The sequence below is a fragment of the Candidatus Photobacterium acropomis genome (assembly GCF_030685555.1).
GTDB classification, from domain to species: domain Bacteria; phylum Pseudomonadota; class Gammaproteobacteria; order Enterobacterales; family Vibrionaceae; genus Photobacterium; species Photobacterium lucens.
The window spans coordinates 1,381,613-1,439,283 of record NZ_CP131609.1; the positions used below are offsets into that span (position 1 = coordinate 1,381,613).

A 57,671-nucleotide genomic window follows, 5' to 3' on the forward strand; every position below is an offset into this window, starting at 1 on the left:
TAATACCCAAGCGTTATCATTATTGGCGTTTGATGCATTTGAGCAGAATCAATTCAAACAAGCGATTGCTTACTGGACCATGATGAAGAAACTGATTGGCCCGAATGATTCACGTGTTCCTATGCTAGATCGCAGTATTGAACGAGCACAATCACGTTTAGATGCTGATAACAAAGCAATGGCGATTGTTAATGGTGCAGAAGCCGCTGGTGCAGAAGCCGCTGGTGCAGTCAAAGCAGACGCAACACCTAAAGCTGATGCAGAACAAGCGAAGCAGCAAGTAACAGCAACCATTTCACTGGCACCAGATGTTGTGATGCCAAAGCAAGGTGACATTATTATCTCGGTACACAGTGCTGATGGTGCACCAATGCCAATCGCTGCTGTGAAACTGCCGTTAACAACGAAGTTCCCATTAACCATAACGCTTACAGATAAAGACAGCATGATGCCGCAGCGCAAGCTATCGTCGTTATCTGAAATGCTGATTCGTGCGCGAATTGATAGTGATGGCAATGTAATGACTAAACAAGGTGACTGGTATGGCGAAAGCCAGAAAGTCATGCTTGGTGGTGATACAAAAGTATTAATTAATAAACAATATTAATTCAATACTGGAACAAACGGAGCAGGCTGGATATCATTATCCAGCCTGCTTTTTATTGGATATGTGTTTTGAATAAAAATTTACTACTTATAATTGCGCTCTCGATCGGGATCATCGGCTGTGCACAAACACCGGATGAACCGTCAGATCACATTGTTTCTAGCAACATTTCTGATCACATAGATGCAGATAGTAGCAATGATAATAACGGTGTATATGACCCATTTGAGGGTTTTAACCGCGCAATGTGGAATTTGAATTATAATTATCTGGATCCATACATTGCTCGACCTGTATCAGTGGCTTACGTTGATTACACACCAACACCTGTGCGTAAAGGCATCATGAATTTCTTATCGAATTTAGATGAGCCAGCGAGCATGGTGAATAGTATTCTGTCGTTAAATGGCAAAGAAGCCGTTACCCATTTTAATCGCTTTTGGATCAACACCATTTTTGGCTTGGGTGGCTTAATTGATATTGCGTCTGCTGCTGATATTAATAAACCGAACGAACGTCGTTTTGGTGATACGTTAGGTTACTATGGTGTACCTAATGGTCCTTATTTAATGTTACCGTTCTATGGCCCTGTGACTTTCCGTGGCTTTGGTGATTCGGCAGATCAGCTTTACCCAATGTTAGGCTTACTTAACTTCTGGGAAGGGTTAGGTAAGTGGTTATTTGAAGGTATGGAAGATCGCGCAGCATTAGTACAGCAAGAAGCTATGCTTGAGAATTCTCCTGATCCTTATGTCTTTACACGTGATGCGTATATTCAATATAAAGACTTTATTGCTACATATGGTGAAGATCAGCCTGCTCAGAAAGCAGATAACTTTGATGATAGTTATCTTGATGAAATCGATGGCGATTAAATAATATCGTCATTAATTGATAATAAAAAAGACCTCTTCGAGAGGTCTTTTTTATTTCTGAATTAAGAGTAAGTCGTAATAATTAGATATTAGTGTCTAGCTTTTCTACGAAATAAAATAATGAACAGTAGTGAAAGTAAAGCTGATAAATTAAAAGCACCACCACCACCACCGCCACCATTGTTATCGGTAATAATTGGATCAGGCTTATCGTTATTATCTTTTCCTGTACTATTATTTTCGATATCAGGGTTAATAATAATTTGCTCTGTTGGTGATAATATTAAAGTCCCTTCATTACCTTGGCTATTAATCACATAAGTACAGGTATCAAATGGGTGAATATTACCTTGCATGCATGTTGATTGTGCAACATCGAGCGTGATATCACCGTCAGCATAGGCTTGATCAATCACGTCATCTTGGTGAAGACTTTGTAACGTAATGACTTTTTGACCTTTAACATTAGAAATCAATGTTGGATAATTCCAGCCATTGACAGTGTTTAGAATAAAATCTTTTGCACTCGCTATTGTTGTTCCACGGTATAACTCACCTTCGATACCTTGATGTACAGCGACAATTTGGTTTTTAGCATTGATATAAGGGGCTCCAGAGTCACCTGCAACTAAGGTTCCATTCCCTTTTAGTACCACACTTTTTACTATCGGAGTCTGTTCATTCGATTGTGATGTTATGATCAACGGAACTTTGCTTACTTGTTCACTATTACTGTCATAGCCATAAATATTAATATCTTGGTTTGAATAATTAGGCTTTATCGATAATGGTGTAATTTGATTGAATGGTGCCGTTGCACTGAGTTTCCAAAGTGCAATATCAATACTTTCATTATGGTAGTAGGGACTATCATCATAATTTATTTGCTCTTCAACCAATATACGATGATCTTCATAAGTACTAATAACAGGTAGTGTTTTGTCAGAACAATGCTGAGCAGTTAATAGCCATTTCCCCGCAATTAAATTTCCCGTACATTTATCTGTTGTGGTTTGAATAATTGTTTGGTGTTGTGTATTTAATACATTTTTACCATTTTCAATAGCAAAAGCCTGACTTGTTAACAACGTAGTTAACACTAATAAATATTTCTTTTGTTTCATAAAATCCAAGTAAAAAAGAGCGCAAGAAATTATTGGGCTATTTAAGCCTTTCTATTTCTTGATAAATATGAGTAAACGGACTGACAAATATACACCGACGAATATTAATCCGTGGTGATAGAGTGATGACTGGCGGATAGTGATGATGAAATACTATGGTAGTGGCTGATATTTATATTGTGCAGCTACAATATTCAAATCGGTATCTGAGCTCAAAAGAGCTCTTCAGTATCAACTTCGCAGGAATGATAAACGATAGGTTATATGAGATCTAGATGATTTTTTACTCAATTAATGTACTTTTTTGCTGTTTATTGGAATTAAATGAAATTTTATCGATATAAAAGAATGCAAAAACGCCTCTATGAAAAGAGGCGTTTTATCTATTTCTAATATAGAGGTATTAGCTTAGAAACGGTAGCTTGCTTGAACACCCGCTAGCCATACATCGCCAGAGGTTGTGCCTGCAAATGATAGCTGTGTTGGTTGCTTTAGAGCACTACTTGCAATGGCATTGATCTTACCATCAGTTTCGTTTAAGTGCGCTTTCTTAGCGTAAACGTATGTTAGGCCAGCATCGAGAGTTAGGTTTTTAGACCATTGATAGCCAGCGCCTAGGCTTAGCCAAGTACGATCCGTTTCAGGAATGGTTTGAGTACGATGTGCTTCATCAACTGCTGCTGTGTCGTAGGCAATACCCGAACGAAGTGCTAGTTTTTCCGTTGCTTGATAAGTAGTACCAATAGCGAAACGGTAGTTATCCTTCCAGTTTTCTTGCTTGATTAGATCGTTACCACCCATTGCAGGAATGTTTGCCTCTAATTTTTCAAAGCTGCTCCAGTCTGTCCAGTTAACACTTGCGTGTACTGCCCACTTATCATTAAGTTGGTGGAAACTTGCAATTTCAGCTGATGCTGGAAGTTCTAAAGGCAAGGAACCAGGTAATGTTTGGTTTTTATAAGCTAAACCACTAGCATGACCGCTAAGATCTAATTTAACCGCGGAGTGGTAGCTAACACCAATGCGGTTGGTAGGGTTAATTTGCCATGCAGCACCAGCTTGCCAGCCCCAAGCATTATCTTCACCTTCCATGTATTTCAGGTTTTGGCCTGCTAATCCTTTGTTGTACATGTATTGGTATGCTGGAGGAAGTTGACCTGCGATAGCTTTAGGGAGTGTGCTTGGCAGAGCTGCACCAAAGTGGCCTTTTGCCATGATGTAACGTACACCTGCACCTACGCTAAATTGATCATTGATTTTGTAACCAAGGTTAGGGTTGATCTCAACGGTGTGCACTTCAGCTTGGTTACCGAAAATAGAACCAGAGAATTGTGTACCCAGATCAGTTCTCATACCGAAGTTAGTGCCGAATGCCAAACCTAAAGTGGCTTTGTCATTTAACTGACGAGAAATGTAGAAGTTTGGAATAACAGCACTGTGGGCAATATTACGAGCTTCAGTTTGATCAATAGTGTGACCATTTACTTGAAGATCGCCTTTAACATCGATATTTGGATCGACATAAATAGCACCAACAGATACTTGAGTACCATCAAGGTAAGTTAGCATTGCTGGGTTGCGGAATTGTGCACTAGCGTTATCCGCCATTGCCGCTTCACCTGCAAATGCACGACCTAGACCTGTTGCTGAGTATTCTGCTAATTGAAAACCTGCAGCTAAAGCGTTAGTGCTCATGCCTAGTGCTAATGCTGCTGTTAACGATAGTGTAATTTTATTCTTATTCATTGTTATATATGTATAGCTACTTGTTCGCTGAAACTAAGTCGCAAATGATACTCTTATCAAATAAGAACGTGGCAAATTATCGATGTGATTTCTATTTATTGGAATAATATTCCATTAAATTATTTATTTGCGGTTTTTTATCCGTTGTTTTTTGTTCTGTTTAATCTGGTCTGATCTGTTTTCAGCGTACAGCTGTACCAGGAAGGTGATTGTTTTGAGTGTTATTTAAACAGTTATTGGTGGTGTAGAGTGAATAAAAGAAGGGAAAGTGTGGCGAAGGTAATGGAGAAAAGATCAAAAAAGGAGCCAAACGGCTCCTTTTTATTATTTTAGCGTTCAAGTGTACGCTGAAATTAGAACGAACGGCTGTATTGTAGGCCGTACAACCATGCGTTTGCACGCGTTGTAGCGTCTACTGACATACCAATAGGATTCTTCTCATCCGCTTTAACATCTTTACCGATTAGGTAAGTTAAGCCAAAGTCGATGGTAGACTTGCTATCAAGGTGGTAGCTAAAGCCGCCTGATAGCCAGTTACGATCTGAATCAGGCACAGAAATAGATGTTTTCTTATCTTGTGCGCTAGTGTCATGCATGTAACCAGCACGTAGTGTCCATTGGTCGTTTAGGTAGTATGTACCACCAATAGAGTAGTGCCAGCCATCTTGCCATTGGTAATCATTCAGTTTAACGCCACCCGTTGTTTCAAGTACGTCAAACTCACTCCAACGGATCCATTGAATGCTATAGTGAACGGCAAATTTATCGTTTAGCTTGTTAAAGCCAGAGAATTCAGCCATATCAGGCAGTGGCATTTTTAGCTTTTGACCATCGATATTACCCGCAGCGTAGTGCATATCGCCTTTCGCTTCTAGCGTAGGGCTGTAACGGTACGATAAGCCAAAACGATTATTTTGATCTAATTCGTAGATAGTACCTAGGTTGAAACCTAGTGCTACGCCATCGGCATCAATATCAAGTAAATTAATTTTTGGAGTGTCAAAAGGACCTACTTTACCTTCAGGAATGTAACGATTTAATTTACCGCTACCGTAAATCACATCTAAACCACCACCAATACTTAACTGTTGGTTTACGCGGTAAGCAGCACTTAAGCCTAAGTTCACGCTTTTAACGTCAGTTAAACCACCAAAAGCATTCGCTTTGTAGTTATCACCAAACTCTGTTTTTGTACCAAAGTTTGAATAAAGCGATGCACCAACAGCAAATTTATCGTTAATCGGCTGAATGTAGTAAATATTTGGCGCGTAGCTTGTACCACCGATTTGCTCATCAGGAATGCTACGACCGTTGTATGTTGCATCTTTTACTTTAACGTCAGTGTCGATTGCGATAACACCAAGAGAAAGTGCAGGTGCATCAAATAGTGTCATTGATGCTGCGTTCTTTGCCATTGTTGATGCGTTGTCAGCAATAACGCCATCACCAGAGAATGCACGACCAAGTCCAGTCGCAGATTGTGCGTTTAACTGAAACCCTGCTGCCATAGATTGTGAAGAGGCTAAAGCGATCGCAGCAGTAATAACTGAACGAGTGAAAATTTGCTTCTTATTCATGCTTAGAATAATTCCTAATTTTATATTTTATTGTTTTTTATTAGCTATTTTCGCTAATTTGCGGTGATTGTAGGGGGATGGAGGGACAGATCAAAGCAGACCAGTGCTATATTTGAAGAAAAATACTTTTTAACGAAATTTATAGTGATTTGCGTATCAAATGTCGTTATTTAAGGTTGTTTTAGCGATAATTTTTAGAGATAAAAAAACGGTGACATATTATCACCGTTAATCAGTTAGTAGAGAGGGATATGTTGAGGGATTAGATTTCCCAAGTTAAGTTATTCTTAATTTCTTTAGCCACAGGCATCAGGTTTTCACCTTTGTCACCAACAATGATTAAGCTGGCATCGTGAATAGGCATAACCAAGCTTTCACTTTTACTATCAGTTGAATTTGAAATACCGTCACTTGGTGTTGGAACAAAAAAGACCGTAACCTTACCTTGTGGTGTATCCATGATCATATGCAGCGATGGTTTGCCATCAAAACCACAGTAATTGACATAATACACATGCCCAGGTAGGTTTTTAATTTCAGAACCTAACGGCTGTAATTTAGCGTTAACTTGCTGCAAAGTTGCATTTTCATTTAAATTTCTAACAAACTTTTCTTCATAATTAACGTGTTCAATAGCAATATCAGCTAAATTAATTGCTGTTGGTGTATTTTGAATTGGATTGAAATTAGCCTGACCAAAATACATCCCGATAGCAAAAGCAACAGAGGCAGCAAGACCGTAAGACCACACATTTTTAAATCGTTTCTGTGCGATTTCCTCTCCTGATTGGTGGAATAATATTTTGTCTGCTAAGTCATCAGGTACATCAATATTCAGGGCTTTTTCTAACTGCATATCGAGTTGTAATAATTCATCTGCAAATTTTTTATTGGCTACAGATTCTAATTTGCATGCAATGACTTGAGGATCATTATCATGGGGATCGGCTAATAACCTCCGTCTAAATTCTAATTCATCCATTGTGATTCCCTCTCTGTTGAGATTGGTTCTCTAGTTGTTCTTTTAACTGATTGCGTGCACGGAAAAGACGCGTCATTACAGTATTACGGTTGAGTTCAAGTATCTGTGCAATTTCATCGCCATTAAACCCTGCCATTACTTGTAAAATAAGCGGTTCTCGATATTCAGGTGCAAGATTCATGATTAAACGTTGGAGTAGATGCTGATCGGCATTACTTTCAACGCTTGGGGTAGAATCTGCAATAGCGTGGTCGTCAATATCAACAAGATCTAACTGTTTTCTTTCAAACCGACGGGCATTTTCTCGCCTAAGTATCGTGATTAACCATGCTTTTGCTGCCTTATCGTCCTGTAGGCTATCTAAGGAACGCCATGCGCGTAGACATGTTTCTTGTACCAAATCCTCAGCAATGTGAGCATCATGGCAAAGCCAATATGCGTAGCGATAGAGATCCCGATGCCAAGCCCTTACTAGGGCCTCGTATCTTCTTTGTTTGTCCATATCTAAAGAGACCGAGGGATCTCGTTTTTTATTACCAAAAAAATTTTTGATCATGGCAATTTCCGCCGTAATTCCATATTAAAAGCACCTGAACAGATAGAGTTAATAAGCTATTAGCTGTTATTTTTCCTCTTTTAGTGGGGAATCAGCACTAAAATTGATCTGGTTCAAAATCTGAATTTTATAGAACGTTATAGTTGTTTCCGTCATCTGATAGCGAGATGGTGGGTGTCAAAACCGGCTATTGTTAAGCTATCTGTTGAGCAAGATGACAACTTCCTTTTGAAGGCTGACTTTACTTTCTCCTATCAGGTTTTCCTGATTTGCAATTGACTTTATGTTGATTGACTTATTCATTGCGCAGATTGCTTTCCGCGTAAATTATGACCATACCTAATTAGGTATGGTTTTTTTTTGCCTGCCATTTTACTTTTTTATCATTTCACTCAGTACTTTTTAATTATCCCCGTTATTGTGCATTAAATCGTTTTAAAACTGAGAGAATCGATCACAATATTCGACATTGATATCGCAAAATTTAAACACTTGATTGAATTCAATAACACTTGAATTACAATTGATGAGGTCTGACCTCTAGTGCACAGGTGTGCCTACAGGCTTAATTTAAGCCAAATAATGAAAAGGAGTTGCGATGACACGTCTCCAGAATCTTACGACTCGTCAAGGGGAACGGATTGCTGTTATTAGCGGATTACGTACCCCATTTGCACGCCAAGCTACCGCTTTCGATGGGGTTCCCGCGTTAGATCTCGGCAAGCTTGTAGTAAACGACATGTTACAAAAGCTCGATTTTGATCCTGCCTTAATTGAACAAGTGGTTTTTGGGCAGGTAGTACAAATGCCTGAAGCTCCGAATATTGCTCGTGAGATCGTGTTAGGTACGGGGATGAACATTCATACCGATGCGTACAGTGTAACTCGCGCCTGTGCAACGAGCTTTCAAGCCGCAGCCAATGTAGCCGAAAGCATTATTTCTGGCACGATTGATATTGGCATCGCAGGAGGGGCTGATTCATCTTCAGTGTTACCTATTGGTGTTAGCAAGAGAATGGCGGCAACCTTATTAGCTTTGAGTAAGGCGAAAACCATGCCTCAACGTTTAAAGCTATTAAGCTCATTGAGCATGAAAGACTTAATGCCTGTTCCGCCAGCGGTTGCTGAGTACTCGACAGGGTTAAGCATGGGACAAACCGCCGAGCAAATGGCAAAAACACATGGTATTAGCCGTGAAGATCAAGATGCGTTTGCTCATCGTTCTCATACTTTAGCTGCACAAGCATGGCGAGATGGTTTAGTTCGTGATGAGGTAATGACGGCATTCCCTGAGCCATATCGTCAATGGATTGATAAAGATAACAATATCCGAGAAGACTCAACGTTAGAATCTTATGCGAAATTACGTCCTGCTTTTGATCGTCAATATGGCTCCGTAACCGCAGCCAATGCAACGGCACTGACAGATGGTGCTGCTGCTATATTAATGATGCGAGAAGGGCGAGCAAAAGAGCTTGGATTAACCCCACTAGGCTATATCCGATCTTACGCATTCTCTGCTATTGGTGTTGAAACCGATATGCTAATGGGACCTTCTTATGCCACGCCGTTAGCCCTTGATCGTGCCGGGTTAAATCTCTCTGATCTCACCTTAATAGATATGCATGAAGCCTTTGCAGCGCAGACATTGGCGAATGTAAAAATGTTTGCTTCAACCAAGTTTGCTCGTGAGAAATTAGGACGTATTGACGCTATTGGCGACATTGATATGGATAAATTTAACGTGCTAGGTGGCTCGCTAGCGTATGGGCATCCATTTGCGGCAACGGGCGCACGTATGATCACTCAAACCTTAAATGAGTTAAAACGTCGTGGTGGTGGTTTTGCATTAAATACTGCCTGTGCTGCTGGTGGTTTAGGCGCGGCAATGATTTTGGAGGCTGAATAATGACACAATCTGCATTTAGTTTATCGTACAGTGATAATGGTGTTGCTTGGCTAAAAATCGATGTGCCAAACGAGAAAATGAACACCTTACAAGCCGAGTTTTCAATTCAAATCGGAGCCGTTTTTGAAGAGTTAGCACAACGTACTGATGTTAAAGGCATGGTGGTCTATTCAGGTAAAGCTGATAATTTTGTTGCAGGCGCTGATATCAATATGCTGGCTGCTTGTGAAACGGCAGAGCAAGCGCAAGAATTAGCACAAACTGGCCAGCAGCTATTTTCACAGCTAGAACAATTGCCATTTCATGTGGTTGCTGCCATTCATGGTCCGTGTTTAGGTGGGGGATTAGAGCTTGCTTTAGCTTGTCATACTCGAGTATGTAGTGATGATGATAAAACTCGTTTAGGTTTGCCTGAAGTTCAACTAGGTTTGTTGCCTGGCTCTGGTGGTACACAGAGATTGCCTCGCTTAATTGGAGTTGCTAATGCATTGGATATGATCTTATCAGGCAAGCAACTGCGTGCGAAAAAAGCGAAAAAATTAGGTGTTGTTGATCAAGTCGTGCCTGAAAGCATTTTGCTTAATGTGGCTGAACAATTGGCGTTATCATCTAAACCGCACCGTAAATCATCAATGCAAAACTGGGCATTAGGTGGTAATCCACTTGGTCGCTCAGTGGTGTTTGATCAAGCAGCTAAAAAAGCCCATGAGAAAACCCGTGGTAATTATCCTGCCGTTGATGCTATTTTAGAAGTTGTGAAATATGGCTTACAAAATGGAATAGAAAAAGGATTAGAGCAAGAAGCTAAAGTGTTTGGTGAGCTTGTTATGTCGCCAGAATCAGCGGCATTACGCAGTATCTTTTTTGCAACCACAGCCATGAAAAAAGAAACAGGCTCTGATGCTGAGCCTAATACGATAAAGCGTATTGCTGTATTAGGTGGCGGTTTAATGGGTGGCGGTATTAGCCATGTTTCGGCTGTGAAGGCTGGGTATCCTGTTAAAATAAAAGACATCAGCAATGATGGCATTTTAAATGCGCTTTCATATAACTATAAAATTTTAGAGAAGCAGCGAAAACGTAAAATCATCTCAAAAGCACAGTTACAAAAACACATGCTGAGTTTGAGTGGCGGTATTGATTTTACGGGTTTTGACAAAGCTGATGTAGTTGTTGAAGCGGTATTTGAAGATTTATCATTGAAACACCAAATGGTTAAAGATGTTGAAGCTAACACAAAATCAACCACTATCTTTGCCACCAATACTTCTTCACTGCCTATCCATCAAATCGCACAAGCCGCAGAGCGTCCCGAAAATGTGGTGGGTCTGCACTATTTTAGTCCTGTTGAAAAAATGCCATTGGTTGAGGTGATCCCACACCAAGGGACAGAAACAGGAGCGGGAACATCAGAAGAAACAATCGCTACAGTTGTCGCGCTGGCTAAAAAACAAGGTAAAACGCCAATTGTAGTAGGTGATAAAGCAGGATTCTACGTTAACCGTATTTTGGTTCCCTATATGAATGAGGCGGCAAGAGTCCTGTTAAGTGGTGAGCCAATCGAACATATTGATGAGGCTTTACTTAACTTTGGTTTCCCTGTTGGACCGATTACGTTACTTGATGAAGTCGGTGTCGATATTGGCGCTAAGATCAGCCCGATTTTGTTGGCTGAATTAGGCGAGCGTTTTGAAGCGCCTGATGTGTTCGATTTATTGCTGAAAGATAACCGTAAAGGACGTAAAAGCGGAAAAGGCTTTTATCGTTATGATACGAAGAAAAAAGAAGTGGATAAGTCAGTCTATCAGCTACTTGGTATTGAACCGAAAGTTAAAGAGTCTGAAGTAGAAATTGCAGTGCGCTGTAGTTTAATGATGTTAAATGAAGCAGCTCGTTGTTTAGATGAAGGGGTGATCCGCTCTGCCCGTGATGGCGATATTGGTGCGATTTTCGGTATCGGTTTCCCACCATTCTTAGGTGGACCATTCCGCTACATGGATCATATTGGCATCACACGTATTGTCGATATGCTTAACGAGTACACCGATAAATATGGAGATCGGTTCAAACCTTGTGAGCGATTATTAGCAATGGCGAAAGAAGAACAAACCTTTTACTGATCGGCACATCTACTAAAAAACAATAAAAACCGATGCTGGTAATAGGCATCGGTTTTTTATTATTCGCTAATGTGCTTGATACGAAACCTTGGCTCAAAAAAATATGGGCGAAGTAAACGGTAGCCAACCAAAGCAATAGCGATGGCAATAAAGCTGTTTACTTTAAAAAGTGTAATGAGCGGTACGGTTATCGCAACGATAAACACAATTGCGTAAATAAAAATATCTTTTTCATTGTGCATTAAAGCTATACCGCAATGTGGGCAATCAAAATGCTCGTCGTAGGCTGACATTGCTGGCACTTCAAGTGCCTTATGACAATGAGGACAATATTTCTTCACGGTTAATACTCTTAATAAATGCTTAGCAATCAAATGCATAGCAATGGTATTTGCTTGGGTGATGAATGAAGTATGGGGGATAGGTAGGGTAAATTGCCAATAAAAAGTTGTTAAAAGAGCCACATTTTATCTTTATTTGTAAAAGTGGCTCTTTATTTATACAAGCGTCTTAAAAATTAGACGTGTTATTACAGTCGGTTATATAACTATCAGTTGTTAGTAAGCCTTATTTTGAAAATCAGCCACGGACTCAATTGGCTGACCGATATCTAACGCTTCAGAATCACTATGCGCATTGCCTTTGTAGTACATCACTAAGCGATTTGCTGTGCGTGGTTTGATGGTATCAACGATGAATTTGATCATATCAACCCGATCAAGTTTTTCTAGCGCATCAACTACACGTTGGCGTTGATTAAAGCTTTCATCTTTATTACCAATACTAACCCAGAAGCGCTGTGCTCGAGCTCTGAGGTTAGTGTCTGGCTCAGAAATTTGAGCAATTAAACCTTGCTTACTGGCTTGCCATTGCGCTTCATTAAGCTCTAATAAAACCAAAGCAAAAGCATTGGTGAAGTCATCAATAGCTTCAAGTAAGTAACCTGGATCGGCAACAGGGGATTGAATATATAAGATCAACCCTGGATGACGATTTAGCGGTAAATTCGCAGTACCGACCATATAACCTAACTGCTGTTTAGTACGCAGTTCATGGAAAAAGGTCGTCGACATTAAGTGATTTGCTAAGGTGTAAATAGCAATCTGCTCTGGCGTTGTTTCCTGAGATTGGTAATACATCAAGATTGCTGAATCTTCATGGTTACAATCAAGCTCGTAAGTGAGCGTACCAGAGTTTTCTAAACGTACTAATGGACGTTGTGATTCACCATAGAGTTGATCGGTGACACGGAATGCATCTTTTAGTGTTTCAGCTAACGCTAATGCATCTTTTTTCAGCCAGTTACCATAGACAAACGTATCAATGTGAAGCTCAGCAAACATCTCTTCAACAAAGCTTGGAAGCTCATCTAGCTCTATTGATTCTAGAGCTTCAATTAATACCGGATACGGCGGGTTGTTCGGTTGCAATAACCCTGTTAACTGATTGAAAAGCTGAGAAATTGGTTTATCTTCAGCCGCGTTTCGCCAGTTACGTAGCATTTGCGCCTTAATATTGGTAAAGCGATCTTTATCAAAACTACGGCCAGCAAAACGCTCAAGGATAAGCTTCATCAATAATGGCTGCTTTTCACTAAAGCCAGATAATTGCAGTGTTACGCCACCTTGATGGGCATACAGGTTATAAGACATCCCCGCAATCTCAGCAGGATAAGCTGTTTCGTTAATGGCTTCTAATAGCATTTCGACACAAAGGCGTGTTTTAACGATATTGCGTGGCGAGCTAACCGCATGTGGGCTATCAATCGCAACATAAACAATGCCCTTAGGTACACGGAAATCATGCTCTTGCTTATACCATAAACGGAATCCTGGTAGATCTTGGATCAACTGTGGCGGTAACTCAGATCCAGCTTCAAGCGGCAGAGGATCAAAATTATCACACAAGTAGATATTAGGATCTGGTAATGCCAATTCAGGATCAAGCGCAACGTTTTGCCACAAAGCCTTTTGCTCATCAGTAAACGGTGTGACTGAATAAGGCGTGTCATACCATTGCGCAGTGCGATCATAGTGCCCACCTTGGGCAACCAGCGTCAGGCGCATATTACTTGGCTCTAAGTAATCAAGTAGTTGCTCGATCAGTGGTTGATCATATTGCTCCATCATGTAGTCGCCGTAGATGATATCTTCTGGTTTATAGTGCAATAGGTTCAATACTAAATAGCTTACGGTATCAAGCGGGCGACTTTTCTCTTGATAGCGAAATGCCATTTCTAACACCGCTTTCTTTTCTTGCTGACGCCATTGAGCTAAACCTTGTTGTTGGATCAGCTTGAGGTATTGGAAAACACTGGTGACGATGTCATCAATGTGATCTTGTCCTTTAGGAGTAAGATTTAAACCAACCGTGAATTCTCTAAAGTTACTGCCATTGATACCACCACCTGCGGTTAAGGTGTTGATCAGTCCACGCTTTTTAAGCACAGACATCAAACTACCTTGACCTTCATTACCTAATAAGTGGGCTATATAGGATAACGGCTTCTTGGTATAGAACTCATCGACGCAAGGCAGTGAAAACGACAGTGTTAACTTACGTAATTCTTTAATTGGCTCAATTTGAATAAATTGCTGCTTTTCGTTTTCAGTCACAAACGGTGTTGTCAGCGGTGTTTTTACCACTTCTGTTTTAGGGATATGACTAAAGAATGCATTGGTAAATTGTTCTAGTTCATCTAATGACTGAGGACCAAGTAGTACTAATCCCATTACATCAGCAGAGTAATGCTGGTGGTAGAAAGCCAGTAGATCTTCACGTACAGATTTACCGTCACGATCTTCTAAAGTGGTTAAATCACCCACTGAGAATTTAGAAAATGGGTGCGCAGGATTAATGGTTTCTTTTTGCACTTGATAGAGGCGACGAACGTCATCTTTGATTTTTAGTTTGTATTCAGAATCAACAGCTTGTCGCTCTTTATCAACGGCTTCTTCATTAAATAATGGTGCGGTGAAAAATTGACCGAAACGATCTAATCCTTCTTCAAAAGCATGCGGGCTAACTTCAAAGAAAAACGTGGTGTTTTCTGTGCCTGTCCATGCGTTATTACTACCACCGCTGCGATTAATAAAGGTTTGAAATTCCCCAACACGAGGAAATTTTTCTGTGCCTAGAAATAGCATGTGCTCAAGAAAATGCGCCATACCTTGACGATCGATGGGATCATCAAAGTGACCGATTTCGACGGACAAAGCTGCGGCAGAGCGAGGCGCTTCAGCATCATGAACTAGCAACACGCGTAGCTCATTCGCTAAAGTGAGATAGCGATACTGCTTGTGATCATTTGGGCTTATATGCACGGGAAGAGCCTATTTTTAAAGGAGAATTGAATCAATTATGACCTCCAATGTACGGACTGGCAAACTGATAGTTAAGTTTATTTATTTGTGCAATGAGGCGATCACAAAAAATGTTACGTCAAGGAGGAATTGTATTTATGGTGAAGATTTGGTCAGGTTGGCTAACTTTGTCACGGTTCCGTTATTAAAATGGTTGAAGGATTATGTGATGCGATGGGGAGTTGCTAGCATGGAAAGAGATAAGTTGAAAAGAATGCATTAGCATACCAATTAGTAATAAAATAGTCGTCATATTAGTGCTGATGAACGATGCTGTTTGAACAGAGAGAAACGGAAACTTATGCGAATTTATATTATGCGTCATGGTGAAGCTGAAAACTTTGCAGCCAGTGATGCTGAGCGCCCGTTGACAGAGCGCGGTTCACGCCAATCAACACAAATGGCTGAGATGCTGTCCCAGCAATTGGTACAGCCATTAGATATGGTACTAGTTAGCCCATATTTACGAGCACAACAAACATGGCAATGTATGGAAGCCTCATTGGCAGATGCCATTGATGTGCAAGTATCAGATGAAATTACGCCGTATGGTGACGCTGAAACGGTGGTTGATTATCTAAAAGCGATGATCAGTGTTAAAAAGCCGCAATCGGTACTGATTGTGTCGCATCTGCCTTTAGTGGGCTACTTAACTGCGGAATTAGTCGCTGGTTTACAGCCATTGATGTTCACAACTTCAGCCATTGCTGCCATTGATTATGATCCTGCCAGCGATGTTGCAGAGCTTGCTTGGCAACAGGTTCCTCAATAATTTTATTTCAGTGAAGATAGGTAAATATTGACCATGATTAGAAATGCATTGATCACTTTGTTTGCATCACTGTTGCTGCTGGGATGCACCACAGCAGAGCCTGTACGTATTTCTGCTAACGGGATGATTAAGTGGTCAGATGGCAAGCGAGAGGGCATGCACGTTTCTAGTACTGGAAGCACGCTGACATTTGCAAATTACTCTAATTCCATCAGCGAAGGGCCTGTCATGATTTTTGCGCGTATTGATAGTGCGCGTAATGATGATTGTGAATACTTTTATGATGAAACGGTGATTAAACGTCGATTAAAAATTTGCGCCACAGGCGAAGTGACGTTGTTTAATGGCGGCAAAGTGGTGAAAGTAGGTCATATGGTTAAGCCTGCTTACTAACGGTAAAACAGGCGAGTAAGAATAATTATGTCTTACTCGCTGTTGGGTTAACGCTCAGGCACTTCAATCAATACCAGTAGCGCACCATTACCACCGAATTCTAGTGGGGCTTGATGAAAGGCTAATACATCAGGATGTTGCGCCAACCACATCGGTGCTTTCTGTTTTAAAATGTGTTTGCCAATGCCGTGCATAACGCAAGCACAAGACACATTCTCTTTAATACATGCGGCAATCATTGCAGCTAATTCTCTTTTGGCTTCTTGCTGCGTCATACCATGCATATCTAAGTAAATGTCAGGCACATAAACGCCACGACGTAATTTTTTTACTTCATACTTAGATACACCATCACGGGCGTATTGTACTGGACCATTCTCACTCAGATGTGGTTCAAACTCATCTGAGAAATAAAATTCATGGTTTTGGGTTTCTTTACCCATGACTTTTGTTTTATCGGCTTTTGAAGTCTGTTTGCGTGGCGTGATTATGGTATCATGCGACAACTTTTTTACGCCTTTTATCGCATCTTTGAAGAGAGCCATCTCTTCATCAAAGTTTGGATCTTTTTTACTCATAATGAAATTCCAACAACTATATAGCGGTAATGTCGCGTTTTTCGGAGGCTATTTTGGATAAGATTTTTGTCGACGAAGCTGTCAACGAACTTCACACATTGCAAGACATGTTACGTTGGACGGTAAGCCGTTTCAATGCTGCAGGTCTTTTTTATGGTCATGGTACAGATAATGCGTGGGACGAAGCTGTTCAGCTTGTACTTCCAACGCTTTACTTACCTTTAGATGTACCGCCTGAAGTGCGTGATTCTCGTTTAACGAGCAGCGAACGTCATCGTATTGTTGAGCGTGTTATTCGTCGTATTAACGAGCGCACACCTGTGTCATACCTAACAAATATTGCCTATTTCTGTGGTATGGAGTTCTTTGTTGATGAGCGTGTATTAATTCCACGTTCGCCAATTGGTGAGCTAATCGAAAACCGTTTCGAACCATTCTTAAGCCAAGAGCCTACACGTATTATGGACTTATGTACGGGTAGTGGTTGTATTGGTATTGCTTGTGCGCACATGTTCCCTGAAGCGGAAGTCGATATTGTTGATATCTCACCAGATGCGTTAGCAGTGGCTGAGCAGAATATCGCTGATCATGGTTTAGAGCAACAAGTGATCCCACTTCGCTCAGATCTGCTTCGTGATGTACCAAAAGATAAATACGATCTATTGGTAACGAATCCACCGTATGTGGATCAAGAAGATATGGACAGCTTACCAGATGAATTCCGCCATGAGCCAGAGCTTGGTTTAGCGGCAGGTTCTGACGGCCTTAAGTTAGTTCGTCGTATTCTTGCTAATGCACCAGATTACCTAAAAGAAGACGGTATTCTGATCTGTGAAGTGGGTAACTCAATGATCCACATGGAAGAGCAATATCCGCATATTCCATTCACATGGCTTGAGTTTGATAATGGCGGTCACGGTGTGTTCATGTTAACTCGCCAGCAGCTAGTGGATTGTGCAGAAGATTTCGCACTTTACCGCGATTAATGACTGTTCAGTGTCTTATTTTAGGGCGCTGATTAAATAAAAACGGCATGAGGTTACGGATAGATCTTAATAAAGATTGCCAGTAATATCATGCCGTTTTTTTATCTATTATTTATGAGCTTATGCTTGATACGTCGCTTGCTTTTCTTTAAGTGCGTTCATTACAGTTTCTTTATGATCTAAGTAATCATTTAAGCCTGCACGACGTAAATCACACGATGGGCAATTGCCACAACCATCGCCGATAACACCGTTATAGCATGTCAGTGTTTTCTCTCGCACGTAATCTAGTTTGCCGTATTGATCGGCTAGTGCCCATGTTTCAGCTTTGTTTAACCACATTAACGGTGTATCGATCTTAAGTTGACGATCCATACCGAGTACAAGTGATTGATTAAGCGATTTTACAAACTCATCACGGCAATCAGGGTAGCCAGAAAAATCAGTCTCACAGACACCTGTGATCACGGTTTCTGCACCAATTTGGTAGGCGTAAATACCTGCGAGGGTTAAGAATAAAATATTACGACCAGGTACAAATGAGTTAGGTAAGCCGTTTGCTTGAAGCTCATGAGAAACTGCGATGTTGTCACGAGTCAGTGAACTGATCGCAAGTTCGTTTAATAGACCCACATCCATCACTTTATGGGCTGTTACACCAAGATCTTTTGCAATCGCTTCAGCAACTTCAATTTCAAGCTTATGGCGTTGACCATAATCGAAAGTAATACAATGTACTTCATCGTAATGAGCAAGGGCTTGGATAAGGCAAGTCGTCGAATCTTGACCGCCACTGAAGACAACAACAGCTTTTGACATTGAGGTGATCCTTTATTGAATATTACCGAGAAACAGTCGGTAGAAAGACATTCAGTTGAACGTGGCTCTTATGCTAACTCAGCTGCTGAGTTGTGCAAAGTTTTTGATCTGGTTGTTTCCGCTCTAAACGAGTAAAGCGATTAATGTGTCGAATAACAGGTAAAAAAAAGCCGCACATAAAGTACGGCGAAATGCGAATCACTGTAACGAAAAGTCAAGCTAAGGCAGTGCTTGTATTTTCTAAGTTCAACGCAACACAGACACAAATTTAAAAAGGAGGGGGAGGCGCTGTGGCTAACCTCCCCAAGGGGCTGTTCTTATAGCGTTTGGTTAAATGGTGCTTACCACTGACCTGAATGTTCTAGTTGTTCGAGTTTCTCGGTATAAGCGGATAAATCACCGATGTTTTCTTCAATCCATTCTGCGTTGTAGTAAGTGTCAAGGTAACGTTCACCGCTATCACACAGTAGCGCTACGATTGAACCTGTTTCACCACGGGCTTTCATTTCTGCGGCAATCTGCAATACACCAAAGAGATTAGTCCCTGTTGATGCGCCTGCTTTACGACCGATAATGCGTTCTAACCAATGCACTGTGGCAACACTGGCTGCATCTGGGATTTTGCGCATTTCGTCGATCACATCAGGAATAAAACTAGGCTCTACACGTGGACGACCAATACCTTCAATACGACTGCCTGTATTACCTGTGATTGTGTTGTCACGTTGCATAAAGTAGTCATGGAACACAGAATTTTCAGGATCAACCACACATAATTGGGTTGGTTGCATTTGGTAACGAATATAGCGACCGATGGTGGCTGATGTACCGCCTGTACCTGGGCTCATTACAATCCAGCTTGGTACAGGGAAGCGCTCTAACTTCATTTGATCAAAAATACTGTTAGCAATGTTGTTATTACCACGCCAGTCAGTGGCACGTTCAGCATAGGTAAATTGATCCATGTAGTGACCATTTAGCTCCTTAGCTAAACGGCGAGATTCGTCATAGATAGCTGCTGGTGAATCTACAAAGTGGGCTTTACCACCGTAAAATTCGATTTGTTCAATTTTCTTACGGGCCGTTTTACGAGGTACAACTGCAATAAAAGGCAAGCCTAATAAACGGGCAAAGTAGGCTTCAGAAACAGCTGTACTACCTGACGATGATTCAATGATCGTTGTGCCTTCTTTGATCCAGCCATTACATAATGCATAAAGGAACAAAGAACGTGCTAGACGGTGTTTTAAGCTTCCAGTTGGGTGAGTGCTTTCATCTTTTAGGTAAATATCGATGCCGTCTAAGCTTGGTAATTCTAATTTGATTAAGTGGGTATCTGCTGAGCGTTGGTAATCCGCATCAATTTTACGGATCGCGTTGTTTACCCATTGGTTGTTATCTTTTTGTGTCATGCTAATAACCTTACTTGTCTTATTTATTATTGTTGTTGTTTTTATGTGTTTTGCTTAACAATTATATTACCAATATCAAAGGAAAAATCTTTGCTTTGTTTTGCAGAAAAACGATAAAATTTAGAAAATTTTTCTACTTTATGATTTAAGGGTGGTAAAGAGTGTCAACTTTAGACAGTGTTGATAGAACATTACTGCGATTGCTTCAAAAAGATGCAACCTTGGCCTTATCGGAATTGGCTGATGCGGTAAATTTAACCACAACACCATGTTGGAAGCGCTTAAAGCGATTAGAAGAAGAAGGTATTTTACGCCAGCGTGTGGCGTTATTAGATGCGGCAAAGCTAGGTTTGTCTTTTACCGCTTTTGTCCAGATAAAAACCAGTAACCATTCTAAAGAGTGGTACAACACGTTTGTAAGTACGGTATCGGATTTTCCTGAAGTGATGGAGTTCTACCGTATGGCGGGTGATTACGACTACATGATGAAAGTGCAAGTTGCCGATATGCAGGCATTCGATCTGTTCTATAAAAAGCTAGTTAATAGCATTGAAGGCTTAACCAATGTGACTTCTACTTTTGCGATGGAGCCATTAAAGTACACCACAGCATTACCTGTATAGTCGTTATTAGGTAACAGATAGAAAGACGTAAATAGCACAAAGGCAGCGATGATTCGCTGCCTTTGTCGTTACTATGAGCGATTACAAGCTTAGCGCTGACGGATCAAACCTTCTTGCACTGCTGAAGCAACTAATTCACCTTTTTGGTTATAGATCTCACCACGGACAATTCCACGCGAACCACTGGCAGAAGGGCTATCAATCGCATAAAGCAACCATTCATCCATCTTAAATGGGCGGTGGAACCACATTGAGTGGTCGATAGTTGCCACTTGCATTTTCGGGCTAAAGAGGGTCACACCATGGGGTTGTAGTGCTGTTACAAGGAAGCCCCAATCCGATGCATACGCCAACATATAGTGATGGATACTTAAATCATCAGGCATGGTGCCATTAGCTTTAATCCATAAATATTGTTTTGGCTCCGTGGCTGTTGGCATTAAAGGATTCACTACCGTTACTGGGCGCACTTCAAATGGACGTTTTTTACCAAAGGTTTCAACAATCTTAGGTGGTAAGTATTGCTTAATCGCATCCACTAATTGGCTTTCTGAAGCCAAACCTTCTGGGCCTGCTACATTTGGCATGGTGGATTGATGATCAAATCCAACTTCATTTGCTTGATAAGATGCAGTTAAGAAGAAAATGGGTTCACCATTTTGAATCGCTTTAACACGGCGAGTACTAAAGCTTTTACCGTCACGCAGTTTTTCTACATCATAGATAATTGGCTTTTCTGGATTACCAGGGCGCAAAAAATAGCTATGAAATGAATGTAAAAAACGTTCTTTCTCAACAGTTTGTTTTGCAGCAGATAAAGATTGACCAATCACCTGACCACCATAAACTTGAGGTAGCCCAAGGTTTTCACTTTGACCTCTGAAAAGATCAAGTTCAAGTTGTTCTAATTGTAAAAGATTGAGAAGTTCGTTCAGCTCTTTACTCATCTAAGCCCCATTAGTTATGTTACTATCAGTACGATTTGGGAAATCAAGTTCAAATAGATTGGATTGGTTTTATTAGTATTTGAGCTTTATAGCAATATAGATTAGGGATTAATAGAGAAGAATATGAAAAATTCTTTCACATGGTTTGGTCTTCTTCTTGCTGTTTTGGTTATTACCGCATGTACCAACCTTGTACCAACTGATAGTGATATAGGAACGTTAAAGGGAACGGTTAGTTATCGTGAACGCATCGTTTTACCTAATAATGCCCGTATTGTGGTGTCATTAGTCGAAACGGCTAAACAAGATAACATGAGTTCAAAAGTGATCAGTCAACATTCATTTCTTGCTGAAGGTGCTCAGCCACCGGTTGAATTTACTCTGCAGTATATGAAAAGTAAGATACAGCCAGATACCTCGTATCGTGTTGTTGCAACCATTGAAGTGGATGACAAGTTGCTATTTAGTAACCAGTCGACTAAAGCATTGAACATTGACCCTTTGACAACAACGCGAGTGGATATTCCATTAGTAAAAGCCTAATTTGTAGCTAACGTATCAAAATACCAAGCCCGGTGAATGCTATTTATCGGGCTTTTTCTTATTCAGAAAAACCATCCCAACGGTAGTGTTTTAAGTTAATTTTTCCTTGCTCTGAAACCCAAATGCCTTCATTACGTAGTGCTTCCATTTGTCTTGCTTTGCCATCGTCTACTAACGAGATTCTACCTTGGCTATTGATCACTCTGTGCCATGGTAGTCTTGAATCTTGTGGAAGGTTTGACAGTAATCGACCGACTTGCCGAGCATAACCAGGAAAGCCTGCAAATTTTGCAATATCACCATAAGTTGATATTTTTCCAACAGGTATTTGATGCACTTGACTATAGATTTGGTGAGAAAAATCGTCCATATTTGTACCTAGAGATGGAAAAAGCCCATCTTTGATTAAACAGCAGGATAACGCAAGGAGGTGTTGCCATGTTGTATAAAACAATGCTGATTGCCATAACACTTTTACTTACAGTGCTGGGAGTTAATGCTCTAGCACACAGCCAAGGTGAACTACCTATTTTAGCTTTAGCAATCCCTGCTTTATGGCTATTACCACAAGGTGGTGTTGCTGCATGGTTATTGCTCATAGGTTTAGGCTTGTTTGGCTATGTGTTACCTGAGCAACCTGTCGCACTTTCTGTCAGCCTCTTTATGATGTTACCTATTCTGATTATTTGTACTTCACCTAAAGGGTGTTGGCAATTAGGCTCTTTGATGATCTCGATTGTCTTAGCCATGAATGCAGGGTTAATGGCATTACAAGGGGAAGGTAAACTCCCAGGTTCGATCACTGCCACATTATTACAAATTATTGCCATTGCTATTATATGGTTTGCGGCACGTAGCTGGAGACCAGTGGAAGGTAATACATGGTGGCCCATTATTCTTGTGATCCCATTATGGGTCGGTGGCATGGAACATGCCGCATTGCTCGCTTTATGTGTTACGGGGATCATTGCAGCCCTGCAATCATTGAGTAAAGTGCATCTTGATGAGTGGATCCCTAAATTAGCTTGCGTATTACCAGCAGTTGGTTTTGCCACATTGGTGATCATGCCGCAGTTTGATGTTGCCAATCCTATTTTAGTGTCATGGTTACTGGTGCTTGGTGGAGGATTGCTAGGTGAGTCGCTATTAGAAGATCCTGAAGAAGAGGAATAAACGCTTTGATTACAAAGTGATGGTTTTATTTCCAATCTTTTCTCTATTGGATGAAAAGTGCGCGTTCAAAGCAGGGTGGCAAGATAACGGCTTGCATTCTTGGTTAGCTTACTACATAATCCATCTCGTTCTCGCAAGAGACAAAGAATCTATGGAGGCCCCATTGGTCCTCCCGCAACACTAACTTGTGAACTCGGCCAGGCCCGGAAGGGAGCAACCGCAGCAGGCGATGTGTGTGCCGGGATGTGGCTGGTGGGGCTTCCACCCATCTGAAATATAGTAAATTTTTCTTATCTCTATTCTATTAATATCAATAACCTTCTGTTTTATTAAATAAAATAAAGCTTAACCGTACGATAATATATTTTGTACGCCAGCATATTTTCATTTTATCGAAATTTAAATATAGCTGAAAAAACAAATTTCCTTCTAATTATCGCAACGTTCTATTTCTTTCTTCTTGCTATTAATTACCTGCCATTTCTCGTGTTATAGGGAAGTTGAGGCTAAAATAATCAATCTTCAAATTCTGTTGGGGCCTGTGAGGAACCAAGGTGCTGATAGGATCACAAAATACTGGGTAATGCGGTTTTAGCTATAATTATTAATAGCAAATAATACGTAGAATGCGATAATAGCGCGAACTTTTTGTGGTGAGACAATTAGTTATTTGGTGGTGGTTAAAAAGTATACAGTTAATGCTTTATTTTTGTCAGTGAAAACGGCAAAATGACTACACATTTGAGCTCGGTCACTCTATTTGAATTTAATTTTCATAAAACACATTGTTGTTTACCGAGTTGGTGATAATGTCTCGCCGCATTCCGAATTCTTAAAGTAAAAGGTTACAAATATGTCTGATGTACCAGAGTCTGTTGCAAATATTGCTGCTGTAGCTCAGCCGGTTGCTGAGTCTTCAGGTTCAGTTTGGGGTTATGTAGCAGGTGGCGTGGTTCTGTTAATCATCGCCGGTATTTATGGTTATAAGAAAATTAACCAACCTGCATTCGTGATTAAGCAGGTACGTAAGAAAAACCTGAAAGAAATGAAAAAGCAAGGTATTGAAAGCTCTGAGTTCATGGTTGACATGGACAAGCTGCTAAATTCAATCGAAGCTTACATGACTGAAAACAAGATGAAAGGTTCAGACGTAGTAACGTTACTGAAGCCTTTAAACGATAAAGATCGTGTAAAAACACCAAAAGATATGTACAACTCTATGATCTACATTGCGAATGAAATCAAAGATGTAGCATTAGCAAAAGAGTTTAAAAACAAATCTAAGCAAGTGAAATCAAGCTCTGCGCTAATGGCTGGCTTGTTAAAGCGTGCTGGTATCTAATACCGAATTGCAAACAAAAGGGGCTGATTGATATCAGCCCCTTTTTTGTGCCTTGATTTTTTGTTTTGATAATTTAATTTGTAGTTAAGTATTTGGAGGACTTGTTTAACGCTTATATATCGAGCGCTGGCCCATGATATTTTAATGTGCCATAACGCTGTTGTGTTTTGTTATGAGCAACCAACATTTTTTGTTCATGTTGATATTTATACTCTTCAAATGTCTCTCGGTTTATTGGTGCGCTGAAATAGAAACCTTGGGTATAGTCGATAGATAACGACTTTAATTTATTTAATTGTGTCTCTGTTTCAACGCCTTCAGCTACTAGTCGACATTTTAGCTCTTTGCCGAGTAGGGCGATGTTATTCAAGATTGAACTAGTGACAGCATCAGTATCAGCTGAATTCACAAACAAACGATCAATTTTAATGATGTCGAAATTGAGTTCTTTTAGGCTCGATAAACTTGAATAGCCCGTACCAAAATCATCCAGTGCCCAACGCACACCTAACTCTCGAAATCGCTGCATGATTTTATCTAATTTGATGATCGCGTTAGCGGTGTTTTCACGCTCTGTCATTTCAAACACTAGTCCACGTTGCAATGATGGTGTTTGCTTTATTAAGCACATCACATCATTAACGAATACAGGATCGCTAAGCATTGATAAGGTGAAGTTTACCGAGACATAAAAGTCAGGGTTATTACCAGCAATGATCGGTTTATCTACAGCTAACTGTTGCAGTAGTTGTAGTGTGATCGGCTTAATTTGTCCGTTACTCTCAACTTTCGTAATAAATTGATTTGGGGCGACTAGCTTTTTGTGACGATATTTCCAACGACAAAGCAGCTCTGAGCCAACAATGTGATGTGTTTTATTACACACAATCGGCTGGTAATAAGCAATGAACTCTTTATTTTTAATAGCAATATCAATGTCTTTTCTGAATGAAAAATTCTTGGTGTGGATATGATTGGCAATTAAGCCAATGATCATACAAAGAATAATGATGAAAGCGGTAAGTGAGCAGATACCAAGCAATACTTGTGATGCTTTTGCTCCGACAATTACAGTAAAGGGAAATTGTACTGAACGGTAAGACTTATAAAATAGAAAGTCTTTCTTCTTATTAATGATCACGCTGCCATCTGGTGATACAACATAACCACGCAAGTACTCATCCGCATTAGTTAGCCAATCATCCATATAGCGTGCATTCATAAATAGTTGATAGAAACCACTCTTGCCTTTAACAACGAGATGAACTTCTTCAATTTTATTTAATGTGCTGCATTTTCGGTATAACAAAGGTAAACGTTCTGTTTTTAAACGTGCTTTAAGGCTTGAAGAAATACGGTCATGAAGTGACGCATTACGATCAGAATAGAGATAGTGGTCATTTTTAAAATATGCGACGCTACGTAAAGAGCGTGATGATAATACCAGCGTGACTAAATCATTCATGCTTTTAGCATCTGTTTGATTTTCTGGTAGTTTTAATACTGCTGTTGAAAGTGATGTGAGATTGCGATTGAGTGCAAGTGCGATGTCTTTACTTAAGTTATCACATCGAATATTTAAGTAAGTCAATGTGATAGGGGTTGCAAGTAGTAAAGCCAATAAGGCTAACTGAAGCATTTTTTTTACGGTAAAAGACATAATATATTTAGTACAGCAGTTTCTATAACAGCTAAAAAAGAAGCGAGCGTTATAGTATCGTATTCTGAAAAGGAATATTTGGAAATGTTGATAAAAAATACCAATCATTACGATTGGTATTTTTTATCAACTAAGGCATTAACGAAGAGATATAGAGAAGAATTTTAGCCAGTGATAGTAAGTTTTCTTTCGTAGTCCTTACGTACAATCTCTAATGCCGCAATGGCAGTTTTAGGTTCAATGTCATTACTTTCTAGTAGATAAATTAAATCAACAGCTAATTTAACTTCTGCTGGTGCATTTTCAAGTGCATTGGGGGTTGGGTTGTCAGACATTTGGTTTCTCATCTTATTGATTATGTGTAGACAGTGCTGCATAGATAAGCTGCATGTGAAGATCAACTAAATCTTGGTGCTGCGCTCTGTAACCTCCGCCAATGACGGCAGCCACAGGAATATTTCTCTCTTTACATAAAGAAAGCACTGCATGATCTCTTTGGTAAAGCCCTGACGTTGAAACGTTAAAATACCCCAATTCATCATGCTGGTGGATATCAACACCTGCATCATAAATCACTAAATCAGGCTGATATTGTGCTAAAGCGAGGGGCAGTAAACCAGTAAACGCATCGAGATAGTCTTCGGTTGAAGTTTCTCTTGGTAATGCGAGATCGATGGTTGAATCAGGCTTTCTCGCTGGAAAGTTTTTGTCACAATGAACAGAGAAGGTAACGATGTTGGGATCATCTGCTAGTAATGTCGCTGTACCATCGCCATGGTGAACATCACAATCAATGATCATGACCTTATCGATATGGGGGTAACTAAGGGCATGTTTCGCAGCAAAAGCTAAATCGTTAAATAAACAAAAACCACTACCGAAATCATGATGGGCATGGTGATAGCCGCCACTTAAATGAATTGCGATGCCGTGCTCTAATGCCAAATCGACGGTGAGCTGTGTACCGCCGGTTGAAAATAAGGTGCGTTCAATTAATGCTTCACTCCATGGAAAACCAATTCGACGCATTTTAGCTGCTGGTAATTGGTTATGACTTAGAGCATCAACGTATTCGGGTGCATGTAATACTTTTAGATTATTTATATCGGCTTTGTTAGATTGGTGAATACTAACTTTATTGGTATGTGCAGAATCGACAATTGCTTCATACAATAAGCGATATTTATTAATAGGATAGCGATGCTTTACTGGCAGTGATAACGCTGAATAGATCGGGTGGTAAACAAGAGGAAGCATACACCTTAGCCTTTTTTCTCTCTGTTACTGATTTCCGTTTCGATTTTCACTAAAGCGGCTTGGCAACGGCTAATTCGCCCCTCTAACGCTAAAATCTCTTTTTGTAGCTGCTGTTGCTCAAATTGAGAGCCACAGCGACTGATCAATAACTCTTTATCGCGTAGCATGGCTTTTAGGCGACGTTCCCAATCTTTGTGTTGATTCAAATCTTGGTAGATTTCATTAATCGGTCTACGCCATGCCGCTTTATTCTTCGGTTCATTTTTACGAATATTTTGTGTCGCCAATTCACGTTGAATGGCTTGGATTTGGCTAACAATACGTTCGCAAATATGCTGAGTTCTGGCAGGTAATAAGCGCCCAGCTTGCTGTTCTCGCTGTAGAAGTTGCAACTCATTGTGAACTTCATTTACACAGGGAGTGAGCAGTTTACTTCTTGTTTTGAAAAGCGTTTCATCAAACAGAGGTTTAAAGGACTCACCACGTTTGCGATCGACTTCTGCTGCTTGTTGTTTTAATTGCTCGATTAATGAAATAAGACGAGATAAATCAATCATAAATACCTGTTACAGCATGAAGTTAGAACCAAGCTTGCCAAGCCAATTTGATTGCAAGGATCAAAACGACAGTGACAAATACAGGGCGAATAAATTTAGCACCAAAGCGGATCGCAGAATGGGCACCAATGTAGGCACCTAGCATTAAGCAGACACCCATAGTTAACCCTAGTGCAAAATTGACTTGGCCTAAAATAATGAAAGTCAGTAATGAGGTGATGTTACTGGTGAAATTCATTGCTTTAGCCAGGCCACATGCACGTAGCATATCAAGCCGATATAAAATCATGCTTGAAACAGTCCAAAATGCACCTGTACCAGGGCCTGCGATACCGTCGTAAAAACCAATACTGGTACCTTGCAGCCATTGTTTTAATTTAAACGTTGGTGTTACTGCTGGTAATGTTTGATGCTCATCTTTGGGTTGTGGATGCCAAATGGTGTAAATAGCGACAGCAAAAATGACCAATGGTAGGGCTTTTTCGAGCCCATCACTGCTGATCAGATTAACGATTAAAGTACCAGTGATTGCACCTATCAGGGTTGCAATAAAAGAAGCAATCCAAAAGCGTGGTGAAAAAAGATTCTTTTTGTAATACGTCCATGCTGCCGTTGCTGAGGCAAAGCTAGCAGCCAGTTTATTGGTACCTAGTGCAATATGCGGTGGTAAACCTAGTGACAGCAAAGCGGGTACTGTCAACATGCCACCACCACCGGCAACAGCATCAATAAATCCAGCAGCTAGGGCAACGACGCCAAGTATCAATAAGGTACTTGGCTCTATCATCTCTATCATGGGTTATTCTTTTTGTTATCCATTTAGTTATATTCAATAACCCGTTTAAATGGGGGTAGTGAGTCTAACAGTGCTTTACCGTATCGACGGGTGATGATTCGACGATCAAGGATCACTACTCTACCAGAGTCCTGCTCTTTTCGCAGTAAACGACCTGCTGATTGAATGAGCTTTTTACTCGCTTCTGGAACAGAAATTTGTAAGAAGGGGTTACCTCCACGGCTTTCAATATATTCGGCGTGTGCTTCTTCAACAGGTGAGGTCGGTACCGCAAACGGGATCTTAGTGATGATCAGGTTTGTCAGTAAATCGCCTGGTAAATCAAGCCCTTCAGAGAAACTTCCCGTACCAAACAAAATGCTTGGTTTACCTTTTTCACAGTTTTCTTTATGTTTTTTTAGGGTTTCATTACGTGATTCTTCCCCTTGAACCAAGAGTTCCCACTTATTTTTCTTTGCCAGCGGTCGTAGGGCATCTGCTACTTTATTCATCTGCCAGTACGATGAAAACAGTACGAGACTTGCCGTTTCACCTTCAAGGTATTCTGGCAATATGTCGATAAGTAAGTCAGTGAACGCTTCGGCTTGAGGTTCCATTTTTACAGCAGGAATAACTAAACGTGCATTGTTTTGGTAATCAAATGGTGAAGCCAATGCTAAAAAGCGTGTGCCATCAGATTCTGAAATACCTGCTTGGCGACAAAAGAAGCTAAATTGATTTAAAGCACGTAATGTTGCTGAAACTAAAATTGAACCCGCAGCACGACTCCAAAGTAGTTGATCGAGGCGATAGCCGACTTCTAACGGTGATACTTCAATAATATAGTCATTCTCACGCTCAGGGCTTTTTTCTATCCAACGGGCTAATGGGGCGCCTTTTTTGCTATTCGGTTGCGCCATTAAGGTCCAAACTTTTTCAAGGTTTTCAATTCGTTGTAAGTAAAATCCAACTTCAGTAAGTGCTTGCTCACCAATTCGAGGGATAATTTCATTTTCTTTCGTCCGTTCTGAAATTAAATCTTGGATTTTCCCTAATGATTGCATGACTTTCTTACTGGCTTCTTTACAGCCTTTGGCTTCCTCTTCCAGCCATTGCGGTAATTCACCGTGTTCAAAACGGTAGACCCCATCTTTATTGAAGATAGTGGGATCAATATTGTTCGCAATTTGGCTGAGAGTCGGGATCAAATGCTGGATATTATCCTGTATTGCGTTTTGGAAGCGATTTGCTTTCTGATAATCCGCTAATTCAGCGTATTTACTGACGTTTTGATTCAGTTTTTCTAACCAGTTAGCCGCGCCTTTTAAACTTGCAGAGGCAGATGAGAAATCTCGTGCCACTTGTGGTAAGTGGTGGGCTTCATCAATCACATAAATGGTTTGCTCTGGCTCGGGTAAAATAACGCCACCGCCTAGCTCAATATCTGCCATTAATAAGGCGTGGTTAGCCACAATCACATCGGCCTTATCTAGATGCTCACGAGCTTTTGCAAATGGACAAGTGCGGTGCTTTGGCATACCGGCATGGCAACTGTGTTTATCCGCCATGATTTGCATCCAAACACGATCAGGAATCGTGGTTGGCCAACTATCACGATCGCCATCCCACTTGTTTTGCTCAGATGCTTTCAGCATGCGCTTAAGAAGCTCAAGATCGGATTTCTTCGGCTTTTCCTCCCACATAGCAAGTTGTGGATCACCTTCTGGTGAACAACAAGCCTCAAGCTTGTGGTTACAACAATAGCGCTGACGTCCTTTAGCCAGAATAAAGCTAAATTCCTTGGGGAAAATTTGATTAAACAGCGGTAGATCTTTGTTAATCAACTGCTCTTGTAGCGCAACAGTCGCCGTTGAGATCAATAATTTTTTATTGTTAAACAGCGCAAAGGGGATGCCACCAAGTAAATAAGATAATGACTTACCAATCCCTGTGCCTGCTTCTGCAACGAGCATTCTATTTTTCTTGTGGTATTCCCCTGCCAATGTTTTCGCAATTTCTGATACCAAATAATTCTGTGCGCGACGAGGGATGAAGTTGTCTAGTTGTTTTCCTAGATTCTCGTAACACTGCTTGATATCGGTTTTTACTTGGCTGTGTAGCATGGTTGAAACTTCATAATGGCAAGGGCAGCCATTGTAGCATGAAGTAGTAAAGCACAAAGGCATTAACTTTCACTAGTTAGTTTATAGCCAATAAAGATGCTCACTTAGTTTCTTATGCTGGCTGTGGTGATCTGGATGGATTTGTCTATTTTTTATTATGCCAGTATCAAATCCAAATTAGCTTAAAGGTGATTATCACGGAGATGCTTGGGTGATTAGAGAGAATAACCGAGCATAAATGAGAAAGTTATTGTGGAACTGATCACGATTCTGAATACAGGTGTGCAATATTAAATACCAGAAATGTCGGTTGACAATGATCGTTCGATCAATATGTTTTTTAAAGTTAAATGTACTTATTTGCTTTTATTAATTATGCGTTAGCAGTTTTTTATTCTGTTTGTTTACACTTTTTAATAGTTTAAATAACGCAGAATATGCCATTTAAGAGTGTTTATTATTTGTGGTTTAAATTGGTAAATGATTGAAAAGTAATGCTGTTTTATGTTTTTTTATGTTTAATTTAGAAAATTTGACATAAAGAATGAACTTCTGTCAGGATGTGTGCCACGAACACTAACTCCTTGTTATTTTAGTTTTTTATTTTTAGAACTGGTGCGTAACAAGGAGAATATAAACAGGAGTGCCGGGAATGGTTCTCCATAAATAAGATAAAGAAAGGCAGTGGATTTATCATGAAAAAAACTCTTCTAGCTCTTGCTGTAGTTGCAGCAGGTTCAGCAAACGCAGGCATCAACCTATACGACGCAAACGGTGTTAAAGTAGACCTATCTGGTGCTGCTGAAGTTCAATACCGTGAAGATTACAACCCATTCAATGATGGTGAGCTACGTATTGATGACGCAGATCTAGCAATCAACACATCTGTTGCTATCTCGGATCAACTAAGCGCTGTTGCAGGTACTGCATTTGAATACGAAGACGGTGATGTTCGTAACGATGAGCTATGGGCTGGTTTCTCTAGTGATTTCGGTACACTAACTTTTGGTCGTCAATACATGATCTCTGATGATTCTGGTATTGGTAAAGACTACGAGCTAGGTTCTGAGAGTATTGATTTTGTTCAAACTAACGGTAATGAAGTAGTTAAGTACGTTTACGATAACGGTACATTCTATTTTGGTGCTTCTCACGATATCAAAGATAGCGGCGAAATTTCTGATAACCAAGGTAACACTTTTAAAGATCGTGACACATCAATCACTGACGCACGTATTGGTTACCGTGTAGCTGGTCTTGATGCACGTGTTTACTACTACAACGGTGACAATGTAGCAGGAACATCTTTCTTTGACGGTGTTATTGACGTTGAAGGTTACAACGTAGAAGCTGAGTATGGTTTCGGTGCTGTAGGTCTTGCTGCTTCTTTCGGTCAAGTTGAATACAAAAACTCATTTGGTGTAGATAAACTACGCGCTAATGTTTACCAAATCGCTGCTGACTACACCATCGATAAGACGACTTTCGCTATCGGTTACAACAACTACGATCGTCGTGACAAGTCTGGTGACAACTACGCAGTTTACGCTAACGTAACGCAACAGCTTCACAGCAACGTTAAAGTGTACGCAGAAATTGGCGACACAAATGTTAAGTTTGATGGCCGTGACGCTGACTTCGGTTACGTAGCTGGTATGGAAGTTAAGTTCTAATTTTAGAATTAACTGTTAAGAAGCCGCCGCTTTTGGCGGCTTTTTTATTATTAAGCGGTTTCTATAATTGCTATACATCTTAGTAATCATAGTAATAGTTTGATCCTCAATCGCTGTTTATTAGGGATATATAATGAAGAAAATCTTATTGTTCGCGGCATTATTTTCTGGCGCGGTTAATGCGGCAACACTATCGGTAGGGAATAATCTTGAGCTGTTGGTTGTTGATGGTAAGGAAGTAAAATCAGGTCGTTTTTCGCATGCTGAAAGCGTTGAATTATCTGAAGGTAAACATCAAGTAGTTGTTCGCTTTGATGGTGAAGTAAAGCGAGGCTCAAAGAAAGTCATTTATACAACGCGTCCATATCTGTTTGATGTCAATATGACTTCGCAAGATGCAGAAATCACTTTGCCACGTTTAACCACTGAATCACAAGCGAAAGCATACTTTGCACGTGATCCTCTGTGGACACTTGAAACAGCGGCAGGTGTAACAACATTATCTGCGGTTGAATTGATTGGTGATGGTTTAGGTGCCTACAGTGATATTCCTGCACTTGTGGCTGAATACAATAAAAAGAATGGCATCATCATTGAAAATGGCACCCCGGTTGATTTACAGAAAACCGTAGTTGAAGTTGATGATAAAACAGGAAAAGTTCAAATTACAGGCGATGCGTTAACGCAATTAAAGCTGTGGTATAGCAAGGCATCACAGGAAGAGAAAAAAACATTTAAAATTTGGATGGCTGAGCACGACTTTAGTTAAGCGTTGGGTATTTCAATAAAAAACAAAGGGCAGCGATATTCGCTGCCCTTTGTTTATATTATTTGGCAATTAATTATGGTGATAACGACTGTGTTCGCGGCAGGCTTTACAACGTGGCTGTGCAGGATCTTGTTCTAAATCGCTAAATTCGATCTCTTCTTCACAATCAGTACATAAGCCATACATACCAAGCTTGAAAGAACAAACTGCAGCATCAACTTTTTCAAGGCGCATTGCAGTGTCAAACAGGGCAGGAATGAATGACGCTTTAGCCATAGCAATAAGATCATTGAGCTCAGCGTTTTGAATTTTTTCTGGATCGGTTACTAGGCTATTGAGCAGAATTTTATTTTTTAATTCTTCCGCTAGGGTTGAAAACTCAGTGTTTAGCGGGCTCTGTAATTGTTGATAATTCATGTCTACCATTGCCGTAATGATTGATTCAATAGGGGAAATTAAACATCACTGTCGTTATTTATGGAAATCGATACAGAACTAGGCATAAGCGAAAAAATCCAAATATCAGCTTAGTTTTCTAGTCTTTTTTTAGTTTAGGCGATATACCTATAAGGGTTGTGATTTGAATCAAGTCTTTGTGTAAATCTGACTAAATACCCTTATTTTCTTTCGGTTTTTGCCAAAAAAATTATCAGATAAAATAATTTAGCAACAAAGTTGTATAAAAATTAACAACCCAAGTATCTGGTAAAAAGTATTGTCAATTATCTTAAATAAGGAAGTAGAGATGGATCATGAATTTAAAGACCCGTATAGCGCAAAATATTTCTTTGGTTTGCTGGCTGTTTTAGCTTTGCCTACGTTGCCCGCGATACTGACCTCATTTGATCTTTTAGTACGTTAAAACGTTGGATCTGATGTTATTGACGATATGCATATCCATTATTTTGATTTATAAGGCTTAATCATCGCTATACTAAAGTTGTGTCTTGCTTCAATATGGAGGTTGCAATGAATACAAGGAATAGCGTCATAATGCGACAGCACGTTGATTTCAAAACCAGAATTGTTTCCTCTTTATATGTTTCAGTGGGGGCGATTAGTGTGGTTCTTGGTGTTCTAGGGATTTTTTTACCCTTGTTACCGACTACCCCATTTTTATTGTTAGCCAGTGCTTGTTTTATGCGTGGATCGCCACGGTTAAATTGCTGGCTACATAAACATCCTACCTTTGGACCAATATTAAATAATTGGCATCAACACCGAGCAGTTTCTTCTACTGTTAAACGTCGTGGTAATATTATGATTGTTTGCAGTTTTTTATTTTCTATCGTGATCGTTCCACTATGGTGGCATAAAGTTATGTTGCTTGTGATGGCTGCGGTTCTGCTTTTCTTTTTTAATCGCTTAACGGTTATTGATAAACCAAGCGAGAGCACGTTTGTTGCTGAGGCAAAAGAAAAACAATAAACTGCATTAATAACTCATGGCGGGTCATATTGCGTTTTCACCGTCTGAGTTAATGACTGCGCTTAACTGTAAAGGCGTTGTATTTCTATCATGTGATACTTATTAGTATTGTGAAGGCACGGAAACGATTATGAACCAAGATACAATCAACCTGATTTCAAATAGCATTAAATCAATTCAAGATTACCCAAAACCAGGGATCTTATTCCGTGATGTGACGAGCTTGATGGAACAACCTGAAGCATACCGTGCAACCATTGATGTTTTAGTTGAAAAGTACAAAGATCAAGGTATTACAAAAATCATTGGTACAGAAGCACGTGGCTTTCTTTTTGGTGCGCCACTGGCATTGGCATTAGGTGTTGGTTTTGTGCCTGTACGTAAGCCAGGCAAATTACCTCGTGAAGTGATTGCTGAAAGCTATGAGCTTGAATACGGTAAAGATACCTTAGAAATTCATAAAGATGCGATTTCTGAAGGCGATCGTGTATTACTGGTTGATGATTTGCTAGCAACAGGCGGTACGATTGAAGCGACAACTAACTTAGTACGTCGTCTTGGCGGTACTGTTGAAGATGCGGCATTTGTTATTAATTTGCCTGATATTGGTGGTGAAGCGCGTCTACAAGGTCTTGGTCTGAACGTATTTTCTATTTGTGATTTCCCAGGTCACTAATCACGTAAATTGAGTTTAATTAGCAGTGAGTAAGTATTTGGCTTACTTGCTGTTAATTTGCTTAATCATTACTCGCTCAATAATCTCTTCTCTCGCTCAAAAATCCGCAATATGCTAGCATTAACACGTATTTCAGTGTCTACATGCAATGCCTTGCTATTTCGTTTGTTTTCTTAGAATACCTTGTTTTTTCATCTGCAAATAATTGGTTAAGTGAATAAAAGAAATAGAGGCGAGTGGTGTTATAAGACGCTGTCTAGATAGAGTAAGGTAGTTATTAATGAGTTATCAGGTTCTGGCCCGAAAATGGCGTCCATCTCAGTTTTCTGATGTGGTCGGTCAGTCACATGTGTTGACAGCCTTAGGCAATGCGTTAACGCAAAATCGCCTTCATCATGCATATTTATTTAGTGGAACTCGCGGTGTGGGTAAGACCACTATCGCGCGTATTTTCGCTAAAGGATTAAACTGTGAAGAAGGGATCACAGCAACACCATGTGGTAAGTGTGCAACCTGTCGTGAAATCGATGAAGGTCGCTTTGTTGACTTATTAGAGATCGATGCAGCTTCTCGTACCAAGGTAGAAGATACCCGTGAACTGCTTGATAACGTTCAGTACAAACCTGCACGTGGGCGTTTTAAAGTGTACCTTATTGATGAGGTGCACATGTTATCTCGTCATAGTTTCAATGCCTTACTAAAAACATTAGAAGAGCCGCCTGAGTACGTTAAGTTTATTTTAGCGACAACGGATCCACAGAAACTACCAGTCACTATTCTATCTCGCTGTTTACAGTTTCATTTAAAGCATTTAGATCACCAACAGATCCAAGAGCAATTAGCAAAAGTATTGACGGAAGAAAAAGTCGAATATGAAGCAAAAGCATTGGGTTTATTAGCACGTGCCGCTGAAGGCAGTATGCGTGATGCGCTAAGTTTAACGGATCAGGCAATTGCGTTAGGTAATGGTCAAGTTGGCGCTGACAATGTCGCTGCGATGCTGGGTACATTAAATACTGACCAAGCGTTATTTTTACTTGAAGCTGTGGCGAAATCTGATGCAAATATTGCGATGGACACACTACAACAGCTCGCCAATGTAGGTGTTGAGTGGGATAGCTTACTACGTGAATTAGCGAGTCAATTACACCGTGTTGCAATGTATCAAGCCTTGCCTGCAAGCCTAGATGAAGCGTTACCTGATGCTGAACGTGTAAGTTTGTTAAGCCAAGTGATGACACCACAAGATGTTCAATTGTGTTATCAAATTGCGCTGCAAGGTCGTCAGGATTTAGGTTATGCACCGGATGGTCGTACAGGTCTTGAGATGGTCCTACTGCGCATGCTGGCATTTCGACCTGTAGCATCAACAGGTATTCAGCCTCAAGCAATTGCGGTTCCTAGTGCGCAGCCGACAACACCAGTTCCAGCTGTAAACCCTGCTGGGCAAGGTGTTTCTCGGGTACAAGCTTTAAAAGCCCAAATGCAAGCGAGTCACACTGAAGTGGCACCTCAAGTTGCCCCTGTTGCTCAGCCAACGGTACAACAACAGGTTCCTCCAATGCAGTCAAGTGAACTTGTAGCACCACCAATGCAAGAGATGCCGCCAGTCGCACCAAGCCATGACGCTTCTATATCGCCTGCTGCACCAATGAATACGCCTGCGCCACAAACTACTGAGGCTCCCGCTCGTGGTTCATCAGCAGCAAGTGGCTTATTGGCAGCAAGAAATCGACTACGCAGTCAAAAACGTGGTCAAGAAGAGATGCCGGGTCAAACAGTAAAAAAGGCCCCAACGACGTCAGCTAAAAAAGTCACATCGTCAGTGTTAGATCGCGTTGCCAGCAAGCAAAAAGCGATGCCTGTAAGTGCTCAACATGTGATGCCGACGTCGAATGTAGCTACTCAACAACAGGTAGAAGAAGATCAAGAATACCGTTGGAAACCAACGGCAAAGCCAGAACATGAGCAGCCGAAAAAGGTTGATGTTGCCCCACGCGTTTTAAAGAAAGCACTGGAGCACGAAAAAACACCTGAAATGACAAAAATACTTGTCAATGAAGCAGCAAATCAGGATAGTTGGGCAAACTTAGTGACACAGCTAGATGTGGGTAAATTGATCCAACAGCTAGCATTGAACTCTTCTTTTGAGCAGCAAGGTGAGCAGATCACCTTACATCTTCGTGCCGCACAGCAACATTTAAATGGTGAGCGTGCCAAAGAGCAATTAAGTAGTGCATTAAGTACCGTATTAGGACATCCAGTAGCGTTGAATATCGTACTGGGTGAAGAAGGAATAACACCGTTAGAATTACGTGAAGAGCTGTATCAACAGAAGTTGCTACATGCCAAGCAAAGCTTAGATAACGATCCGAATGTGATGTTTATCTGCCAGCGTTTTGCAGCACAACTTGATGAAGACAGTGTTCGACCAATTTAAAGGTTTTTAACCAGACCAAGATAGAGAGAGAAGAGATATGTTTGGTAAAGGTGGCATGGGTAACATGATGAAGCAGGCGCAACAAATGCAAGAGCGCATGCAGAAGATGCAAGAAGAAATTGCAAACATGGAAGTAACAGGTGAGTCTGGTGCTGGCCTTGTTAAAGTAACTATCACTGGTAGCCACAGCGTACGTCGTGTTGATATTGATGAAAGTCTAATGGAAGACGACAAAGACATGCTAGAAGATCTAATCGCTGCTGCATTTAACGATGCTGCACGTCGTATCGAAGAAGCACAAAAAGAAAAAATGGCAGCAGTAACTGGCGGTATGAACCTACCTGCTGGTTTTAAAATGCCATTCTAATTAATGCGTACCAGTCATTTACTGGAGCATTTAATGGAAGCCTTACGTTGTCTGCCTGGGGTTGGTCCTAAGTCTGCACAGCGTATGGCTTTTAGTTTGCTACAGCGTAATCGCCAAGGCGGTTTACAACTTGCTGATGCCTTAAGTCAGGCAATGACTGAAATTGGTCATTGTCGTGATTGTCGAACCTTTACTGAAGATGATGTGTGCGCAATCTGTGACAACCCTCGTCGTCAGGAAAACGGTTTGATCTGTGTGGTGGAAAGCCCGGCAGATATTGTTGCTGTAGAAGCAACAGGGCAGTTTTCAGGTCGTTATTTTGTATTGATGGGTCACCTATCACCACTTGATGGAATTGGTCCTTCAGATATCGGTTTAGATCGATTAGAAGAGCGACTACAGCAAGAAACGATCAGTGAATTAATTCTAGCGACTAATCCAACGGTAGAAGGGGAAGCAACAGCACATTACATTGCTGAGCTTTGCCATGAGTATGGTGTTCCTGCGAGCCGTATCGCCCACGGTGTGCCTGTTGGTGGTGAGTTAGAACTCGTTGATGGTACAACGTTATCGCACTCGTTAGCAGGACGACAGCGTTTATAATTGACAAATGAGATAAAGAAAAACCGCGCTGTTGAGCGCGGTTTTTTTATATCTACTATATTTCTTACATTAAAAATTAGAGTGAATAAAGAATATTCGAGCCGTAGGTTAAACTGGTTAATAGTAGCGAATTTTTATTAATTACATCGATACGTCGGCTTTCTTGTGCATTCATTCTAAAAATGTCTTTGACAACATTGAGTTGCTTGTTGTCAAAATCCATGTTTGTTCCTGAAGTCACATCTTTAAATTCAGTGGGCTCAGTTAGTAGATAACCACCGCTGACGTCCCAGCGACCAGATTCAGAAATATGAATCGTTAATGGTTTCGGGTTTTCACTGTAAAGCTCTAACATCGTAATGCGTGAGTAAGTATGGTTCGGTAAATACACCATATTACTGCTTTGTTTGACTTTACGTAGCGTTCCTAAACTCTCAAGCTGGGTTGGCTCAATACGGCTAAAGGTTGTACTTTGCCATTCACGTGACATTAGCAATTGTTCTTGCTTGTAATCGGTTGAAAAATAAACCCAACTACAAATAGCAATTGATAATGCCAGAATACCAAAAGGCCAGTATTTACGAATTACTTGCGGCAGTGTTAAGGATGTATTTACTGACATAGTTTCGTATTATCCTCATGGCTGGTAAGTAAACGTAAGGTGATATTTTCCATCGGTACTGTACTGCTATGTAAGTAGTTCAAGTACAGTTGATTGTTCTGTCCACCTGTTACGATAACTTCAGTCGGTTTCCCTTCATTCTTGTGATTTCGTAAGTAGCTAGAGACGCAGCTACTGATCATATCATTCCAATCTTTCACCACAGGATTACTGATCGGCGTATAGACGGTAATACCCTCTACTTGGAGTAACGGACGAAATGCTGCTGATTTTGGCGGCATACTGATATTCACCGCTACTGGTAGAATTAATGCGATAATTAACGCCACCCAACCTAACCAGCTTAACTGTGTTTTTGATTTTTCAGCAGGTTTTTCAGGTGGTGTTTCTTCAGTATCTGCTACCGTATCAACCGTATATTCAGAATCACTCGTCATAATTGGGTTGTCGATGGTGCTCTCGACATCTACAGAAGGTGCTGTGTTAAGTGACTCTGTCGTTTCATCTTTTTCTTCACCCAAATAAGGTTCAACCGTCGCAATGACTTGATAACCGCGCTTAGGTACTGTTTTTACAAAAGCAGGGGATTTTGTTGAGTCTTTTAATGCTTTACGTAATGTTGAAATTGCCTGAGTTAAGCTAGAGTCATCAACTTCAAAGCCTTGCTCTCGCCATACATAATCATGAATACGCTGACGGGTAATAATGACACTTGGATCTTCAATAAGCAGACTTAGCGCACGGCTTTCGTTACTGCCCAAACGGATTAATTCATTATTTTCTAGTTTATCAATCAAACTATTATCGTTTGGATCAAAGATAAATCGTTTACCGATTAAAAACTTTTTTGCATGTGTAAGCATTTACTTAACCTTAGCAATGGTACTCAGTTATTTATTGTTCTATAAGTTTGCTGAATATTTTCTGAATCTAAAAAATATAAAACCTAATATGAAAAAATCTAAAAAATAAAAAACGTGTTATTTTAGGTTGAAATTATACCGTTTGACCATATTTATCTTAAAAATAACCACTAACAAATTTTTTGGGAGTTGAGATGAGCGAGCAAGTAGTTGATAAAAATAAGGAAACTCGTGGTTTTCAGTCAGAGGTGAAACAGTTACTTCATCTGATGATCCATTCACTTTACTCAAATAAAGAGATTTTCTTACGTGAATTGATCTCAAATGCCTCGGATGCGGCAGACAAGTTACGTTTTAAAGCATTGTCTCAATCTGATTTGTACGGTGACGATTCAAATTTATGTGTGAAGCTGTCTGTTAATGAGCAAACAGGTACCTTAACTATTAGTGATAATGGTATTGGTATGACACGTGAGCAAGCGATTGAGCACTTAGGCACCATTGCAAAATCGGGCACGAAAGAGTTCTTTGCTCAGTTAAAAGAAGATGAGAGTAAAGACTCACAATTGATTGGTCAGTTTGGTGTTGGCTTCTATTCTGCATTTATTGTGGCTGATTCTGTAACAGTCAATACCCGTGCAGCAGGTGCGGCGGCAGACGAAGCGGTAAGCTGGCAATCAGCTGGTGAAGGTGACTACAGCATTGAGAACATCACTAAGCCAACTCGTGGTACTGATATTATTCTTCACCTACGTGAAGATGAAAAAGAATTTTTAAATGAGTACCGCTTACGTGAAATCGTAGGTAAATACTCTGATCACATTGGTATTCCTGTGTTCATCCAAACAGAAGAAAAGGATGAAGAAGGCAATGTGACAGGGACTAAGTGGGATCAAATCAACAAAGCACAAGCGCTTTGGACCCGCAATAAGTCGGACATCAGCGAAGAAGAATACAAAGAGTTCTACAACCACGTAGCACATGACTACGCAGAGCCGTTAACATGGGCACATAACCGCGTTGAAGGTAAGCAAGATTACACCAGCCTGTTATACATTCCATCTAAAGCGCCGTGGGATCTGAATAATCGTGATGGTCAGCATGGCTTAAAACTGTATGTACAACGTGTGTTCATTATGGATGACGCTCAGCAGTTTATGCCAACCTACCTACGTTTTGTTCGCGGCTTAATTGATTCAAATGATTTACCACTAAACGTATCTCGTGAAATTCTGCAAGATAACAAAGTGACTCAGGCTCTACGTAAAGCATGTACCAAACGTGTTCTGCAAATGCTTGAGCGTATGGCGAAGAATGATGCTGAGAAGTACCAAACATTCTGGAAAGAGTTTGGTCAGGTATTAAAAGAAGGTCTAGCGGAAGATTTCGCTAACCGTGACAAGATCGCTAACTTACTTCGTTTCAGCTCAACAGAAAATGATGCGCAAGAGCAAACGGTATCATTAGCTGATTACGTCAGCCGCATGAAAGAAGGCCAAGATAAGATTTATTATCTAACGGCAGATAACTTCAATGCTGCAAAACACAGCCCACACCTAGAGCAATTCCGAGCTAAAGGTTTGGAAGTGATTCTGATGTACGATCGTATTGATGAGTACCTAATGGGTCACTTACCAGAATTTGAAGGTAAGCAGTTCCAAGCGATCACTAAATCAGATCTTGATCTGTCTAACTTCGATGATGAAGAAGCGAAAGAAAAGCAAAAAGAGACAGAAAAAGAATTTGCTTCAGTGGTTGAGCGCACTAAAGGTTACCTTGGCTCTCGTGTGAAAGATGTACGTGCAACGTTCAAACTTCACGACACACCAGCAGTCGTGGTCACTGATGAGCATGAAATGGGTACACAAATGGCGAAACTGCTAGCAGCAGCAGGCCATGAAGCGCCAGAAGTACAGTACATCTTCGAGCTAAACCCAGAGCATGCGCTAGTTAAGAAAATGGCAGATGAAGCGGATGAAGAAGTGTTCAGTCGCTGGGTTGAATTCTTGCTAGGTGAAGCAATGTTAGCAGAGCGCGGAACGATGGATGACCCATCTCAGTTCCTTGCTGCAATTAACAAGTTGCTGATTAAATAACCAATTAACTTACATATATCAAATACTATTCTGATAAAGCATGTAAACGCAGCCCAGTGATTGTACTAGGCTTGCGAGTCTGTCTTAATCAGTGTATTTTCACTTTTTTGCAAAATTCCACTCTATTAAAGGGGATCACAATGCGCATCATCCTTCTGGGCGCTCCAGGTGCAGGTAAAGGTACTCAAGCTCAATTCATCATGGAAAAGTTTGGTATTCCTCAAATTTCAACTGGTGACATGCTACGTGCTGCAATCAAAGCAGGTACTGAGCTAGGCAAACAAGCGAAATCAGTGATCGATGCAGGTCAATTGGTATCTGACGATATCATTCTTGGTCTTGTTAAAGAGCGTATTGCTGAAGAAGACTGTGCAAAAGGCTTCCTACTAGACGGTTTCCCACGCACTATTCCTCAGGCTGATGGTCTAAAAGAAAACGGCGTTAACGTTGATTACGTTATTGAGTTTGACGTTGCTGACGATGTGATCGTTGAGCGTATGGCGGGTCGTCGTGCTCACCTTCCTTCAGGTCGTACTTACCACGCGGTATACAACCCACCAAAGGTTGAAGGTAAAGATGACGTAACAGGTGAAGATCTTGTTATCCGTGAAGATGATAAAGAAGAAACAGTACGTGCACGTCTAAACGTATACCACACGCAAACTGCACCACTTATCGAGTACTACGGTAAGGAAGCAGAAGCTGGTAACACTAAGTACCTTAAGTTCGACGGTACACTACCTGTTGCTGAAGTTAGCGCTGCGCTAGAAAAAGCATTAGCTTAATATTGTTGTTGGCTATATAGATAGTCTATAACAATGAGAAAAAACGGGCCTGCCTATTGGTATTGCCCGTTTTTTTTGGTTTTAATATTAAGACGATACTCAAGCGGCTTGGGCATAGTTTGTAATAAGGGCTTGGTTGGACGAGTCTTTTTTAATAAGAGTGATCCAATGGCGGCCAATGATCGTTTAGCTTGGGTTACAGAATATATTTACCTATAGATCTGAATGCGTTGTTTTGGATTGATAAGAGCGAAAGACCGATGAATAAAGACAACAATAAATACGGTGTATTGTTAGTAAACCTTGGTACGCCTGATACACCAACAGCAGCAGGGGTAAAACAATTTTTATCTCAATTTTTACATGATAAGCGTGTTGTTGATATGACCCGCTGGTTATGGTGCCCAATCCTGCATGGTGTGATTTTGCCTGTTCGTTCTCCTAAAGTAGCGAAGTTATATCAGTCGGTATGGATGGAAGAGGGCTCACCGTTAATGGTGTACTCAAAACGTCAGCAACAAGCCCTAGAAGCGTTATTACAAGTGCCTGTGGCGTTAGGTATGACTTATGGCAATCCTAGTATTCAATCGGGGTTAGAAGCGTTAAAACAGCAAGGTTGCGATAAAGTTGTCGTGTTGCCGCTGTATCCGCAATATTCAGGAACCACAACTGCTGCGGTATTTGATCGCCTTGCAAAAGATCTTAAGTCGATGCCTTACATTCCTGAGCTGCGCTTTATTAATCATTATTACGATCATCCTGATTATATTTCGGCGTTAGCAGATTCAGCGAAAAAGGTATGGGCTGAGAAAGGCGAGCCTGACTACTTATTATGTTCATACCACGGGATTCCAAAGCGTTATGCTGATAATGGTGACCCATACCCTGAACACTGTAACGGCACGACGGAATTACTAGCGCAAGCACTAGCGATGCCGCGTGAAAAAATGAGCATGAGCTATCAGTCTATTTTCGGTCGTGAAGAGTGGTTAAAGCCTTATACTGAAGGCACCATTAAAACGTTAGCGGAGAAAGGGGTTAAACGCCTTGATGTGATGTGTCCGGCTTTCTCGGTGGATTGCTTAGAGACATTAGAAGAAATTGCTGAGCAGTGTAAGGAAGTGTTCATTGAAGCCGGTGGTGTCGAATTTAATCTGATCCCATGCCTTAATGACGATGAAGCTCACATCGCTATGATGGAAAGCTTGGTGAAACAACACGTTCAAGGTTGGTAATTGTTGCTTGTTTTCTGAAAAATTTCTTAGACGATAACGTTTACGCTCTCATTTGTGCTGATATATCGCAAAACGAATGAGAGCTTTTGCTTTTATGTTCTATATTCTGTGATAGAATTCGCAAAATTTACAACTTGATAGCGCATAGACATGAAATTTCCAGGCCAACGAAAATCTAAGCATTACTTCCCTGTACATGCTCGCGATCCACTTTTAAGTCAAACTAAACAAGAAAAACGTTTAGCTCGCACTCACGTTGTCGGTATTGACCAAACATTGGTTGATATTGAAGCTTATGTGGATGATGAATTCCTGGAACGTTACGAGTTAAGTAAAGGCCATTCACTGGTTATTACTGACGAGAAAGCAGAAGCGTTATATCAAGAATTAAAAGAAAACAATCTTGTTACCCACGAATTTGCTGGTGGCACGATTGGTAACACCCTACACAACTACTCTGTGCTAGCGGATGACAAATCTGTTCTTCTTGGCGTGATGAGTAAAGACATTGAGATCGGTAGCTACGCTTACCGTTACCTATGTAATACATCAAGCCGTATGGACATGAACTACCTACAGCCTGTTGAGGGGCCTATTGGTCGCTGTTTTGCTCTTATCTCAAAAGAAGGTGAACGTACGTTTGCTATCAATGAAGGTAAGATGAACCAGCTAGCACCAGAAAGCATCCCTGAGTGTGTATTCGAAAATGCCTCTGCACTTGTTCTTACTGCTTATTTAGTTCGTTGTAAGCCTGGCGATCCAATGCCTGCTGCAACAATGCGCGCAATTGAATATGCGAAGAAATATGATGTGCCAGTTGTATTAACTCTGGGTACTAAGTTCGTGATCCAAGATGATCCTCAATGGTGGCGTGACTTCCTTCGCGATAACGTAACGGTTGTTGCGATGAACGAAGATGAAGGTGAAGCGCTAACAGGTGAATCAGATCCATTATTAGCAGCGGATAAAGCGCTAGAGTGGGTTGATCTTGTGCTATGTACAGCGGGTCCTGTTGGCCTTTATACGGCAGGTTACACCGAAGAAAATGCGAAGCGCGAAACAAGCCTACCATTACTTCCAGGTGAAATTGCAGAATTTAACCGCTACGAATTTAGTCGTCCAATGCTAAAAGATTCGTGTGAAAACCCAATCAAGGTGTACTCACATATCGCACCATACATGGGCGGCCCTGAGCGTATTAAGAATACGAACGGTGCTGGTGATGGCGCACTATCTGCGTTGCTGCACGATATGTCTGCAAACCGTTACCACAAAGAAAACGTGCCAAATTCAAGTAAGCACCAATATTCTTTCCTAACTTACTCATCGTTCTCTCAGGTTTGTTTATATTCAAACCGCGTGAGCTATGAAGTATTGGCTCAATACTCACCACGTTTATCTCGTGGCCTACCTGAGCGTGAAGATAGCTTGGAAGAAGCATACTGGGAACGTTAAGTTTCTTATGAATATAAAAAAACCGCCGATGCTGGCGGTTTTTTATTATCTGCAATTTAGCGCAAGATTATTTTTTGTAAGCTTCGTTGTGAACTGCTGCTACTGCACGACCCGATGGATCTGCTGCGTTCTTAAAGCTCTCATCCCATTCAATGGCTTTTGCACTTGAACAAGCGATTGAAGGGCCACCAGGAACACATTTCGCTGCACTTTCTAGTGGGAACAACTCTTCAAAGATCTCACGGTATGCGTAAGCTTCTTTGGTTGTTGGTGTGTTGTAAGGGAAGCGGTAAGCCGCTGTTTCAAGTTGTTGATCTGTTACTTTTTCTTCTGCAACTTCTTTTAGGGTATCGATCCAGCTGTAACCTACACCATCAGAGAACTGCTCTTTTTGACGCCATGCGATAGATTCTGGTAGGTAGTGTTCAAAACACTCACGTAGGATGTGTTTTTCCATCTTGCCGTTACCACACATCTTATCTTCTGGGTTTAGACGCATTGCTACATCGATAAATTCTTTATCTAGGAATGGCACACGACCTTCAACACCCCAGGCCGCCAGTGATTTGTTCGCACGTGCACAGTCAAACATGTTAAGTGCAAGTAACTTACGTACTGTTTCTTCGTGGAACTCTTTCGCGTTTGGTGCTTTGTGGAAGTATAAGTAACCACCGAAGATCTCATCTGCACCTTCACCAGAAAGTACCATCTTGATACCCATTGCCTTGATCTTACGACCCATTAGGAACATTGGAGTAGAAGCACGGATTGTCGTTACATCGTAAGTTTCAATGTGGTAAATAACATCACGTATCGCATCTAAACCTTCTTGAATGGTGTAGGTCATTTCGTGGTGAACGGTACCAATTTGTGCTGCTACTTCACGTGCCGCTTTTAGATCTGGCGCACCTTCAAGACCAACTGCAAATGAGTGAAGTTGTGGCCACCATGCTGCTGATTTCTCATCATCTTCGATACGCATTGCAGCAAAACGTTTTGCCACTGCTGAGGTGATTGATGAATCTAATCCACCTGATAGTAGTACGCCGTAAGGTACGTCTGTCATTAATTGGCGTTTAACGGCTGCTTCTAGTGCTTCAGTTAGATCTTTTTTGCTCGTGGTGTTGCCTTGCACCGCAGCATACTCGTTCCAATCACGAATGTAATAGCGCTGTGGCTCTGCATCTGCACTGCCGTAGTAACAACCTGGAGGGAATTCACTGACGGTTTTACAAACAGGTACCAGTGCTTTCATTTCAGAAGCAACATAGTAGTTACCATGCTCATCGTAACCTTGGTAAAGCGGGATGATACCAATGTGGTCGCGACCGATCAGGTAAGTATCTTTTTCTTCATCGTACAATACGAATGCGAAGATACCGTTTAGCTCTTCAAGTAGAGCTTCGCCCATGTCTTGGTATAGAGCTAAGATCACTTCACAGTCTGAATCTGTTTGGAAGTCGTATTTGCCTTCGTAGCGAGCACGGATTTCTTTGTGGTTGTAGATTTCACCGTTAACCGCAAGAATTAATTTTTTATCTGGGCTATATAGCGGTTGAGCACCACTGTTTAGGCCAACAATTGCAAGACGCTCATGAGCAAGGATTGCATTATCTGATGAGTAAATACCTGACCAGTCAGGACCACGATGACGAAGTTTTTTCGACATCTCTAATGCGATAGGGCGCAATGCCGCTGCATCGCTCTTAATGTCTAGGATCCCAAATACTGAACACATAGTAAAATCACTCCAACGTTATATCTTTTTATATCCATAAATGTGGAAACGCGAGTTGTAATTAAAAAGTAGGAATAATGAAAACAAAACTTTTTTAATTTGTGCGTTTCTCTTTGATTGTTAAAATTGCGTATTCTGAGGATAATTGCAATAAAAAATCTTCAATCCATTAAATTAAAACGTATAAGGTGAATAATATTCAGCTAAAGCATTTTTAACTGAATATTTTCTACTTTGACTAGCTTTTTATTTAAAAAAAATAAACAGTAATGGTGGTCACTGTTTATTTTTAGTTGCGAAATAAGTGGGTGCTAATGAGGTTAAGGTTGTAGTGGCGTGATGTCAGGCTTTAAGTGATCGCACACATTACGAGCAAAACCACTACCGGCCTCGCTATAAATATTAAATGCCGCATCAATACCTTGTTCATACAACAATTCTTCATCGTCGTTATACTGAGCAATCGCTGCAATCTTACCTTTGAAGTCACGTGCTTTTATTTGCTCTAGTGCATAGACGTTAGCTTGGCTATGTGGCATTGCCAGTAAAATAAGTTTAATCCGTTTTTTACTGATCACACGCGCCCAGAAATCAGGGTCAGTGGCATCGCCTTGAATAACGTTACGGCCTTCTTTGCGTTGTTGCTCTGCTGATTCTTCGCGAGTTTCAACACCTATGATTTGTTTGCCGTAGCGAGCTTGCAATTCATCGTAAGCACCTGTACCAATACGTCCCATACCAAGAATAAGCACTTTGGATTGACCAAGATCGATCAATTTATCGCCGGCATTTAACTTTTCTGGTTCAAATTCTTTTAGCCATTTTGATGCTTCAGTATAGAGCTTGTGGCTCATGCTGTTCAGTGGTGCGGCTAGCAAAAAGGAGAAGGAAACTGCGATGGCAATCGCAACTAAGAAAGTGCCTGGTAATAGTCCCATTTTGTAAGCGACACCACCGACAATTAAACCAAACTCACTGTAGTTAAATAGAGTAAGGGTAGCGAGCATAGAAGTACGTACGCGGTAGCGACATAAGTGGAAAACGCCGTAATACAAGATGCCTTTTAGTGGTAACAACAGTAATAAGACAAATGCCATTAATAGACCGTTAATGGTCGGGGTTTCTGAAAGGCCAATGTTTAAGAAAAAACAAACCAGTAGTAGCTCTTTAAAGTTAAATAGCGATTTTGCCATTTCAGATGATTTTGGGTGTCCTGCCATCAGCATACCGACGACCAGTGCGCCCAAATCGGGTTTCATACCGACTAGCTTAAACAAACCTGCGCCCAGTACTAACGCAAGGGTAATAGCGTAAAGCACTAAAATTTCACCGTGACCGGCTTTATCTAAGATTTTGTATAGTAAAGGTCTTAGTAGTGGTAAAGCGAATAAACCAAGGGCATAGATTTCTGGCATCTTACCGCTAGAAATCGTAAGGAAGATAACGGCAAAGATATCCTGCATAACCAGAATACCGATAGAAACAGTACCGTATTTAGCGTTTAACTCGCCTTTTTCTTGTAATAGCTTGATAGCAAAAACTGTACTAGAAAAAGACAGCGCAAAACCAATAAGAACCAGTTGGCTAAAGTCCATATCACTAAACATGGTCAAGCCAAGTTGCTTTAATACTAATAAGCAAAGGGTAAATAAAGAGGTGGAAAGCAGGTTATGTAAGGTTGCACCGCCCCAGACTTCTTTTTTAAGCAGTGACTTAACATCTAACTTAAGGCCGATGGTAAACAGAAGGAGGGTTACACCGAGATCTGCCATGCTTTCTAAAGCAGGTGTCGAGGTATATCCAAAACTATTAAGGCTGAAACCAGCAACAAGAAAACCAACAAGTGGTGGAAGTTTGCAACGAAGTGCAATAAAACCAATGATAAAAGCGGTAATTATGTAGATAAATTCCATATCTTGGACAACATCCTTGCAAGATAGTGTAATGACAATAGTGTTTTGCAAATATTATAAAGGGGTGTATTTCACAATACACCCCTTTATGTTTTAGCAAATGTTTTTGTGGTGTTTAGTCTTCCAATAAGCGCTGTAATAACACACCGTTAAGCATTGCACGTTTGATCATTGAGAATGCACCAATGGTTGGCTGGTTATACAGCTCAGATGCCACAATTGGGAGCCCTTGGTTAAACTTAGATAATGACTGTGTTTCAACACAACGACGGATCGCAGGGAAAACAATATCTTGCGCTTGTGTAATATTGCCCGCCAGAATGATTTTCTGTGGATTAAACAAGTTAATTGTCATTGCTAAGGCTTTACCTAGCTGATTACCCACTTTGATCAGTGCTTGAACTGCAAGTTCATCACCTTTATTTGCTGCATCACAAATAGCAGGCATGGTGAGATCTTCTAACTCTTGTAATGAGCTAGGGTAACCTTGATCAAGCAGGTGCTGTACGTGCTTGATCACTGCAGGATCGGCAGCGACAGTTTCTAAACAACCAAAGTTACCGCACTGGCACTTATCACCGAGTGGATCAATCTGGATATGACCAATTTCACCAACGTTACGATTGTAGCCAAGGAATACTTGACCATTAACGATGATCCCAGCCCCTGTACCGTGGTGAACACTGACTAAGATTGAATCTTTACAATCACGACTTGCGCCAAAGTAGTGCTCAGCCAATGCTAGACCACGTATGTCATTACCGACAAAACAAATCACACCAAACTGCTTATTAATGATGTCTGCCAATGCGAAGTCATGAACTTCAATGTGTGGCATATATTCAACAATACCATGCTCAGGGTTAACCAAACCTGGCAGCGCAATACCAAACGCAACTAATTCTTTCATTACATTTTGGTTATTGCTGATAAAGTTTTGGATATGTTCAATTAATCCATCAGTTAAAGCTTGTTGATCAGAATAAGAGAATGGGTGAGCAGTACCTGTGATATGGGTACCACTTAAATCATAAAGGGTGATTTCTATATAATTCCGACCAATACGTACAGCAATAGAGTGAAATGCCGCTGATTCCGTCGTCAGAGATATTGCTCGTCGTCCACCGGTTGATGCTTGTTGTGCGACTTCTTTGATCAGTCCACGTTCAAGTAACTGGCGGGTGATTTTCGTAACACTCGCAGGTGCAAGCTGACTAACATCTGCGACTTGAATACGTGAAATAGGGCCTTGTAAGTCGATCAATCGATATACAGCTGCACTATTGAGCTGTTTTACAAGATCAACATTACCAATTTGTCCGCCTGTCATAATTAGTTCTGCTCATTTTCACTGTTAATAATGTCGTTTGAATGAGGTAGTAAACATGAGGTTCGTTATTACCTAATGTTCACTGCATTCAATACGTTCCCTAGCTATCAACACTGTCTCTATTCATCGTTATTAGTGTTGATGGGCTTTGTGTGTATTTTTATGTACACAATTGCCTTCAAGGTAATATACCTGTGTTGTTGCAAAAAGAAAGTTATCGAGGATTACGCCTGCTTGAGCTGTGGCATTGGTCACTAAAACTAAGGGATTATAGTGTTAGTAGCGATTGGTCTTATAAATGTTAGGATTGTCAGTAGTTTTGAGTGCAGTTTATAAAAGAGTGAAGGTAATGGTCATCAAAATAGGTTTTTTTAGATAGAAATAAAAACGCCGTCAATATTGACGGCGTAATCTTACCACTTTAATGAATGATTAAAGGTGGTTGATGTTCTCAGCTTCTAGCTCTTGGAAGTACTTAACTGTCTTCACTTTAAGCTCTTGTGTTGCTGGCTCATCACACACAATCATTGATTTAGGGTGAAGCTGTAGTGCAGATACAGTCCATAGGTGGTTTACACTACCTTCAACAGCTGCTTCTAGCGCTTGTGCTTTGTTATGACCAGTGATTAGGATCATTACTTCTTCAGAATCAAGTAGTGTACCAACACCGATAGTTAGCGAGTACTTAGGTACTTGGTTGATATCGCCATCGAAGAAACGAGAGTTAGCAATACGCGTTTCGTGAGTTAGCGTCTTGATACGTGTACGAGAAGCAAGAGAAGATGCTGGCTCGTTAAATGCGATGTGACCGTCGTTACCTACGCCACCCATGAATAGGTTGATTTTACCGTAAGATTTGATCTTATCTTCGTAACGTTGACACTCAGCAACGTGATCTTCAGCATTACCATCAAGAAGGTTGATGTTCTCTTCTTGAATGTCAACGTGGTTAAAGAAGTTGTTGTACATGAAGTTACGGTATGATTCTGGGTGATCTGCAGGCATGCCTACGTACTCATCCATGTTGAAAGTAACAACATGCTTGAAGCTTACTTCGCCAGCTTGGTATAGCTCAATAAGACGCTTGTAAGTCGCAAGTGGTGTACCACCTGTTGGCAGACCAAGAACAAATGGACGTTCTGCTGTAGGTGCAAATTTATTGATGCGATCTGCAATGTAGCGAGCTGACCATAAACCAACATCTTTAGCGTTATTAAGCGGGATTAGTCTCACGTTGATACCTCGTTGAAGAAAGTTAAAACAGGAAAAATCTTAGCGACATAGCGCCTTTGTTTCGAATGATAAAATAAGTTTTATGATCGAGCTAGCAAAATCACTCAGTTCTAACCTCCGTCGGTGATTGAGATCACAAATGATGAGCTTTTAATTTGCGGGGCGAAATTAATTTCTTAAACTGCGATTAACTTAAACGGATAGCCATAAAACAGTTATTCAAATCGCATCTAAGAAAACCATAGGGGGAACTAAGGGTGAATATTCTTGGATATTTTCAAAAAGTAGGTAAGGCATTAATGGTGCCGGTTGCAGTACTTCCTGCAGCGGCAATCTTAATGGGTATCGGTTACTGGATTGACCCGAACGGCTGGGGTGCAAACTCTGCACTGGCTGCGTTCTTAATCAAAGCAGGCGCCGCAATTATTGATAACATGTCTGTACTGTTTGCAGTAGGTGTTGCATACGGTATGTCTAAAGACAAAGATGGTGCAGCAGCACTATCAGGTTTCGTTGGTTTCCTTGTGGTGACAACGCTTCTAGCACCAGGTGCTGTAGCGCAAATCCAAGGTATTGACCCAAGCGCAGTTCCTGCTGCATTTGGTAAGATCAATAACCAATTCGTAGGTATCCTAGTAGGTATCGTATCAGCTGAGTTGTACAACCGTTTCTCTAGCGTAGAACTACATAAAGCACTAGCGTTCTTTAGTGGTAAGCGTTTGGTACCAATTCTAACATCTGTTGCTGGTATTGTTATTGCTGGTATCTTGATGTTCATTTGGCCATCAATCTACGGCGGTCTAGTACACTTTGGTGAAAGCATCCAAGGTATGGGTTCTGTAGGTGCGGGTATCTACGCATTCTTCAACCGTCTACTAATTCCTGTGGGTCTACACCACGCACTAAACTCAGTATTCTGGTTTGACGTTGCAGGTATTAACGATATTCCTAACTTCCTAGGCGGCGCGAAATCTATTGCTGAAGGTACTGCAACTCCAGGTATCACTGGTATGTACCAAGCTGGTTTCTTCCCAATCATGATGTTTGGTCTACCAGGTGCAGCACTTGCGATGTACCACACAGCTAAAGCTAAGAACAAAGAGCGCGTAGCATCTCTACTACTAGCTGCTGGTTTCGCATCATTCTTCACAGGTGTTACTGAGCCGCTAGAATTCGCATTCATGTTCCTAGCACCAGTACTGTACGTGATTCACGCAGCACTAGCAGGTCTATCTGTATACATCGCAGCATCTATGCAGTGGATTGCAGGTTTCGGTTTCTCTGCAGGCCTAGTTGATATGTTCTTGTCATCACGCAACCCACTAGCTGTTCAGTGGTACATGCTGATTGTTCAAGGTATTGCATTCTTCTTCATCTACTACTTCGTATTCCGCTTCGCGATTGTTAAGTTCAACCTTAAAACGCCTGGCCGTGAAGACGACGAAGATGAAGTATCTGCAGCAGCAGGTTCAGCAGAAACTAACGAACTAGCTAAGCAGTACCTAAAAGCACTAGGTGGTCACGGTAACTTAGAAAACATCGATGCATGTATCACGCGTCTACGTTTAACGCTAAAAGACAGCAGTCTTGCTAACGAAAAAACGTTGAAAGCGCTAGGTGCAATGGGTGTGGTTAAACTAGGTTCAAATAACCTTCAGGTTATCCTAGGCCCTCTAGCAGAGATCGTTGCTGGCGAAATGAAGAAAATCCCAGCATCAGAAGACCTATCTTCTGTAAAACTTCCATAATTACCTGAATCCTCAAGTAATTAAGTAACACAGTAATACCTTTATAATTTAACCGGCCTTATTATTTTCACCACTGAAAATATAAGGCCGGCATTTTGAGTACCCAACGTTTGGGCTCGTATTGATTTTCTCTTCACTTTTTTAGAAGAGATATCGGGAGAAAGGAATATATCATGACTATTAAACTTACGGCGTTAGCATCTTTTATTGCACTAGCGGTGACTGGTTGTGCAACTCAAGGAAATAATGATCAAACTGTTGTTAATAACCTAGCGTCAAACCTAGACGTTAACTACGAAGTTGCCATTCAGCACGGTGCTGAAGAAGGCTTACAATGTAAAACACTTGGCGCTGAATGGGCGTCGTGTGATCTAATTAATTTAACGCTGGAAAATAATGGTCCAGCGGTAACAAGCAAAGACTGGAAAATTTATTTCAGCAGCATCCGTCAGATTTTAGAAGTTCAAAACGATCAATTTAAAATCACACACGTAACAGGCGATCTTCACACTATCGAACCAACGGATAAGTTCGACGGCTTTGCTGAAGGTGAGAAGGTTGTTATCCCTTACATCGGTGAATATTGGACACTATTTGAAAACGATTACATGCCACGTGCCTACGTAACAGCAGGCAACGCAGAGCCAAAAACTATCGTTAGCACAGACACTGCAAACCCAGCTGATTACCTAACACCATTAAAAGGGGATCAATTCAAGCGTGTTAAAGCAGATAACAACGTATTAGCTACCGCAGAAACACGTTTTGAGAAAAACAGCGACGTTAACCTAATCGCATCTGAAGAAGTGGCTGGTACGATTCTACCAACACCACTAAGCACGAAACTAACAGGTGACACGGTTTCTCTAGCGAACGGTATTAAGATCGACAACCTAACGCTTCCAGCAGACATGATGGCAGCCGTTGATGCGCGTTTAGCACAACTTGGTGTAAACGCACAGGGTGAATACCCAGTGAAAGTGACGATCCTACCGGGTGCATTTAAGAAAGATCAGCAAGTTGTTGGTGCTTACAAGCTAGATGTAACGAAGAAAGGCGCAACGGTTACGGGTTTTGATAACCAAGGTGCGTTCTACGGTATGCAGTCTCTGATCTCACTGATGTCGACTGGTGCAGAGAACAGCATCCCAACATTAAACGTATTGGATGCACCTCGTTTTGATTACCGTGGTGTGATGGTCGATGTGGGTCGTAACTTCCACTCAAAAGAAGCGATCCTACGTACGCTAGATCAAATGGCAGCGTACAAGATGAACAAATTCCACTTCCACCTATCTGATGATGAAGGTTGGCGTATCGAAATTCCGGGTCTTCCAGAATTAACAGAAATCGGTGGTAAGCGTTGTCACGATCTATCAGAAACAAGCTGTCTACTTCCTCAACTAGGTTCAGGCCCAACGTCTGATAACTTTGGTTCAGGTTTCTACAGCAAGCAAGATTACCTAGATATCTTAAAATATGCGAAAGCACGTGGTATTGAAGTGATCCCTGAAATTGATATGCCAGCTCACGCACGTGCAGCGGTGGTAGCAATGGAAGCGCGTTACAAGCGTCTTGCTGCTGAAGGTAAGATGGAAGAAGCGAACGAGTACCGCTTGATGGATCCACAAGATACATCAAACGTAACAACCGTTCAGTTCTACGATAAGCGTAGCTTCATCAACCCATGTATGGATTCTTCAGTTAAGTTCGTTGATAAAGTAATTTCTGAAATCCAAGCGATGCACAAAGAAGCGGGTATGCCGCTAAACACATGGCACTTCGGTGGTGATGAAGCGAAGAACATTAAGCTAAATGCTGGCTTCCAAGACATCAACGCAGCAGAGCAAACAGCGTGGACGGGTTCTATCGACCAATCTAAGCAAGATAAACCATATGCGAAATCACCAATGTGTCAGAAAGTGATCGCAGAAGGTAAGGTAAGTGATTTCGACCACCTACCAAGCTACTTTGCTGAGCGTGTAAGTGAAATCGTAAACGGTAAAGGCATTGAAAACTTCCAAGCATGGCAAGACGGCTTGAAGTACTCGAAAGATGCGAAAGCGTTTGAGACGGATAATGTACGTGTAAACTTCTGGGACGTTCTATACTGGGGCGGCGGTGCATCAGCATACGAGTGGGCTAACAAGGGCTATGATGTTGTTGTTTCAAACCCAGATTACGTATACATGGACATGCCATACGAAGTAGACCCATCAGAGCGTGGTTACTACTGGGCTACACGTGCAACAGATACTCGTAAGATGTTTGGTTTCGCACCTGAAAACTTACCTCAGAATGCTGAAACATCACTCGATCGTGATGGTAACGGCTTCACAAGTAAGGGTACCGTTGACTCTAAAGGCTTCCACGGTCTATCTGCGCAGCTTTGGAGTGAAACAGTAGGTAACGACGAGCAATACGAATACATGGTATTCCCTCGCGTCCTAGCTGCTGCTGAGCGTGCATGGCACAAAGGTGAGTGGGAGAATGAGTATAAAGCAGGCGTTGAGTATTCACAAAAATCAGATCTAGTGAATAAGAAAGCCCTTCACAATGAGTGGGAGCGTTTCGCAAACGTACTTGGTCAACGTGAACTAGCTAAACTGGATGCTGCTGGCGTTCAATACCGTGTACCAGTACCTGGTGCGAAAATTGAAAACGGCAAACTGGCAATGAACGTAAGTATGCCTGGCCTAGCGCTACAATACTCTACAGATGCTGGTAAAACGTGGAACACTTACAATCCAAAAGCACAACCAAGTGTATCTGGTAAAGTTGAAATCCGTGCAGTAAGCGCAGATGGTAAACGTTTCAGCCGTGTAACATCACTATAATTAATAGTATGTAATTACACTGTAAGCCTTTAAATATAAGCCGGTGGGGGAGAACCTCACCGGCTTTTTTCATTAAGTTCGACCAAAATCATGGCTATCTTATTAATGGACATGTTTTTAATGCGCTAAATTAGTGCATTGATGTATAGTGTCGGCATATAAACTCTGTCATAGCGGAGTTTTTTTATCCATATCGACAAACAATGCATACTATTTGTTGAGTCATGAACCATATTTATGGATCATATACAGTTCTCAATCCTGTAAGCACACGAGGTGTAATTGATGAGTGAATCTGAAGCTCGTCCAACTAACTTTATCCGCCAAATCATTGATGCGGATTTAGCAAGTGGCAAACATACAAGCGTACATACCCGATTCCCGCCGGAGCCAAATGGTTACCTGCACATCGGTCATGCGAAATCTATTTGTTTGAACTTCGGTATTGCTCAGGACTATCAGGGCCAATGTAATCTTCGTTTTGATGATACAAACCCTGAGAAAGAAGACATCGAATACGTTGAGTCTATTAAGAACGATGTTAACTGGTTGGGCTTTGAGTGGAGCGGTGAGATTTGTTATTCATCAAACTACTTCGATAAGCTATACGGGTTCGCAATTGAATTAATTAATAAAGGCTTAGCGTACGTTGATGAGCTAAGTCCAGAGCAGATGCGTGAGTACCGTGGCACACTAACTGAGCCGGGTAAGCATAGCCCATACCGTGATCGTAGCGTTGAAGAAAATTTAGCGCTGTTCGAAAAAATGAAGAACGGCGAAGTTGAAGAAGGCAAGATGTGTCTTCGTGCGAAGATCGATATGGCATCACCATTCATGGTTATGCGCGATCCTGTGATCTATCGTGTACGTTTTGCGACTCACCACCAAACAGGTGACAAGTGGTGCATTTACCCAATGTACGACTTCACGCACTGTATTTCTGATGCGTTAGAGGGCATTACGCACTCTATCTGTACACTTGAGTTCATGGACAACCGTCGTCTATACGATTGGGTTCTTGAAAACATCACTATCGATTGTA

Annotated in this window: 50 protein-coding genes and 1 other RNA gene (2 of these 51 running past the window's edge); 26 read left to right on the top strand and 25 right to left on the bottom strand. The window is 41.0% G+C overall.

Annotated elements, in window-relative coordinates:
* Both ccmI and Q7657_RS13485 read left to right on the top strand, forming a co-directional pair.
* Positions 1 to 607 carry the 3' end of a c-type cytochrome biogenesis protein CcmI gene (gene ccmI, locus Q7657_RS13480; RefSeq protein WP_107164911.1) on the top strand. It extends 707 nt beyond the left edge of the window, so the window shows 607 of its 1,314 coding nt (coding positions 708-1,314); its start codon lies off the left edge, out of view; it ends in the stop codon at positions 605 to 607.
* 68 nt (positions 608 to 675) lie between these two features.
* Complete coding sequence (locus Q7657_RS13485) at positions 676 to 1,482, top strand: MlaA family lipoprotein (protein ID WP_107164912.1); 807 nt, start codon at positions 676 to 678, stop codon at positions 1,480 to 1,482.
* 89 nt (positions 1,483 to 1,571) lie between these two features.
* On the opposite strand, the gene Q7657_RS13490 is transcribed toward Q7657_RS13485, so the two are convergent.
* The 5 genes from Q7657_RS13490 to Q7657_RS13510 form a co-directional block, all read right to left on the bottom strand.
* Complete coding sequence (locus tag Q7657_RS13490; protein ID WP_107164913.1) at positions 1,572 to 2,606, bottom strand: trypsin-like serine peptidase; 1,035 nt, start codon at positions 2,604 to 2,606, stop codon at positions 1,572 to 1,574.
* Positions 2,607 to 3,014: 408 nt separating this feature from the next.
* Positions 3,015 to 4,352, bottom strand: coding sequence for an outer membrane protein transport protein (locus Q7657_RS13495; protein WP_107164914.1), 1,338 nt, complete (start codon positions 4,350 to 4,352; stop codon positions 3,015 to 3,017).
* 353 nt (positions 4,353 to 4,705) lie between these two features.
* Entirely contained in the window at positions 4,706 to 5,929 is a 1,224-nt protein-coding gene (locus Q7657_RS13500; protein ID WP_107164915.1) for an outer membrane protein transport protein, read from the bottom strand.
* A gap of 262 nt (positions 5,930 to 6,191) precedes the next feature.
* Positions 6,192 to 6,911, bottom strand: a complete 720-nt coding sequence (locus Q7657_RS13505; protein WP_107164916.1) for a DUF3379 domain-containing protein — start codon at positions 6,909 to 6,911, stop codon at positions 6,192 to 6,194.
* On the bottom strand, positions 6,904 to 7,467 hold the full coding sequence (locus Q7657_RS13510; protein WP_053988504.1) for a sigma-70 family RNA polymerase sigma factor: 564 nt from the start codon (positions 7,465 to 7,467) through the stop codon (positions 6,904 to 6,906). Before Q7657_RS13510 ends, Q7657_RS13505 begins: the two co-directional genes overlap by 8 nt.
* A 598-nt stretch (positions 7,468 to 8,065) precedes the next feature.
* On the opposite strand from Q7657_RS13510, the gene fadI reads away from it, so the two are divergent.
* Positions 8,066 to 9,376: an acetyl-CoA C-acyltransferase FadI gene (gene fadI, locus Q7657_RS13515; protein WP_107164917.1), complete on the top strand. Its 1,311-nt coding sequence runs from the start codon at positions 8,066 to 8,068 to the stop codon at positions 9,374 to 9,376.
* On the top strand, positions 9,376 to 11,496 hold the full coding sequence (gene fadJ, locus Q7657_RS13520; RefSeq protein ID WP_107164918.1) for a fatty acid oxidation complex subunit alpha FadJ: 2,121 nt from the start codon (positions 9,376 to 9,378) through the stop codon (positions 11,494 to 11,496). The genes fadI and fadJ overlap by 1 nt, the downstream gene beginning before the upstream one ends.
* 59 nt (positions 11,497 to 11,555) lie before the next feature.
* Here the strand turns inward: fadJ and Q7657_RS13525 are convergent, their stop codons facing one another.
* Both Q7657_RS13525 and Q7657_RS13530 read right to left on the bottom strand, forming a co-directional pair.
* The gene (locus Q7657_RS13525) at positions 11,556 to 11,960 is read right to left on the bottom strand and encodes a hypothetical protein (protein WP_107164919.1); all 405 of its coding nucleotides are present in this window, start codon (positions 11,958 to 11,960) and stop codon (positions 11,556 to 11,558) included.
* A gap of 93 nt (positions 11,961 to 12,053) precedes the next feature.
* Positions 12,054 to 14,819 (bottom strand): insulinase family protein, encoded by a 2,766-nt coding sequence (locus tag Q7657_RS13530; protein WP_107164920.1) that lies wholly within the window; start codon positions 14,817 to 14,819, stop codon positions 12,054 to 12,056.
* A gap of 340 nt (positions 14,820 to 15,159) precedes the next feature.
* Here Q7657_RS13530 and sixA point away from each other — a divergent pair, with 340 nt between their 5' ends.
* Positions 15,160 to 15,630 carry a phosphohistidine phosphatase SixA gene (sixA, locus tag Q7657_RS13535; protein ID WP_107164921.1) on the top strand — a complete coding sequence of 157 codons (471 nt, stop codon included), beginning with the start codon at positions 15,160 to 15,162 and terminating at the stop codon, positions 15,628 to 15,630.
* 33 nt (positions 15,631 to 15,663) lie between these two features.
* A complete protein-coding gene (locus Q7657_RS13540; protein WP_223295640.1) occupies positions 15,664 to 16,023 on the top strand; it encodes a hypothetical protein in 360 nt (119 codons plus the stop codon).
* A gap of 47 nt (positions 16,024 to 16,070) precedes the next feature.
* Here the strand turns inward: Q7657_RS13540 and smrB are convergent, their stop codons facing one another.
* Positions 16,071 to 16,601, bottom strand: a complete 531-nt coding sequence (gene smrB / locus Q7657_RS13545; protein ID WP_008986494.1) for an endonuclease SmrB — start codon at positions 16,599 to 16,601, stop codon at positions 16,071 to 16,073.
* Positions 16,602 to 16,654: 53 nt separating this feature from the next.
* Here smrB and prmB point away from each other — a divergent pair, with 53 nt between their 5' ends.
* A complete protein-coding gene (prmB, locus tag Q7657_RS13550) occupies positions 16,655 to 17,587 on the top strand; it encodes a 50S ribosomal protein L3 N(5)-glutamine methyltransferase (protein WP_008986495.1) in 933 nt (310 codons plus the stop codon).
* Positions 17,588 to 17,707: 120 nt separating this feature from the next.
* Here prmB and queC read toward each other — a convergent pair whose 3' ends face one another.
* A complete protein-coding gene (gene queC, locus Q7657_RS13555) occupies positions 17,708 to 18,406 on the bottom strand; it encodes a 7-cyano-7-deazaguanine synthase QueC (protein ID WP_107164922.1) in 699 nt (232 codons plus the stop codon).
* 341 nt (positions 18,407 to 18,747) lie between these two features.
* Positions 18,748 to 19,818 carry a PLP-dependent cysteine synthase family protein gene (locus tag Q7657_RS13560; RefSeq protein ID WP_107164924.1) on the bottom strand — a complete coding sequence of 357 codons (1,071 nt, stop codon included), beginning with the start codon at positions 19,816 to 19,818 and terminating at the stop codon, positions 18,748 to 18,750.
* A 161-nt stretch (positions 19,819 to 19,979) separates the two neighbouring features.
* On the opposite strand from Q7657_RS13560, the gene Q7657_RS13565 reads away from it, so the two are divergent.
* Positions 19,980 to 20,441 (top strand): Lrp/AsnC family transcriptional regulator, encoded by a 462-nt coding sequence (locus Q7657_RS13565; protein ID WP_053988494.1) that lies wholly within the window; start codon positions 19,980 to 19,982, stop codon positions 20,439 to 20,441.
* Positions 20,442 to 20,530: 89 nt separating this feature from the next.
* On the opposite strand, the gene tesB is transcribed toward Q7657_RS13565, so the two are convergent.
* Positions 20,531 to 21,388: an acyl-CoA thioesterase II gene (gene tesB, locus Q7657_RS13570; RefSeq protein WP_107164925.1), complete on the bottom strand. Its 858-nt coding sequence runs from the start codon at positions 21,386 to 21,388 to the stop codon at positions 20,531 to 20,533.
* Positions 21,389 to 21,511: 123 nt separating this feature from the next.
* Between tesB and Q7657_RS13575 the strand changes: the two genes are divergently transcribed.
* Positions 21,512 to 21,931 (top strand): YbaY family lipoprotein, encoded by a 420-nt coding sequence (locus tag Q7657_RS13575; protein ID WP_107164926.1) that lies wholly within the window; start codon positions 21,512 to 21,514, stop codon positions 21,929 to 21,931.
* Between the two features lie 58 nt (positions 21,932 to 21,989).
* On the opposite strand, the gene Q7657_RS13580 is transcribed toward Q7657_RS13575, so the two are convergent.
* The gene (locus Q7657_RS13580; RefSeq protein ID WP_107164927.1) at positions 21,990 to 22,301 is read right to left on the bottom strand and encodes an MGMT family protein; all 312 of its coding nucleotides are present in this window, start codon (positions 22,299 to 22,301) and stop codon (positions 21,990 to 21,992) included.
* Between the two features lie 68 nt (positions 22,302 to 22,369).
* Here Q7657_RS13580 and Q7657_RS13585 point away from each other — a divergent pair, with 68 nt between their 5' ends.
* The 3 genes from Q7657_RS13585 to Q7657_RS13595 all read left to right on the top strand — a co-directional run bounded on the left by Q7657_RS13585 (position 22,370) and on the right by Q7657_RS13595 (position 24,446).
* Positions 22,370 to 23,104: a VP0952 family biofilm-associated protein gene (locus Q7657_RS13585; protein WP_053988490.1), complete on the top strand. Its 735-nt coding sequence runs from the start codon at positions 22,370 to 22,372 to the stop codon at positions 23,102 to 23,104.
* Positions 23,105 to 23,265: 161 nt separating this feature from the next.
* Positions 23,266 to 23,362: signal recognition particle sRNA small type (gene ffs / locus Q7657_RS13590), an RNA gene on the top strand.
* A 595-nt stretch (positions 23,363 to 23,957) separates the two neighbouring features.
* Complete coding sequence (locus Q7657_RS13595) at positions 23,958 to 24,446, top strand: hypothetical protein (protein ID WP_008986503.1); 489 nt, start codon at positions 23,958 to 23,960, stop codon at positions 24,444 to 24,446.
* Between the two features lie 112 nt (positions 24,447 to 24,558).
* Here the strand turns inward: Q7657_RS13595 and Q7657_RS13600 are convergent, their stop codons facing one another.
* From Q7657_RS13600 to dinG, 6 genes are all read right to left on the bottom strand, one after another.
* Positions 24,559 to 26,085 (bottom strand): EAL domain-containing protein, encoded by a 1,527-nt coding sequence (locus tag Q7657_RS13600; protein ID WP_258178199.1) that lies wholly within the window; start codon positions 26,083 to 26,085, stop codon positions 24,559 to 24,561.
* 185 nt (positions 26,086 to 26,270) lie between these two features.
* On the bottom strand, positions 26,271 to 26,441 hold the full coding sequence (gene rsmS / locus Q7657_RS13605; protein WP_107164929.1) for a pleiotropic regulatory protein RsmS: 171 nt from the start codon (positions 26,439 to 26,441) through the stop codon (positions 26,271 to 26,273).
* A 13-nt stretch (positions 26,442 to 26,454) separates the two neighbouring features.
* Positions 26,455 to 27,363 carry a histone deacetylase family protein gene (locus Q7657_RS13610; protein WP_107164930.1) on the bottom strand — a complete coding sequence of 303 codons (909 nt, stop codon included), beginning with the start codon at positions 27,361 to 27,363 and terminating at the stop codon, positions 26,455 to 26,457.
* Positions 27,364 to 27,368: 5 nt separating this feature from the next.
* On the bottom strand, positions 27,369 to 27,920 hold the full coding sequence (priC, locus tag Q7657_RS13615) for a primosomal replication protein PriC (protein WP_107164931.1): 552 nt from the start codon (positions 27,918 to 27,920) through the stop codon (positions 27,369 to 27,371).
* 22 nt (positions 27,921 to 27,942) lie between these two features.
* Positions 27,943 to 28,716, bottom strand: coding sequence for a TSUP family transporter (locus tag Q7657_RS13620; protein WP_053988486.1), 774 nt, complete (start codon positions 28,714 to 28,716; stop codon positions 27,943 to 27,945).
* A gap of 23 nt (positions 28,717 to 28,739) precedes the next feature.
* Positions 28,740 to 30,818 (bottom strand): ATP-dependent DNA helicase DinG, encoded by a 2,079-nt coding sequence (gene dinG, locus Q7657_RS13625; RefSeq protein ID WP_107164932.1) that lies wholly within the window; start codon positions 30,816 to 30,818, stop codon positions 28,740 to 28,742.
* Positions 30,819 to 31,513: 695 nt separating this feature from the next.
* Between dinG and Q7657_RS13630 the strand changes: the two genes are divergently transcribed.
* Together Q7657_RS13630 and Q7657_RS13635 are read left to right on the top strand one after the other, a co-directional pair.
* Positions 31,514 to 32,491 (top strand): porin, encoded by a 978-nt coding sequence (locus tag Q7657_RS13630; protein ID WP_107164933.1) that lies wholly within the window; start codon positions 31,514 to 31,516, stop codon positions 32,489 to 32,491.
* 133 nt (positions 32,492 to 32,624) lie between these two features.
* A complete protein-coding gene (locus tag Q7657_RS13635; protein WP_107164934.1) occupies positions 32,625 to 33,260 on the top strand; it encodes a YccT family protein in 636 nt (211 codons plus the stop codon).
* Between the two features lie 69 nt (positions 33,261 to 33,329).
* On the opposite strand, the gene Q7657_RS13640 is transcribed toward Q7657_RS13635, so the two are convergent.
* The gene (locus Q7657_RS13640; RefSeq protein ID WP_053988482.1) at positions 33,330 to 33,677 is read right to left on the bottom strand and encodes a conjugal transfer protein TraR; all 348 of its coding nucleotides are present in this window, start codon (positions 33,675 to 33,677) and stop codon (positions 33,330 to 33,332) included.
* Between the two features lie 576 nt (positions 33,678 to 34,253).
* Here Q7657_RS13640 and Q7657_RS13645 point away from each other — a divergent pair.
* The 5 genes from Q7657_RS13645 (at position 34,254) to recR (ending at position 38,774) form a co-directional block, all read left to right on the top strand.
* Entirely contained in the window at positions 34,254 to 34,688 is a 435-nt protein-coding gene (locus Q7657_RS13645) for a YbaN family protein (protein WP_107164935.1), read from the top strand.
* A gap of 130 nt (positions 34,689 to 34,818) precedes the next feature.
* Positions 34,819 to 35,364, top strand: a complete 546-nt coding sequence (gene apt, locus Q7657_RS13650) for an adenine phosphoribosyltransferase (protein ID WP_008986515.1) — start codon at positions 34,819 to 34,821, stop codon at positions 35,362 to 35,364.
* A 280-nt stretch (positions 35,365 to 35,644) separates the two neighbouring features.
* Entirely contained in the window at positions 35,645 to 37,804 is a 2,160-nt protein-coding gene (dnaX, locus tag Q7657_RS13655; protein WP_107164936.1) for a DNA polymerase III subunit gamma/tau, read from the top strand.
* A gap of 37 nt (positions 37,805 to 37,841) precedes the next feature.
* Positions 37,842 to 38,171, top strand: a complete 330-nt coding sequence (locus Q7657_RS13660; protein ID WP_045065978.1) for a YbaB/EbfC family nucleoid-associated protein — start codon at positions 37,842 to 37,844, stop codon at positions 38,169 to 38,171.
* 3 nt (positions 38,172 to 38,174) lie between these two features.
* Positions 38,175 to 38,774: a recombination mediator RecR gene (gene recR / locus Q7657_RS13665; protein WP_023933036.1), complete on the top strand. Its 600-nt coding sequence runs from the start codon at positions 38,175 to 38,177 to the stop codon at positions 38,772 to 38,774.
* A gap of 76 nt (positions 38,775 to 38,850) precedes the next feature.
* Here the strand turns inward: recR and Q7657_RS13670 are convergent, their stop codons facing one another.
* Positions 38,851 to 39,396 (bottom strand): regulatory protein ToxS, encoded by a 546-nt coding sequence (locus Q7657_RS13670; protein WP_053988479.1) that lies wholly within the window; start codon positions 39,394 to 39,396, stop codon positions 38,851 to 38,853.
* Positions 39,387 to 40,259, bottom strand: coding sequence for a transcriptional regulator (locus tag Q7657_RS13675; RefSeq protein WP_053988478.1), 873 nt, complete (start codon positions 40,257 to 40,259; stop codon positions 39,387 to 39,389). The genes Q7657_RS13670 and Q7657_RS13675 overlap by 10 nt, the downstream gene beginning before the upstream one ends.
* 194 nt (positions 40,260 to 40,453) lie before the next feature.
* On the opposite strand from Q7657_RS13675, the gene htpG reads away from it, so the two are divergent.
* From htpG to Q7657_RS13695, 4 genes are all read left to right on the top strand, one after another.
* Positions 40,454 to 42,355, top strand: coding sequence for a molecular chaperone HtpG (htpG, locus tag Q7657_RS13680; protein ID WP_107164937.1), 1,902 nt, complete (start codon positions 40,454 to 40,456; stop codon positions 42,353 to 42,355).
* A 140-nt stretch (positions 42,356 to 42,495) separates the two neighbouring features.
* Positions 42,496 to 43,140 (top strand): adenylate kinase, encoded by a 645-nt coding sequence (adk, locus tag Q7657_RS13685; protein WP_008986522.1) that lies wholly within the window; start codon positions 42,496 to 42,498, stop codon positions 43,138 to 43,140.
* Positions 43,141 to 43,400: 260 nt separating this feature from the next.
* On the top strand, positions 43,401 to 44,375 hold the full coding sequence (gene hemH, locus Q7657_RS13690) for a ferrochelatase (RefSeq protein WP_107164938.1): 975 nt from the start codon (positions 43,401 to 43,403) through the stop codon (positions 44,373 to 44,375).
* Positions 44,376 to 44,525: 150 nt separating this feature from the next.
* On the top strand, positions 44,526 to 45,830 hold the full coding sequence (locus Q7657_RS13695; RefSeq protein WP_107164939.1) for an inosine/guanosine kinase: 1,305 nt from the start codon (positions 44,526 to 44,528) through the stop codon (positions 45,828 to 45,830).
* Positions 45,831 to 45,897: 67 nt separating this feature from the next.
* Here Q7657_RS13695 and asnB read toward each other — a convergent pair whose 3' ends face one another.
* From asnB to nagB, 4 genes are all read right to left on the bottom strand, one after another.
* Positions 45,898 to 47,568, bottom strand: coding sequence for an asparagine synthase B (gene asnB / locus Q7657_RS13700; RefSeq protein ID WP_107164940.1), 1,671 nt, complete (start codon positions 47,566 to 47,568; stop codon positions 45,898 to 45,900).
* 320 nt (positions 47,569 to 47,888) lie between these two features.
* The gene (locus tag Q7657_RS13705) at positions 47,889 to 49,481 is read right to left on the bottom strand and encodes a cation:proton antiporter domain-containing protein (RefSeq protein ID WP_107164941.1); all 1,593 of its coding nucleotides are present in this window, start codon (positions 49,479 to 49,481) and stop codon (positions 47,889 to 47,891) included.
* Between the two features lie 115 nt (positions 49,482 to 49,596).
* Positions 49,597 to 50,811: a DNA-binding transcriptional regulator NagC gene (gene nagC, locus Q7657_RS13710; protein WP_107164942.1), complete on the bottom strand. Its 1,215-nt coding sequence runs from the start codon at positions 50,809 to 50,811 to the stop codon at positions 49,597 to 49,599.
* A gap of 432 nt (positions 50,812 to 51,243) precedes the next feature.
* On the bottom strand, positions 51,244 to 52,044 hold the full coding sequence (nagB, locus tag Q7657_RS13715) for a glucosamine-6-phosphate deaminase (RefSeq protein WP_053988470.1): 801 nt from the start codon (positions 52,042 to 52,044) through the stop codon (positions 51,244 to 51,246).
* 257 nt (positions 52,045 to 52,301) lie between these two features.
* Between nagB and nagE the strand changes: the two genes are divergently transcribed.
* The 3 genes from nagE to glnS form a co-directional block, all read left to right on the top strand.
* Positions 52,302 to 53,792: an N-acetylglucosamine-specific PTS transporter subunit IIBC gene (gene nagE, locus Q7657_RS13720; RefSeq protein WP_053988469.1), complete on the top strand. Its 1,491-nt coding sequence runs from the start codon at positions 52,302 to 52,304 to the stop codon at positions 53,790 to 53,792.
* 173 nt (positions 53,793 to 53,965) lie between these two features.
* Positions 53,966 to 56,629 (top strand): beta-N-acetylhexosaminidase, encoded by a 2,664-nt coding sequence (locus Q7657_RS13725; protein ID WP_107164943.1) that lies wholly within the window; start codon positions 53,966 to 53,968, stop codon positions 56,627 to 56,629.
* 285 nt (positions 56,630 to 56,914) lie between these two features.
* Positions 56,915 to 57,671, top strand: the beginning of a protein-coding gene (glnS, locus tag Q7657_RS13730; RefSeq protein WP_107164944.1) for a glutamine--tRNA ligase. 908 nt of this gene lie beyond the right edge of the window; 757 of the gene's 1,665 nt are visible here — the first part of the coding sequence; it begins with the start codon at positions 56,915 to 56,917; its stop codon lies beyond the right edge, outside the window.

Excerpts from the sequence above, each read along its gene's own strand:
- Q7657_RS13580 (WP_107164927.1), bottom strand. The coding sequence starts at position 22,301 with ATGGACGATTTTTCTCACCAAATCTATAGTCAAGTGCATCAAATACCT.
- Q7657_RS13500 (WP_107164915.1), bottom strand. The coding sequence starts at position 5,929 with ATGAATAAGAAGCAAATTTTCACTCGTTCAGTTATTACTGCTGCGATC.
- Q7657_RS13600 (WP_258178199.1), bottom strand. The coding sequence starts at position 26,085 with ATGCTTCAGTTAGCCTTATTGGCTTTACTACTTGCAACCCCTATCACA.
- fadI (WP_107164917.1), top strand. The coding sequence starts at position 8,066 with ATGACACGTCTCCAGAATCTTACGACTCGTCAAGGGGAACGGATTGCT.
- htpG (WP_107164937.1), top strand. The coding sequence starts at position 40,454 with ATGAGCGAGCAAGTAGTTGATAAAAATAAGGAAACTCGTGGTTTTCAG.
- queC (WP_107164922.1), bottom strand. The coding sequence starts at position 18,406 with ATGTCAAAAGCTGTTGTTGTCTTCAGTGGCGGTCAAGATTCGACGACT.
- fadJ (WP_107164918.1), top strand. The coding sequence starts at position 9,376 with ATGACACAATCTGCATTTAGTTTATCGTACAGTGATAATGGTGTTGCT.
- Q7657_RS13670 (WP_053988479.1), bottom strand. The coding sequence starts at position 39,396 with ATGTCAGTAAATACATCCTTAACACTGCCGCAAGTAATTCGTAAATAC.
- Q7657_RS13620 (WP_053988486.1), bottom strand. The coding sequence starts at position 28,716 with ATGATAGAGATGATAGAGCCAAGTACCTTATTGATACTTGGCGTCGTT.
- rsmS (WP_107164929.1), bottom strand. The coding sequence starts at position 26,441 with ATGTCTGACAACCCAACCCCCAATGCACTTGAAAATGCACCAGCAGAA.
- Q7657_RS13560 (WP_107164924.1), bottom strand. The coding sequence starts at position 19,818 with ATGACACAAAAAGATAACAACCAATGGGTAAACAACGCGATCCGTAAA.
- Q7657_RS13645 (WP_107164935.1), top strand. The coding sequence starts at position 34,254 with ATGCGACAGCACGTTGATTTCAAAACCAGAATTGTTTCCTCTTTATAT.
- Q7657_RS13695 (WP_107164939.1), top strand. The coding sequence starts at position 44,526 with ATGAAATTTCCAGGCCAACGAAAATCTAAGCATTACTTCCCTGTACAT.
- Q7657_RS13725 (WP_107164943.1), top strand. The coding sequence starts at position 53,966 with ATGACTATTAAACTTACGGCGTTAGCATCTTTTATTGCACTAGCGGTG.
- Q7657_RS13490 (WP_107164913.1), bottom strand. The coding sequence starts at position 2,606 with ATGAAACAAAAGAAATATTTATTAGTGTTAACTACGTTGTTAACAAGT.
- Q7657_RS13635 (WP_107164934.1), top strand. The coding sequence starts at position 32,625 with ATGAAGAAAATCTTATTGTTCGCGGCATTATTTTCTGGCGCGGTTAAT.
- adk (WP_008986522.1), top strand. The coding sequence starts at position 42,496 with ATGCGCATCATCCTTCTGGGCGCTCCAGGTGCAGGTAAAGGTACTCAA.
- recR (WP_023933036.1), top strand. The coding sequence starts at position 38,175 with ATGCGTACCAGTCATTTACTGGAGCATTTAATGGAAGCCTTACGTTGT.
- Q7657_RS13585 (WP_053988490.1), top strand. The coding sequence starts at position 22,370 with ATGTTGTATAAAACAATGCTGATTGCCATAACACTTTTACTTACAGTG.
- smrB (WP_008986494.1), bottom strand. The coding sequence starts at position 16,601 with ATGAGTAAAAAAGATCCAAACTTTGATGAAGAGATGGCTCTCTTCAAA.
- Q7657_RS13540 (WP_223295640.1), top strand. The coding sequence starts at position 15,664 with ATGATTAGAAATGCATTGATCACTTTGTTTGCATCACTGTTGCTGCTG.
- Q7657_RS13705 (WP_107164941.1), bottom strand. The coding sequence starts at position 49,481 with ATGGAATTTATCTACATAATTACCGCTTTTATCATTGGTTTTATTGCA.
- apt (WP_008986515.1), top strand. The coding sequence starts at position 34,819 with ATGAACCAAGATACAATCAACCTGATTTCAAATAGCATTAAATCAATT.
- sixA (WP_107164921.1), top strand. The coding sequence starts at position 15,160 with ATGCGAATTTATATTATGCGTCATGGTGAAGCTGAAAACTTTGCAGCC.
- Q7657_RS13630 (WP_107164933.1), top strand. The coding sequence starts at position 31,514 with ATGAAAAAAACTCTTCTAGCTCTTGCTGTAGTTGCAGCAGGTTCAGCA.
- Q7657_RS13505 (WP_107164916.1), bottom strand. The coding sequence starts at position 6,911 with ATGGATGAATTAGAATTTAGACGGAGGTTATTAGCCGATCCCCATGAT.
- nagC (WP_107164942.1), bottom strand. The coding sequence starts at position 50,811 with ATGACAGGCGGACAAATTGGTAATGTTGATCTTGTAAAACAGCTCAAT.
- Q7657_RS13495 (WP_107164914.1), bottom strand. The coding sequence starts at position 4,352 with ATGAATAAGAATAAAATTACACTATCGTTAACAGCAGCATTAGCACTA.
- Q7657_RS13595 (WP_008986503.1), top strand. The coding sequence starts at position 23,958 with ATGTCTGATGTACCAGAGTCTGTTGCAAATATTGCTGCTGTAGCTCAG.
- Q7657_RS13675 (WP_053988478.1), bottom strand. The coding sequence starts at position 40,259 with ATGCTTACACATGCAAAAAAGTTTTTAATCGGTAAACGATTTATCTTT.
- asnB (WP_107164940.1), bottom strand. The coding sequence starts at position 47,568 with ATGTGTTCAGTATTTGGGATCCTAGACATTAAGAGCGATGCAGCGGCA.
- Q7657_RS13510 (WP_053988504.1), bottom strand. The coding sequence starts at position 7,467 with ATGATCAAAAATTTTTTTGGTAATAAAAAACGAGATCCCTCGGTCTCT.
- tesB (WP_107164925.1), bottom strand. The coding sequence starts at position 21,388 with ATGAGTAAAGAGCTGAACGAACTTCTCAATCTTTTACAATTAGAACAA.
- Q7657_RS13640 (WP_053988482.1), bottom strand. The coding sequence starts at position 33,677 with ATGAATTATCAACAATTACAGAGCCCGCTAAACACTGAGTTTTCAACC.
- dnaX (WP_107164936.1), top strand. The coding sequence starts at position 35,645 with ATGAGTTATCAGGTTCTGGCCCGAAAATGGCGTCCATCTCAGTTTTCT.
- Q7657_RS13610 (WP_107164930.1), bottom strand. The coding sequence starts at position 27,363 with ATGCTTCCTCTTGTTTACCACCCGATCTATTCAGCGTTATCACTGCCA.
- Q7657_RS13575 (WP_107164926.1), top strand. The coding sequence starts at position 21,512 with ATGAAAAATTCTTTCACATGGTTTGGTCTTCTTCTTGCTGTTTTGGTT.
- hemH (WP_107164938.1), top strand. The coding sequence starts at position 43,401 with ATGAATAAAGACAACAATAAATACGGTGTATTGTTAGTAAACCTTGGT.
- dinG (WP_107164932.1), bottom strand. The coding sequence starts at position 30,818 with ATGCTACACAGCCAAGTAAAAACCGATATCAAGCAGTGTTACGAGAAT.
- Q7657_RS13660 (WP_045065978.1), top strand. The coding sequence starts at position 37,842 with ATGTTTGGTAAAGGTGGCATGGGTAACATGATGAAGCAGGCGCAACAA.
- priC (WP_107164931.1), bottom strand. The coding sequence starts at position 27,920 with ATGATTGATTTATCTCGTCTTATTTCATTAATCGAGCAATTAAAACAA.